Below are 55,211 nucleotides of genomic sequence, written 5' to 3' on the forward strand. Positions count from 1 at the left end.
TTGATGTAGTTATCCTAGCACTAATACCGAACATTTTCAATGGTTTGTTCGGTATTAATGATATTTTAGATTGGCTTGTGTGATTAACGTTCAGCTTTTTCTTTATAATCCAGTTAATTCCAGATAGTGGTATTATTAGAAGGTACAGTAACTACTGTGGAAGGAAGCGTATATTATGCAAAAGCTAATGAGTAGTTGTACGGCAATGCTTGTTGGAAAGAATGCGACGATTGATGGTTCAACAATTATTGCACGTGATGAGGATGCAGAAGATGGAGTCAATCCTAAGATATTCAAAGTATTTCCTGCCAAGGATTACACCGGTGAACATTATGTTTCAAAATATAATGGGTTAACTGTTGAGATGAAGGGACAGGGATGCCGTTATACGGCAACTCCCAATGGCATGCCTGATGAAGGACGCTGGGATGAACAAGGCATTAATGAATATAATATTGCGATGAGCGCGACAGAAACCGAGATGACAAATGCCAGGGTGCTTGGTCATGATCCGTTAGTAGAAAACGGGATTAATGAAGATTCAATGGTTTATCTCGTCCTACCATTTATTAAGTCCGCCCGCGAAGGAGTTCAACGTCTTGGTTCCCTAATTGAAAAATACGGTACCGGTGAGAGTAATGGAATTGCTTTTAGCGATAAGGATGAAGTTTGGTATTTTGAGACCGGTGGTGGCCATCAATGGGTTGCCCAGCGGATTCCTGATGATGCTTATGCAATTGCACCAAATATTATGTGCATTGAAGAAGTCGACTTTAATGATCACGATAGCTTTATGTATGCGCCGCAAATTAAAGATTTTGTAGAAAAATATCATTTAAACCCTAATTCACGAACGTTTAATTTCCGGAACATTTTTGGCACACAAGATGAGGCGGATGCTTACTACAACACACCTCGTTCTTGGTATGGTCAAAAACTCTTTACCCCATCTTTAAAACAGGAGCCTACTAGCCAAAAAATTCCGTTTATTCAACATGCAGAAAAGAAAATTGCTGTTGAGGATGTAGAGTATTTCCTCTCATCGCATTATAATGGCACTCCTTATGATCCAATGGGAACCTATGCGTCTGGAACACCGGAGGAACAGCGAAAATTCCGTTCAATTGCACTTGATCGTAATCAAAGTTCATGTATTTTGCAAATTCGGAATGACGTACCGGCACAATATGCTGCTATTCAATGGATTAATTTTGGCTTTTATTGCTATAGCCCTTATGTTCCGTTCTTTACAAATATTAGTGATACTCCGGCAAAATATAAGTATGCGACAGATGATGCGCAGCCGGATAAGAGTGCTTATTGGTTAAATAAATTGTTAGAAGTGATTGTAGAACCACACTATCATGAATTTATCAATGAGGTAAATGATTTCCGTGATCGGTGTCAAAGCTATGGCGTAGGACGAGTAGACACAATTACAAAAACAGCCCAGATTCAAAATTCAGCTAATTTAATTAACTACCTAACTGAACAAAATATGAAAACCGCTAATCATGTTCTGAATGAAACACATAAATTGATTAACCAGCTTTTACATGAAGCGTTGTTGAATTCTAAATTTCAATTTGAACGTGGCGATAACTTATAAAAAATCGGAAGCTTGAGAAAAAAGTTCTCAGCTTCCGATTTTTATTTCCACCAATGACGATTAATAAGAAAGATGACACATGCCAACATTAAGACAATAGTAATGAAAATTGTAAAAACCCATGAATAGGTCCCGTTCGCAAGGGGTAGTTTGACGTTTTCACCGTAAAAGCCAGATACAATTGTTGGGATTGAGAGAACAATTGAATAAATGGTTAGGTATTTCATCGTTTGGTTTAGATCACTATCAAGAACCTTGCTATAAGCATTAGAGACACGGGCAGAAACATCTGAAGTCATCTGTGCCATTTCTAGCCCTTGCTGTGCTTCGACAATTACATCGTCAAGATCATTATATTGCTTAGTAGTAATGTGGTTACCAAAGCGGCGTTTAAATTCTTCAAGTAGGGAAACATTCCCTTTGAGCGAGGTAAGAATATAAACTAGGCCAGTTTCAATTTCCATAAATTGAGTAATGGCTTGGCGGCCCGTTCGTCGTTGAAGATTTCGTTGAATTTCTTGTCGCTGTTGATCTGCACGACGAAGGGGACCAAAATAATCAGTCGAAAGGCGATAAAGAACTGGGAACACTAAGTTTAATTTGTCGTCATTTTCCCCGTGTTTCTTTAATAATTGTAGCTGATTAGCGATGATTCCATTTACAAAGTTAGTTTTTGCATTTGTAAAAGTAATGATATTATTAGCGGTGAGCATGATGCCAATTGGTGCAGTCTGTGGAGCAGTCACAGCATGAGTTGGTACATAGACATCGAAAATTAATAATGTAACTCCTGCATCTGGATCAATTTCAACCCGGGCTTTTTCGTAAGGGTCAATTGCATAATCAAGTAATTCTTGAGTAACCTCATATTTTTCAATTAAATCTAATCGCTCATGGGGGAGAGGTTCGAATATACTTATCCATTTACTATGATCATTAATTTGTTCTGTTGTTAACATCAGTACCCATCCCCTTAAAATTACTCATACTCTATTCAACGCTATTATCGGATAAAAGTAAACCGGCTTAAAAATATTATAAATATTTACTGGGAAATACAGTAAAATAATCTTATCAGAATTTAGGCGAAAGAGAGGTGAGTAAGATGAAATATCGGTGGCAAATTAGTGAAAAGTTAGCTGATGACCAGGTGACAAAACCATTACGCAAATTACTGCATGATCAATGGCTGCTTCCTAATCGTCTAATCCACTATTTACGAATTAGGCGGACAGTGCTTGTTAATGGTGAATATCGGTCAATGAATGAACTGGTGGGAAGAAATGATAATATTCAGTTGCTATTTTGTGGTGATGAAATTCGGACCCCTGCCGCAAATGATTATATTCCGTCTTCACAATCACACTTAGAGGTCCTCTATGAGAATCGCGATTTGTTAGTAGTAAATAAACCGCGGGGACAAAAAACTCACCCTAATTACCATGGTGAAACAGGAACGTTAATGAACGATGTTGCAGGCTATTTAGCGCATAGTCAAAATAATGCTTATATGGTTCATCGGATAGATTTACAAACGAGTGGAGCAGTAATTGTTGCTAAGAATCCAATTGTTGTCCCAATCCTTAACCGATTAATTAGTGATGGGCAAATTCACCGACAATATTTGGCGTTAGTGGAGGGTAAGATGGCTCAGAGTGGAAAGTTCGATTGGGCAATTGGGCGTAATCCAGTGAATCCCCATCTTCATCAAGTAAACGGACAAAACGCGCAGCCGGCCTTGACCTATTATGAAACACTGGCAAGTAATCACGAACGTTCCTTGGTGAGACTTCATTTAGTGACTGGCCGTACACACCAACTCAGGGTTCATTTGGCACATAGCGGTCATCCGATTGTTGGCGATCCGCTTTATAATCCTTTATCAACAGAGGGGATGCTGCTTCATGGTGTAGCGCAAAAACTCATATTACCCTTCGTAATGAAATCTTTAAATATTAGTGCGCCATTACCGTCGTATTTTGAAAATTATTTGGTAAAATATAACTTAGCTAAAAAGCAAATTTAAATTAAGGGAGGACATTAATTGTCACTTTTAGAGAAGTTGTATGGACCATTTTTTGATCCACATAACTGGGCAACAGTCGTTACATCAGGGCAGGATTGGTTAATCATCTTTTCGTTGGTTATGATTGAATGTTTACTGTCAGTTGATAATGCTGTTGTGTTAGCGGCTCAGACACGTGTATTACCAACGTTAAAAGAACAAGAAGAATCACTTTTCTATGGTATTTGGGGTTCTTACATTTTCCGATTCTTAATTATTGGAATCGGAGTATATCTCATTAACTTTTGGGAAATCAAAGTTATTGGAGCTGCTTACTTAATTTACCTTGTCTATCGTTACTTTCATAATAAGTTCTTTGGTAAGCGAGCAATGCGAAAGACCCGTGAAGGTAAAACGCATTTAACTGGACGAAAGCTTTTTTGGACAGTTGTTTTACAGATCGAATTTATGGATATTATTTTCTCCATTGATTCTGTTTTGGCGTCATTAGCTGTCTCTAATAATCCGGTTATTGTTTTAATCGGTGGTCTGATTGGGATTGCATGTATGCGAGGAATTGCTGAAGTTATTATGAAACTGATGCGCAAAGTTCCTGAGTTAGAACCGATGGCATATATCTTAATCTTTGTGATTGCTATTAAACTTTTCTTAACGATTCCTGCAATTGACATCGAGATTCCATCAGGGATTTTCGGTAGTTTTATCTTGCTTGTTTTTGCGGTAACGATTATTATTCACTTTATACGTAGATCACAGAAAAAGAAGGTAGAATAAAATGGCAATTGATGCAACAGCTGAGACCTTTGATAAGGATGTTCAAGGCTCAATGACGGTTGTTGATTTTTGGGCACCATGGTGTGGTCCATGTAAAATGATGGAACCAGCTATGCAAAATCTAGAAAAGCAATACGGTGATAAAATCAAGTTTGTGCGGATGAATGTTGATGGAAATCAAGAAATTGCACAACGGTATAAAGTAATGAGCGTCCCAAGTCTGGTCCTTTTTAAGGATGGACAGGCGAAAGAAAAGGTAACTGGATATTATCCAGAGGCTAAACTGGCTCATTACTTTGAACGAAAAATAACCGAATAAACTAATAAGAGGCTTCTAACGTTTGAAAAATTTAAACGGGAGAGGCCTTTTTTGTATGTCTAAATCTATTTTATTTAAAACGCGGACGATAGCAATAAAAGAAAATAAGTGCCAGGATAAAGGTTAAACAATCAGAAATAGCCTGAGTAGCAACAATCCCAGTGTAACCAAATAATTTTGCCGAAATACTAATCACTATCCCGAAAATCAATCCCTGACGACAGAATGAGAGCCAAAATGCAGGCGTTGCTTTTCCCATTGATTGAAACATGGTTGTAAAAACGAGAATGATACCAGCAAGAGTAGTCGAAACCGACAGCCAGCGAAGCATCAAGGCACCTTCTTTTACTATTTGGGGATCATTCATGAAAATGCGAATAACCTGGGGAGCGAAAATGAAAAGGATAACTGTGAGAAATAAGGCAATACTAGCAACGACTTGAATATCAAATTTAACAACTTTATTAAACCGTTGCTCATCTTTAGCGCCGTATACGTATCCGATCAAGGGTTGCGCGCCAAATGCAAAACCAACTATTACCATATTGATGATCATATTTGCTTTCATCGCAATTCCCATGGCAGCTACACTATCCGCACCATAAACAATCAAGTAACGATTAGTTAACGCAACCGCAAACGTTGCCATGATGTTAGTGACCGAGGCCGGGATTCCGATAGCGTAGATTTCAAATTGAAGCTTCCAGCCGATTTTCGTTTCATGAATTGAAGTCGTCAACTTTTTACTCTTTGTTCGCAAATAATAAATCATTAAAATATCGCCAATAACAGTACTTGTTACAGTAGCCAACGCTGAACCAGCTGCGCCGAGTCCACATGTAAAAATAAAAATTGGATTTAAAACGATATTAATTCCGGTCCCCACCATACTAGCGATCATCGACTGAATGGCTAGCCCTTCTGTTCGCAAAATATTAGTTGGTGAAAGTCCAAAGATAATGAAAACCGCGCCCCAAGCAATCACTAAGTAATATTCTCGTGCATATTGCCAAGTAGCTGGCGAGGCACCTAATAAATGTAAAATTGGTGTTTGAAAGATAATCATTATTGAAGTAACGATGATCCCACAAATAATTGGTGCATAGAAGCAATAACCGCTGACAAAGCGTGCTAATTTATCACGGTGTTCACCAAATAAGCGGGAAATAACTGAGCTACCGCCAAGCCCAAAAATGTCACCTAGGGCAATCATTAACGTAAAAATTGGTGCTCCCTGAGAAACACCGGCAACTAAATTGGGATTCCCAGTTTTGGCCACGAAAAAAGTATCAACCATGTTATAAATCAAAGTTACAGCCATGCTTAATACAACAGGTAAGGCCAGCGTAAAGTATGCCTTCTTGATTGAAGAATGTTCAAATAGCTCGTCCATTTTAAATCTCCTTTTAACAATCTGCTAATCATTTTACGCTACTCAGAATACAAAGTGAAAGACTGATTATTTTATTAATTTAATTCTTTTATCCACAAGAGCGAAAAATAATCAACAACAAAAAGAGTGAATAGAGAATACCCTTTTGATGGTTGTTTCCTGTTCACTCTTTATTTATATAAATTACGGGGATGAGGTTCACCCTTAATTTCATGTTTAACGTGCTTTAACATATCATCGATCATTTCAATGACATGAGGATCATCTAAAGCATAGTAAACGCGGGTCCCTTCTTTATGGCGACTGACTAACTGGTAACGATACAAAATACCGAGTTGCTTTGAGACGATCGGTTGCGCAAGGTGAAGGTCATTAACGATTGTTTTAACATCCGTTTCACCGTTATAGTGCCGGAGATAATATAAGATATTTAAGCGCGTACTATTACTTAAAACTTTATAGATTTTAGCAGCTTCATCAATAAAGGCTTGGGTTGAAGACAATGGTTGCTGCTCCTCCTTTTAATCGGTTTAGTAATTATTATACCAAACTAAAGAAGGTGAATAAGGTGGGTAATTAATCCACTATCCCAAAAAACATAACAACCAACACCGATATAAATAACTTTCATTAAGGTTTCACTATAACGTTGCATTGCTTGCTTAATTAGTGGAATATTACCAATTCCCTTAATGAGAATCACGATCGCAATTGAAAGGACTGCGATAAAAAGAAGTGCCTGAGTAAATTGCTGGAAGGTAAGATTCGTTAAAATTGGTAAGAAAATTGAGAGGTTACAACCAGCGCAAACTGCCAGATAGGTTATTAAGGTGGTAATAATTGGGCCGTGCTTTTCTGCATGAGTTGGGTCTTCATCGTTGTCATGCAGAGCCATGTAAATAGGGAGGATCCCTAGTATTCCTAAAATCCATTCAGGGAGGAAAATGGCGAGAGTTTTTCCTAGTAAAAAGCTGATGGTAACCAGAACAAGAAGGGCACCAAGATAGCCAATGATTACATCACGAAGGTTATACCTTTCGAGTAAAAAGATTAAGATGAAAAAGAAATCGAGGTTTACGGCAAGAAATGTGATAAAAATAATCCACCAATTCATAATTAAGTCTCCTATATATCAAATTCGATATACTTAATATATATCGAATTTGATATATAGTCAAACTATCCTTCAAAATAAGTATAAAGTTTCTCAGGGGTAAGAGATTTTCGTTGCTCTGCATTAAAATCTGCTTTGATTTCACCATCTTTAAGCACGATTAGACGATTTCCATACTCTAAGGCATCTTCAAGGTTATGGGTAATCATTAAGGCAGTTAAATGATCTTTAGTGATCCGTTCATTAGTAGCGTGTAATAGATTTAAGCTTGTATGAGGATCAAGAGCAGCAGTGTGTTCATCCAACAAAATAATGTCAGGTCGTTTGATTGTTGCCATTAAAAAGCTTAATGCTTGCCGTTGTCCCCCCGAAAGGGCGCCAGTAGCTGTATTCATGCGATTCTCAAGACCATTATTCATTGTTGCAGCTAGCTTGGTGAAACGGTCCATATTACTTTTGAGCTTCCGGGGAATAAGATGGCGACGTTCACCACGTTTAGTTGCTAATAGCATGTTTTCAGCAACGGTCATTCGTGCAGCCGTCCCCAGTTTTGGATCCTGAAAAACACGGGATAAGAAAGCTGTTCGCTGTTCTTCTGTTGTATTGGTAATATCTTGTCCATTATGCAAAATTTTTCCTTCGTCAGCGTGCAGGTTTCCGCCGATGACATTAAAAAGGGTCGATTTACCAGCACCATTCGTTCCAACGATCGTAATGAAGTCTCCCTCATTAATTTTAAGGTTTAAGCCTTTAAGAATAGTTGTTTCACTCGATGTGCCCTTATTAACAATGGTTTTGACACCTTGTAATTCCAAAATAGGTTTATTCATGAGGCCGGACTCCTTTCAAAATTGGCTTTTTAAGGTGAATGCGTTCTTCAAGTTGTGGCAACATCATGCAGATTGCAAGGACAACTGAGGAGATAAGGTTGAGGTCGTTGGCGGAGAAACCAAGTTGTAGCACAGCAAGTAAGATGATTCGGTAAATGATACTACCAAGAGTAACGGCGACAAGTCGCTGGTTAAGTGTTAATTCACCAAAGGCTACTTCACCAATAATGATTGAAGCAAGGGCGATAACAATCGTTCCAATCCCCATATTAATATCAGCGTATCCATTATTTTGAGCAATCAACGCACCACAAAGTCCAACGATCCCATTTGATACCATTAGACCGATGATGACCATTGTGTCGGTATGAATCCCGAATGATTTTGCCATCACAGGATTATCACCAGTTGCAATAAAAGCTTGCCCATAGTCAGTTGAAAGGAAGAAGACCAGGATTACGGTAATAATCGCAATCGTAACTATTCCCAAGAAGACACTATCAAAGTATTGGGGCAGACTTCGCATGAATTCACCGCTAAAGAGAGTCTTTTGACCAAGCAACGAAACGTTTGATTTACCCATAATGCGGAGGTTAACGGAGTAGGCGGCGGTCATAGTTAGAATTCCGGCTAATAAACTGGGAATTTTTCCTTTAGTGTAGAGCAATCCAGTGATCAAACCGGCGAGCATTCCAGCACCAATTGCAATTAAAGTTGCCAGAAAGGGATTAATGCCATGTGTGATTGCAGCAACAGCACTGGCGGCCCCAAGAGGGAAAGTTCCTTCAACAGTCATATCAGCAAAATCAAGAATTCTAAAAGTCAGGTAAAGGCCAAGACCAAGTAAAGCCCATAATAGTCCTTGACCGATTGACGATACGATTAGATTCATTTGTAAACCTCTCCTTTCGTTTCTGCATCCTTTTCAAATTGAGCGGGAATTTGTAAGTTAAGTTTTCGGGCCTGCTTAATGTTGAGAACAGGAGTCCCATGCTTCATGTACTCAATCGGAGTATCAGCTGGTTTTGACTTGCCTTTGAGGATTGCAACCGTCATCTTTGCACCTTGGACACCTAAAGCACGTTGGTTAACACTGTAAGTTGCAACGCCACCTTGCTTAACCATTGTGTCAGTTGCCGGGAAGACTGGTTTGCTAGCAGCATCGGCATTCTTAACTAAAGTTTGCATTGCTCCAGCGATGGTATTATCTGTTGGTACAATTACTGCATCAACCTTGCTAAGCATTTGTTCGGAAACTTGGTTTAAGTCATTACTGTTGGCAATTGAATAGGCCTTCAAGTTAATATTCATCTTACGACATTCACGCTTGATTTGGTGATAACCGGCTACTGCTGAAGCATCACTTGAAGTGTAGATGACCCCCAGTGTTTTCATTCGCGGCATGAATTGCTTGATCAAATTGAGCTGCTCGCGAATTGGTGCTTGGTCAGATACTCCAGTAATATTGCCACCCGGATGCTGATTATTTTTAACTAGTCCAGCTGTTTTTGGATCGGTAACAGCACCAAGTACAATTGGTGTTTTGGTAGTAGAATTAGCTAATGCTTGAGCAGCAGGAGTCGTAATTCCAAAAAGAACAGTTGAGTTATCATCAACGAGTTTTGAAGCCATTGTTTTAAGATTACTTTGGTCACCGTTCGCATTTTGATACTCAATCTTGATATTCTTACCGTTGTGGTAACCTTCCTTTGCTAATTCATCAACATATCCTTTATAAATTTCATCTAACGCTGGGTGATGCATCAAGGTTAACACACCAACTTTTGGAATTCGTTGCTTAGTTACGAATCCATTGTTTTCTCTAAAGAATGCGAAACAAAGGAAAGCGATAATAATTGCAATTAAACTATACATTCTTTTCATCTAAAATCTCACCTCACAAAATAATAAAAAACGAGAGCCCACATGACGGACCCTCGCTTTTTGAAAGGCAAAATAAAAGTCCGCATGTGGATCCATGCGGACTGAAATGAACATCAAACTCAGCCGGCACAGATGCAATCTGTTCTTCAGGTCGCATCCATGACGAAACAACCTGAATTACCGGCTTTGCCAACGAGTATTAACGTTGATAGTTTGATATACGTTCATTATACTTACTCCCTACTTAATTAATTGTTGTTAAGTATAACCAATGATAATAAAGCTGTCAATATAATTATTAAAATTTGCTAAGAAAAAAGAGTAAGGTAGAAGAAAATCTTCTATCTTACTCAATGATTATACCACTCGTATCTTAGTTCATGCTGATGTAGAAACTAGGAGTGTAGTAGTTGATGTTACCAGTTTGAACGTTTTGACCTGGTGTAGGAGCTTGGATATAACCACCATTACCAGTAGCGATTGCAACGTGGTAAGGAGCACTATCTGGGCCCCAGAAGTAAAGGTCACCACTTTGAGCGTTTTGGATATCACTGTGGTGGGCACCGAGGTTAGTTTGTTGGTAAGTAGTCCGGTAGTTCGAACCAAGACCATATGCATATTGAACTAATCCTGAGCAGTCAAATCCGCCTGGTTGGTTACCACCCCAAACATATGGAGTACCAATTTGTGCTTGAGCAACGGCAACCGCATTAGCAGTAGAACCATTACCTTGGCCAGCAGCAGTTGAAGTTGCTGGAGTAGCGGTTACAGCAGCAGTACTTTGAACAGTAGTGTTGCTTTGTGGAGTAGCAACTGCTTCAGTGGCAGCGTATGTAGTTTGTGTTGGAGCTGCAGTGTTAGTAGTTGTTGTTAAAGTAGTAACGTTGTTGTTAGTATTTGCAGCACTAGTTTGAGCAACGCTAATAGTAGCAGAAGCAGCACTTACTTGGGCTGGAGCTTGGGATACAGCACTAACTCGAGCAGTAGTGTTGTTATCAGAAGCAGCAGATACGACTGTTGTTGGTTGTGCCTGGTCGGCTACGTTGCTTGCGTTTGTGGCAGAAACAGCTGGTGTAGTTGATGCAGCGGTTGTTTCAGTAGTTTCAACGGCTGCTTGACTGGCAGTAGCGTTATCAGTTGCAGTAGGTGCAGCAACTGTTGCGGCAGCAGAAGCAGCACTGACAGCAGAAGATGGGATAACTAATTGTTGACCAACGTAAATTACGTTAGGGTCAGCTAATTGGTTAGCAGTAGAAATTGAATCAACAGTAGTAGCGTATTGTTGAGCAAATCCCCATACTGTATCTCCTGATTGTACTTGAACTTGTGTGTCAGCACTTGCAGTGTTAGCAACAGCTAATGCACCAGCAGCACCTAAGGCAGCAGCAAGGACTTTTGACATTGTTTTTTTCTTAGCGATAATTATTCACTCCTGAATTATTGTTTGTTTTTCTTTTATGTATGCAACTAATTGTGCACTCTTTTACTATATGATGATATTGTGAAGAAGATATGAAAAATATCTTAAGGGTGGCGGTTGTTACATAATTGTTAAATTGCTGTAATAATTTGAATAGAAAATTATTGGACCTGAAATGTCAATTTAAATTAGAAAAAAGTTGAAAGCTGTTCTTTTGTGATATGACTTAAGAATACTTCTAATGGGGTACGGTAATTAAGTGCTTTTCGTGGAATATTATTCCGGTGATGCATGAGCTGAGTAACTAACTCATCTGGTAAATAGCGGAAGTCAAGGTGCTTACTAAGACCGTCTCGTCGAAGAATTCCGTTATTATTCTCGTTCAAACCACGTTGATTAGGAGCACCAACTTCCGCAAAATAAGTCTGAAGATCATATCTATTAGCTATTTCTCGCCATCCGGCAAACTCTTTACCGTTATCAAAGGTAATTAATTTAACAAAGTGACGAGGCATTTTATCCAGCCACTGGCTAAGATGTTGGTTAACTGCCTCATCTGTTTTGTGATAGATGTTAAGGACAATCATCACTTTTGAAAGCCGCTCTACTAACGTCATTACTGCGCCGTGATGTGCCTTTCCTTGAACAGTGTCCGCTTCAAAATGACCGAATTCATGTTGGTAATGTGGAAAATCATGATAGTGGTGGTAAATACTGCGCCCAAGTTGACCAGATTTTCCACGTCGTTCCACATAACCATTGGGGTGTCACTTTCCTTTCATCGGTAATTGTCGAACATTAAATTGATACTGTCCGCGGGCAAACATCCGGTAAAGAGTGCGCATACTACAACTAATGGTTCGTTCTGCACGGCCAATAATAGTATCCGGGGGCCAGCCAGCTTTAACTTTACTATTGATGTAGTTAACCTCCGCTGGTGGAAGTTGAGTTCGTTTACGACCGCACCGATGCTTATGGCACTGGTACGATTCAAGATATTGTTCGATTGTTTTTCCATCATTTAGGAAACGATAAACACGGTAAATAGTTTCTTGACTCCGCTTTAAAAGTTTAGCAACTTTATAGGCTTTAGTCCCTTGGTGCCAAAAATCAGCTATGAGAGTTAATTCACGTGTGGTAAGATGTTTATAGGTCATTTGTGATGTTCCTTTACTTTTGTTTGTGGTTATTCAAAAGTCTATCACAAATGGCTTTTTTATTTTTCTAACTTAATTTTACAAACGACGTTTTCAATTAAGTTGATAGTTTGACGAGCTACTCCAATTTTTTGAGTTAGCTTTAACTGGGATAATCCTTGATCTTTTCGAAATTGTTTAACACGGTTCAAATATTTGGTCCCTCTTTATGACACATATATATGACAAAAAACAAATAGACATAGAAGTACATTGTTGCTTCCATGTCCAATAAATATGATTAATCCATTAGTAAGGTATATAGAAAATTAAAAACCGCCTGACATTAAGCCAGACGGTCGATAAAGTTGCTAACTCATGCTATAATATAGATGTCTAATAAAATATTATATTCAATAGTTGGGCTGATAAGTTTAGCAAAAGCGCTTTTATTCTGGTGTACTGCCATACACCACCAGCCAAGCGCGTGAAAGAACGTCCCCAAAAGGAATCAGCTCCAAACAACGTATACTTGTGCATTGGTGGTCGCCAGTGCACTTTTTTATTATACCATTTTATAATAGCTGTATTTTTACTGTGACAAGGGATTACGTAAACCCGATAAGCACCGGTCTTGATGAGTGGTTGATGGAAAGAGCCATTCGGATTGAATATCATTTTCCTGAAGCCAGGCATAATAATCTAGTAAATCTTGTTTAACCGGTTTTAGATACAAAATATTGGGCTTTTTAGTCTTTTTATCGCGAATATACGCATTTTTCTTGATAGTTCCATCATCAGCGAAGATTTCGTTGCGTCTCAGCGCTAATACATCACTCACTCGAAGCAATGTTGCCTTGCCGACTTGGAAGATGGTATAGTTTCGGCGACCATAGCGAAAATTATTAAGTAAGGTGTCCTGGACTTTGTGTAGAATGTTGGTGTCTTTGATGGGTAGAACGTGTTGTTTCATGCTACTCTCCTTTTATTAGAAAAATTTACCGTTCCAGGAGCTGATACCTCCATGGAATCCCATGTATACAAGGACACACATAACTATAATTAGAAACCAATTATCCTCGAGAAAACTACCAAATGATTTTCTATTATCACTAAAACCAACACCGCCATCATCTAAATCATCAATATCATCACTTAGATCATCGATGTCGTCTCTTAGCTCGTTGACTGCATTTAATATATCTTGATTTGTAACATTATCGGCTAGTTGCTTGTTTAATACTAGCCAGTCAAGACTTACGTCAAAGAAAGCTGCCAACTGAACGGCTGTTTCTAAGTCAGGAACAGAGGAACCAGCCTCCCATCGTGAAACAGCTTGTCTTGTCACATGAATCTTTTGTACGATATCTTCTTGTGATAAACCTTTATCTGTTCGTAACTTTTTTAATTGCTTTGCAAACTCCATTGTCAATTTACTCCTGTCATAAAATTCATTATCATTATTGGGGTAGTAAGTAAAGCAATAGTCTCAAATATATTGTCAATTGCATCTTTATTTTAGGGGCTATTTATCCTAATTATAAAATAATAACCCCTATATTCTGATAATAGAATATAGGGGCTTGATATATCAATATTCTTTAAGGGTTATTTATTAAAAATAGACCCTAAACCTCATATGAAAGTTTATTTGCATTATTGTAAAGAGAAATAAACTTAGTGTATGGAATTCTATTTCGAGCCTTACATCTAATGGATACTTTACCATTGTTGATTTTTGTAACAATACATTTTTTTGAATTACAATAATGAGCTTCTTTAAGCAAAAATAAATCATATTTTGAAATAGTATTCTTTTTATGATAGTAAAATACATCAATTATGATCTCTGGCCATAGATTATACTTTCTCTTAGTACCAGCTTTTTTTACATAATGTTTGTATGATCTTAATTTAGCTTCTATTTCTTTTTTTCTTTTACGCTCTTCAATAGTTTGATTATATTTTTGCCATTCGTCTCGATTATTCGAACTATATACTTTATATGTTCTTTTTTTATGTAATCCATAAGAATCTTTAGTTCCTTTAAATTCATAGTTAATTCCACCATGAGGACCTAGTGAAATTAAACTATTACCTAGTTGCGGATTTCGTCCTCTTACCGTCTTTTGGTACTTTGTCATCTTTTATCACCTACCTTTTTTCTAGTAGTCTATCTAGTATCCAATTTGCGAATTCAAGAATAACATTAATTATTGCTAGAATAAGGACAAAAAATCCAAAGTAAAGATCTGTTTTATTTGATAGGGAGACTGATGTAGGATATAGCGTAAAAATAATTAGTACCAAAATAATCACAGATATAACAATAGACTTCCTAAGAAATTTTTCCTTAACAAAGGAGTTAATTTTTCTTATAAGAGGTGAGTCTTCAATATATGCGCTAAAGTGACCAGCCGTTATTATTATTCCCAGCATCGAAATTGCTAATCCAAGATTTCCTAATCTTGCCCATAAATGATTAGTTATTATGTAAGGCTGAAGAATAAACCAAAAGCTAATGCCGAAATTTATAAAAATGAAAAGTGGTGTGAATTTTTTATTCGTAATTTTTCTATCTAAATTATTTTTCAAATCTTTATCCTCCCGCAATAAGGAATCAATTGGAACATGGTATAAATCGCTAATCTTAATAAGCGTATCTAAATCAGGGTAACTTTTTCCCTTTTCCCAGTTTGAAATTGTCTGTCTGGTAGTAAAAAGTTCCTGTGCCACATTTGCTTGTGTCATTTCTAATTTAATACGTTGCTCTTTAATGCGATCTCCAAATTTCACTTTAATTCCTCTTTTCTATGGGGATAAGGTTATTATATCTGAATACGTATTGCTAGCAAATATTATTTGCATCGTTGATATGACAGAAATAAAGCATTATAGAGAATGGAAATTAACTATTAATTTTTAACCCTCTAATATTGGAAATCGGACTATAATTTTTGATAGTCTCGTTTGAATTAGGGTTTGTAGATTAATTCATCCATTAGTCTTCATCAACATTTTTGAAATGAGGCGAACCATCAGGAATAATCCCCAAGTCCTTCGCTTTAGCTTCAATTAAAGCACGCCGAGTTGTCAAATTAGAGTCTTCTTGTTCAGCCAGGATTTCAAAGGGAATTTTTTTTGAATAACCAGTTGCCGGACAGCCATATTAAAATAACTATTGATGCTCAATCCCATTGGTTCTAAGTATTTTGCTAATTTCTTTAAGATCATCATCGAGACAAATAGTGGATTATTGTAGTTATTTTAGGAATGATATGGTGGCTCCTTGTTTCATTAAAGTAGGACTATTGCCAATAAATTGAAGCTCGTGCCTAAAATATGATAGTATGGATAGCAGTTTTAGCTCGTAATAAGTAAGAAAAAGAGGAGAGAATAGAATGGCAGTATTAGATGTTGAAGGCTTGACAATGAGCTATGCCGATAAAAAGCTCTATGAAGATGCCAGCTTTCAACTAGAAAAGCACGAACACATGGGGATTGTCGGGCAAAATGGTGCCGGGAAGAGTACCTTGATTAAAATCTTGATCGGGAAAACCCTCCCGGTCGATGGCACTATCAAATGGCAAAAAGGAGTCAAAATTGGATACTTAGACCAGTATGTAGATATTCCGGCGGGGATGACATTGATTGACTTCCTCCATACTGCTTTCACGGAACTTTATCAGCTTAATGACCAGATGAATAAGCTTTATGCGGATTATGCAGAAAAGATGGATGATGAGCTCCTCACCAAAGCAGGCCGAATCCAAGAAAAACTTGATGCTAATAACTTCTATGAAATTGAAACGGAAGTAGAGCGGGTAATGAATGGTTTGGGATTAACTGATATCGGTAAGGATCATGTTGTCTCTGAGATGAGTGGGGGACAACGGTCAAAGATTATCCTTGCGAAGATGCTATTGGAGAACCCAGATGTCATCTTACTAGACGAACCGACAAACTACCTTGATACAGCTCACATTGAATGGTTAATCGACTATCTTAATGATTTTGATGGTGCCGCAATGATTATCTCGCATGACTATGACTTCCTTGAACAAGTTACGAATACCATTTGTGATGTGTCATTTGGTAAAATTACCAAATACCGCGGAAGTTTCCAACAAGCAATGCGGCAAAAGGAAGAGCGGAAGGAAGCCCAAGAGCGGGAATATGAGAAGCAGCAAGTGGTCATTGAAAAGGCGCAACGGTTTATTCGGAAAAACAAGGCCGGTTCAAAATCGACTATGGCTAAATCGCGTGAAAAGATGCTTGCACGAATGAAAAAGATTGATCCACCCGAAGATAATCTAAAAGCAACTTTCCATTTTCCGTATGAAAATACCGGATCAGCAAATGCGTTGCGGGTAGAAAAATTATCAGTTGGTTATAACCGACCATTACTAGCGCCAGTAACTTTCTCGATGACAATGGGTGAAAAATTATTGTTCACCGGATTTAACGGGGTTGGTAAGTCGACTTTGATTAAATCAATTTTAAAGAAAATTCCAGCGTTGGGCGGAACAGCAACCTTCTCCCCATCGGCCCGGATAAATTACTTTGACCAAGATTTGGAGTGGGATGACCCAACGCTTACGCCACTGCAAACAATTCAAAATATGTTCCCAACGATGCAGCCACGAACGATTCGGACAAAGTTGGCGCGGGCTGGGATTAACGCTGCTAATACAATGAAGGAAATGAATCTTTTATCAGGAGGCGAGCAGACGAAAGTTAAACTTGCCATTCTCGAGTTAACCCCATGTAATTTTCTTATCATGGACGAACCGACAAACCACCTGGACGACGAAACTAAGGAAGGGTTAAAGAAAGCCCTGCAAGATTTCCCGGGAAATTTAATTTTAGTTAGTCACGAACAAGGATTCTTTGAAGGATGGCTTGATAAGATCCTGAACGTTGAAAAGCTTAGCTTGAAATAGAAATATATGAGACAATGAATTCAAAAAGGAGGGGAAACGAGTGCCCTATTCACTTTCTGAAATCATTGTCTTATTTTTTACCTATTCATTTATTGGCTGGTTATGGGAAACCTGTTACTGTTCAATTAAGGACCATCATTTCACCTACCGGGGATTCTTATTTGGCCCTTATTGTCCAATATATGGATTTGCCGTTACGACGATTTTGATTACTACCTATCCGTTTCAAGATAATATTTTTCTGCTATTCGTAGTAGGGGTTATTGTGGCTTCGATCTTTGAGTATGTAGCAAGTTGGCTGCTCGAAAAACTTTTTCATATGAAGTTATGGGACTATTCGCATCTAAAAGGAAACATTCAAGGAAGAGTTGCTCCCCAAATTTCATTTTTCTGGGGGATTGGCGTTGTCTTGCTGGTTAAGTTTGTTCAGCCATTTATTCAGCGGATTATTAACTGGGAAGAATCATGGACCCACGAGATGCTTGCCCTAATTATTGTCCTCGTGATGGGAACTGACACTATCCTCAGCGTTATTAGTGTGGAAAAATTCCATATTACAACTCAACAATGGGATGAACGAGCAGCCGCTTATCGAAAGAAACTGCTGGATCGACTTGAAAAAGCAGCTCCTAAGGATAAATTAGCAATTAAAGATCACCTTCAAGATTGGCAACGGTACTTTGCTCAACATCTAAACAAAGAGGGAGCTGGTAAGCAATTGAGTTGGAATCATCGCCGGCTAATCAAGAGCTTTCCTAAATTGAAGATGACTGATAGTAAGTACTTTAATAACTATAAAAACGAGCTTAAAAGTAAATAAGATCATTGTAAATTCTCGCTTTCTCATGGTGAAGTGGTTATAATAGCGTCAAATTCATAAAAAGGAAAGACACGTCATGAAAAAAGAAACAAAAATCATTTGTGGAAGTGTACTTGCATTTTTGATTATTTTATTTGGGATTGTGGCGATTATTATCCATCAATCTCCCCAAATTCAACGTGAGACCCACCCGACAGATATAACCGTCAATGAATTTGTTCGTCAGATTGCGCCAGCTGCTCAACGTGAACAGAAGAAGTATCATATTCCAGCTAGCATTACGATTGCACAAGCAGGACTTGAATCGAACTGGGGTCGGAGCCGGTTAGCGAATAAATACAATAACTTATTTGGAATTAAAGCTAATAGTGACGACGAAAAGGTTCAAATGTATACTACCGAAAATATTCGGGGTAAAAATGTTCAAGTAAAACAATACTTTACAGTTTACAACAGCTGGGCTGATTCAATTAATGCGCACACATTGCTCATTGTAAATGGAATTGCTGATAATCATGCACGTTTCCATGGAGTACAAACAGCAAAAACTTATCAATAGGCAGCTTACGAATTACAGTGGAATGGTTACGCAACCGATCCAGATTATGCCAGCAAGCTGATCTATGCGATTAAGAAGTTTAATCTTGCCCAATACGATAATGTTAAATAATAATTTAAAAGCGTGAGAAACGACTCTTGTAATGAGCCATTTCTCACGCTTTTTAACCTATAAGACACTTATTAATGTACTTCGCTTTGCATACTGGTGGAAGCAACCCGTTGATGACGGTACCAGTGAACTAAGAGACCAAGGACTAAGCCGACAAGTGCTGGAACAAGCCAGGATAATCCCATACTTGCAAGTGGTAAGTTATTTCGCAAAGCGGCAACAGATAAACCAAATGAACTTTGGCTAACAACCGCTGGGAAGGCAACAACCATATCACCGAGAGCTGGTACAACGGTGAAAAGGACCACGAAGAAGTAGACAACGCCATCACGGTTAAAGAGTGGTGATGTCACAGATAAAAGGATAAGCACCATTGATAATGGGTAAAGGAACATTAACATTGGTGTTGACCAAGCGATGATTTGGTCTAAGCCAAAATTAGCAGTAAGGAAAGAGGCGAGACAACTGAGGGCAAGCCATGCATGGTAGCTAACTTTTGGAAAGTGCTTATGGAAGTCTTGAGCAAAAGCAGCAACTAAACCAACAGCCGTCGTTAAACAAGTAACAGTTAACAAGAATGCTAGTACAACTTGTCCGAATGCACCGGCATAAGCATTAACTAATTGGTTAAAGGCAACTCCACCATCTGGGGAAACTTTGAAACGACCAAGAGACATTGCGCCAAGAAGGATTAGTAATAAGTAGATAAAAGCAACGGCACCCATTGAGAGGACACCAGCTTTTGCAACGACTTTGGATACATCTTTTGCTGACCGTTGTCCCATAGAACGAACGGCGGTTACCACTGTTACACCAAATGCAAGACCGGCAAGAGCATCCATAGTGTTGTATCCTTCAAGGAACCCGTTAGTGAGCGCACCGTGAACATAAGCACTAGTTGTAGGTGCGGTAGCGGGGTTACCAAGCGGACGAGCGAAACCAACAACAAAGACAAGGAATAAAAGGGCTAAGAAGACGGGATTTAATACTTTTCCGATGTTAGCTAAGATATCATTTTCCCGGTATGAGAAGAGGAAGGCTGCCCCGAAGAATAAAGCTGAGAATAATAGCAAGGCAAGGGATTGATATTGTTTATCAACGAATGGGGCAAGCCCAACTGTGAATGAGACAGTAGCAGTCCGTGGTGTACCGAATAATGGACCGATCGTAGCGTGGATAAGAACCATGAATACTAAGGCGAAACCGACGCCAAGCGGACGACCGATATCAAAGACCCCTTCTGCACGCGTAACAGCAACGGCGAGAACTGATAGAAGTGGTAAAAGAACTCCAGTAATCAGAAAGCCAACTGCAGCTGGTCCCCAATGACTACCAGCTAATTGACCAAGGTGTAACGGGAAAATCAAGTTTCCGGCCCCAAAGAATAAACCGAAAAGCAATGATGCAACAACTAAATAGTTTTTGAATGTTAACTTGCGCGATGTTAAATCTTGCATGTTTTCTCCTCCTAATCTGATCCCAACAAAAAAGTCCCTTAGCCAAACTGGCTAAGGGACGCTGAGCGTGGTACCACCCTATCATTGTACTGCTATTGCTAACAATACCTCACACGTACGGCCATCATGGCGATACGCTGACACGATAATGGGTGTAACCACTACAGCTTACTGGTATTTAAGCTGTAGACTCGAAAGTGATTTTCAATTAGAGTTAAAACTGTCTCCTCACACCAAACGAGACTCGCTGAAGCTATCGTCTAACATACTCTTCTTTCTCATTGCGATCGAATAATTAAATTGTTGTCATTAATATTAACCTATTTCTCATAAAAGTCAACAGTAAATTAAAATTTATTTATAATTTTTCAAATCTTCGCTACTTTCGGCGTATGCAGGATCACCATTTAATGCCCGGGCAATGGCTCGCTCAACAGCAGTATTAGAAGTAACATTTGCAATGGCAAGTGGCTTTTCATAACGTTTAGCGTGATGGTTGGCGAGTTGACTAATTCGATGGTGAATTGCATCGATGCAGACAATCACAAAGTCTACATCACGAATTTCGCGTTTTAATTTACTGCTAGAAACTTTTTCTTCTGCAGACGCATCTAATCCGCGGAACAGACCGTGGTGTTTGTCAATGACTGGTTTAAGACCCTTAACCTTGCTGCGGATTCCGGTAATAACAAGTACCTTTCGTTGATGAAGGTCATAGTCCAGCTTTTTCTCATAATCATGACGAGAATTAGCAGGCTTTTTAACAACTTTTGGTTTAGCTGGTTGCTTAGTTGTATCATAATCTTGCTTTTCATGAATCCAGCGAATCGCGCCATCTTTGGTATCAGTTAGGCCATTTCCTCGATCATAGTAGGCAAAATCAATAACCATTCCTGGCTTAATATCGCGGCCAGGGTACTTAAAGGGATCAATTACGATGGTGTTTTCTGGCGCTTCGTCAACGATTGAATTACCCTTAATTGTTTTACTCAGTTGAAGCACATCAGAACCGGGCACGCGTTTTAATTCACCATATTCAATCACATTGACTTTTTCGGGAGTGTAATCGCTAAGGTGGTCACCGGTAATCTGCCGAATAACTGGAAGGCCGCGGACTTTTTGTTCATAGTCTAGTTGGGCAATGTCCCCATCCTCAATAGGAAATGGTAATGCATGCAGAATTGCTTCCGGGTAGTAACGGTGATTAATCTCGGCTCCACTTAATTTCCGGTGTACTAAGTAGCGATTGTCGGCTGCTAGGCGTTCTTCTTCGGTGATTTCTTTTGGTGCTTCAACTGAAGGAGATGCAACTGGGCTTGCCGTTGAGGTTGGCTTCTCTTCATCATTAGCAGGACCGGTAAGCAGTGACTTCAATGTTTTGCGTGCTTGCGGAGGCAACTCGTTTGACGATTGAATTTTGCGTTGAACAAACCGTGGTGCATTTTGTTTAACGGGTTTGCTTTCCTGGTAATGATTTAAAATATTAAGAATGGTGGTAAGACTTCGCTGTGTCTGCAGTAAGCTTTGTGGATCATCAGCGGTATTATTTAAGAGGTCAATCAATTCTTGACGATAATCATAAACTTCCATATTATTTTCCTTTCTTAAAATGAGTTACTAATTTCAATGATAGCAGTTCGTTAGCGTGATGTCAGTAATTAAGTGTGGTTTAGCCGATTTTCTACGGTATAATAAGAAACAAAATCAGAATTGCGAGGATCAAAAATGGCACAACGGTTAATAAAATTATTTTCCCACAATGATTTAGATGGATTCGGGGCTCCATTATTATTAAAAACACTACAACCAGTAATGTTTGAAGACACAGAGTTTGATATGACAAACTGTGGCGCTGGACGAATCGATGAAGAGTTAAGTCGATGGATGCAAACAGCGGAAGTAGGGCGATTTACAGATGTTTACATCATGGATATGACGCCAGATAGCGATTATTCATTTAAGTTATTGAATGAACGTTTCGCTAATCATTGGCTTGTCTTTGACCATCATGAAAGTGAAGCAGAACTACGACAAAAGTATGCGGCCAATAGTATCGTACCTGCTGATCCAACAGTTAACCCAAGTGCCACAAGCTTGGTATGGGATTGGTTAAAACAACAATCGTCTTTTACAAAGATTGATGAGCAACGGCAAAAAGGCCTTGCTTATCTTGTGGAATTGATTCGGGCATATGATACTTGGGATTGGCAAAATGATCCAGAAATGAATGAGCAGGAAAGAATTGATGCCGATAATCTTGATCAGCTCTTTTGGTTTTATCCCCTCCAAGATTCGGAAGAGTTTGTCCAAAATGTTTTTAATACCAGCTGGCAACAATATCAGGAAGAAAATCGGCTGTTGATTCGGACACTAAACGAACGGCGGGCAAAGTACCTTAAGAGCCATTTGAAAGATATTTTAATTACAGATATCGATGATCATAAATTTGGTGTCGTATATGCAAGTGACTATAAATCTGAAATTGCCCACGAATTATTAGTGCAACATCCAGAAGTCGATGCGGCCTTGGTAGTCAGTCCGGTTAGCGTGTCGCTTCGAAGCAACGGAAAGTTAGATGTGGCTAAATTTGCTGAAAAATACTTTAATGGTGGCGGTCATGCTGATGCTGCAGGTGGCCGGTTAACGGTTAATCCGATTGAAGTTGGTGAGCAAGCAGTCATTGATGACCTTAAGCAAACGATCACTAATCAGCAAAATGAACAAAAATCAAATGAAAGTACGCTTGCCGATAATCTTGATCCCGAAGTAGCAGCAAAGATGGCAGCTTTGTTTGGGAAGAAGTAAGTGTATTTTCAGTGCATAGTAATAAATTGCTTTTATATGTTTTAGAATTTAAATAGTTCAAGTCATCAATATGAAAAATTGAAAAGAGAGTGTGGGAAAATTTTAGTTTTTCCATACTCTCTTCTTTTTACAAAAAAAGAACCATGACCCCAAGCCATAGTTCTAGTTGAAAAGTAAATCAATCATGCGGTTGTGTGACCGTTGTGGATAACGCTGTTTTCACGATAACCAAAGTAGAATTGGATAGCAGCAATTGCAATGTTTACCCAGTTCATTGTAAGGAACCAGCCGTTAAGGGCGTTGCCGTCGTGAGTCATGCCGTAATATACCCAAAAACCAATTACGATTGCACATACATTAATCCATGCGAATGTTTTTTGTAGAACTTGGTTATCAAGGGCAAACCACATCCATACAACGTTTACTACAAACCAGATTGCAAGAATCCAAAAGATAACGTCGAACATAGTATTGCTTCCTTTCAACATCCTATCTACACATACCATAGATAATACCTAATAAAGAAGATTTACTTTTCACTATCTATTATAGTTGAATCTTATCCATAGCCAAAAGATAAAGCATTATTAATATGCATTAATGATACATTGGAAAAATATTGAGTAGAAAAGTGCAAATCTTTGCCTTTTACGTATATATCTTTATAGAACTATTTAACGGGGGGATATAACGATGAATGAATTCTTACGCAAAAAGTGGGAGATGGCGGGCTTAGCCGATGACTATATCTTCAACAAAGTGATGCTTGATTATGATGTTGAGATGCAAGTAGCTGACCTCCACGATATTGCCCAACGAAAAGTTGAAGCGACCGATCCGCTTGTCGTAAAATTAAAGGAGAGAATAGCAGTTGTAAAGCGGAACCGGAAATGGAGGCCGGAATACATGCGACGTTCAGTATATGAAATGGATCAAGAAATGCGCGAGAAAAAGATTCGTGAGGGTGAACGTAGGATACGGGATGGCAAACGGGAGATACTAGAAGGAAAACGTGAACTCCTAGAAGGAAAACGAGAGCTTTTAGAAGGAAAACGAGAACTTCAGAAAAGTAAACATGAAATTAAAGAAGGCCAGGATCGACTCAAAGAAAAAGAACAGCTAATTCAAGAAAGAGATAAAAGAAAAGTTTGACTTGTCAGACAAAGAAATTAAGGATTATTTTGCTGAATAAAATGAAAAGGAAGTCTCCAAATCGATTATAGAGGCTTTTTAGATGACTCCTAAAGATTAAGGTATAATAAAACTTTAAATATAAGATCTGTGGGGAGTATCTTTATGAGAAAAATAGCGCTAATTTTGATGCTTTCATTGACGATGATGGTTATGGTGGCTTGTGGGAGAACATCCTCAAGTACTAATAGATCAACTAGTAGTATGACTAGTTCTTTATCAAGTACACAACAAATAAGGGATGATGCAGCACTAAACGCTGAACGATTAACACTTAAGCAAACTGCTGCACTTGTGTTGTACTATCGTGATGCACATATGCCAGGAGCAAATGATTATGATTATTCTGCTGATATGGAAAACAATAATCAGGGAGCAACAGTTAAGATTTATGATAAAGGTGCAGTGCCATGGGGAGAGGGATCCTCTGCTAAGACTTATCCTAAAGGCGCCAAAGTTTTATACATGATTAAATTAACTTCCAAAAGTGATGAAGATGGCGATCGTTTAAATTCAACCTATTATACAATTGTCGGAAATAAGGTTTACTATGCGAACAGTAGTAATGGTATTCGCAAAACAGGCGTAACACTCGCTGAAATGGTGACGTATGCCAAAACTCATGGGGAAGTTAATCGTGTTTTGAAAGTAGCAAAAAACACCAAAATTATTGATATGCGTGGTAAAGTTACAATTACGGATAAGGATGGATTAACTACCCAGCAGCTAGGAACATTAGTTGCATTGTTAAAGAACCCTGATTGGTTTAAGGCAGGAGTTCAAAATGGTGAAATGTATTATGGAACGCATTATGGTTATGGTGAAGTTGCGGATTATCAATATGTAACAACACAGGGTGATTTGACTAGCTATATTTGGTTTAAACGTAAAGGCAATGATGTCACAATTAAAATGATTGGATCAACTGAAAATCAAAATGTGACAGGGGCACCAATGACTACTACGCATACCACTGTTACGAATTTGATAAATAATTACTACACAAGTGAAGACCAACAGGATGAGGTTAATGCCTATGCGGACCAATTAAAAGTGGAACCGTAAAATTAGATTAATTACTAAGAAGGATATATTATGGGTAAAAAAGATAAGTATGATGTTCAAAAGTTTACCGGGATTCCCGTCGAAACAGATGCTAGTGGAAAGTATCAGTTGAAATTTGACCAGAATGGTGAGGCTAAATTACATACTTGGCGGACTGGAAAACATACTAAGGGGAAATTTAAATATCCGGGTCAGTTAATGCTGACGGAAAATAATTTGACTGTTGTAATTCTAAAAGCAGAACCAATGGCTTTTAAGGATCGTCATAGTGAAACGCCTCTGCAACGATTTCTAACTGTCGATGTTACAGAAGATGTCTTGAAACAAGGCCTTGCAGAATTAAAGGAGTGAAATTGATGAAAACACTGGTAATAGTGGCTCACCCTCAACTTGCGAATTCATCGACTGAATCATTTTTAAAGGCAGCCGCTGATGATGAAAATAACGTTATGTGGCATGAATTAAAAACACCTTTTGATATTTCTCAAGAGCAGGAATTACTTAAATCGGCAACCCGAATTATTTTTCAATTTCCGCTGTATTGGTATAGTGCGCCGGCGATCTTAAAGCAATGGCTTGATGAGGTATGGAATTCACAACTTACAAGCAGTCATTTGCTAAAGGGTCGTGAATTGGGGATTGTTACGACGGTTGCTCATTCTGCGTCTGCATTTCAACCGGGTGCCAGTCAAGGATATACAATTGCTGAACTTTTACGACCATATCAGGCTTTAGCGCACGCGATGGGGATGAATTATTTGCCACCATTGCCGATCTATCAATTTGCCCAACAGAGTGAAGAAGAGCGGCAGTCTTTATTTATCCACTATCAGCAATATTTGACCTTAGATAAATTCTTGCATTTTAGCAATCAGACGCAATGGTTTATTGACCACCTTAACGTTAAAATTGCTCAAGAGTTAGATCCTCTTCAACAAGCTAAATTAGAACAATTATTGGCACTTTTACAAGATCAACAAGAGGAGCTGGATGATTTACATACTTCTATCGGATGGCTTCGAGAAAAAGAGGATGACTAAAATGGATGAGAATCAACAATGGGCACACGAAGAATTAAAAAAATTAATGAAAAATAGCCCAACATATGAAGATCAAGCTTTTTACCGGGCATTAGAGCAGTTAATGCTTGAACAAGCACAACGCCTAGTCAATGCCGCCGGTGAGCTCGATGGTCGTAGTTGGGCTGACAAATAATTGATTTAAAAATATAAAGCAGAAGTCTACCTACCACTTCAATAATAGACTTCCACCTTATCAGATAATTGTTTCAAAATGAAACTAGGGGGTTATTGGTACCCGTGATTCTAATTACACGATTAGAAAAAGTCACTAAAAAGTTTGTAAAAATCCTTTGTGGTATTGATACCTTCAAAAGGAATTTATATAACTAAGTCAGTGAAACAATGGGCACTAGAGAATTATGAATAAAATCCTCATACTATTATTATAAAACAAATTATTCCTAAAAAATACAAAATTATATTATTTTATAGCGAGTTGTAAATCTTTTTGGAGCTTGTCAGCAAGAATAATTGCTTGATTATGTTCTTCATCTTTTGCCCCGTAAAGGAGAATAACGTTCTGACTCGGCAACTTACTTTGGACAATTGCCTTTAATGAATTATAGTAAACAGGATTGTTGGTTAATTCTGCGAGATAACGTTCTTTGAATTCTGGATAACGAGCAACGTCATGACCAAACCATTTCCGCAGCTCGGTACTTGGGCCGACCTCTTTGAGCCACTTATCAAGATGTGCATTTTCTTTTGAAATCCCGCGTGGCCAAATGCGGTCAACAAGGATACGATAACCATCTAAATCAACAGGTTTAGTATAAATTCGTTCAATTTTTAGTTCCATCATGCCGATCTCCTTTAATTAGTGTTATGTTTAGGATAGTTCTTTTTAGGAGGAAAATAAATATGCTAACAAAATATCAACAATTTTTTACTGGACGGCCCACAGTCGAAATTGCGAAGGATCTTTTAGGGAAACTAGTAAAATACCAAACTAAAAGTGGAATCATTGGTGGTTATATTGTTGAAACAGAAGCATATTTAGGAGAAAAAGATTCTGCATCACATGCTTTTAACGGACGACGCACTGGCTACTCGGAATCTTTGTATGGGATGCCCGGGAATATTTACCTATACCAAATCCGTGGACATTATTGTTTTGATATTGTGGTTCAGGATGCAGAGGAACCTCAAGGAATTTTACTTCGCGGAATAGAACCGGCGCTAAACATCGATAAAATGATCGAAAATCGGCACATGTCAGGGGTAAATATTACTAACGGTCCCGGTAAATTAGTACAAGCTCTCGGAATTCATTCACGGGATTTAGATGGGCAGCCTATGGAAACAAGTCCACTAACGGTTGATTTACATAATTATAAAATTCCTGGAGAAATAGCTATTTCTGCGCGGATTGGAGTTAATTTGAAGGGGAAAGATGGGTTAAGTCCACGCCGCTTTTATGTAAAAGGCAATCCCTATGTATCAAACGTGAAAAAACAAGACATGGATCTGGAATGTCATGGTTGGAAGGGGTAAATAATGGCGCTAACTTATCAACAACTATTAACGGCAGTTCCCGTTGTTCTCGATGCGGGTAGTGTTCCGAATATTGTCGGGGATGCGGGGATCGGTAAATCTGCTTTAGTTCGTGAAATTGCTGCTAATCTGAATGCGGCATTATTTACTACGGTTGTCAGCTTAAGCGAAAAAGGAGACCTTGCAATTCCGGTTCCCCCCTTGACCAGTGAATCTTTTGTTGAAACGAAGAATTATGGTCGTCTTGCAAATGTACAATTCGGTTACTCTGAAACTTTAATTAGCATTATTAAGTATGCCGAAGCCCATCCTAATCAATCAATTATTTGGTTTTTAGATGAATTTAATCGTGGAACGCAAGCTGTTCAAAGTGAACTAATGAACCTTGTCCTTCAACGAAAGATTAATGCTTTGCGTTTGCCTTCCGCAGTACGGATCATTATTGCGGAAAATCCTGATTCTACGATGACAGGATTTACTGATCGTGAATATGGTGTTGCGACTGGGGATGCTGCAATTAAAGATCGGACAGTTCGTTTAGTAATGACGAGTTCAACGGCGGAATGGTTAAAATGGGCCCAAGCAACCGGAATTAATGACCTTGTTTCCGCCTATCTTACGCAATATCCTGAACAATTATTAGTTGTTGATCCGAACAATGAAGATTTGGCTCCCACGCCACGTGCTTGGGAAAGAGTTTCTCGCAATCTTGATCAATTACAGGCGTTAGACCAGAAAATGCAAAAAGAACTTGCTGCTGATATATTTAGTGGTGACTTAGGTGATGAAGTAGGGGTGGCCTTTGCTCAGTTTGTCCTTGCACAGGGGCAAGAGCTTACAGTGGCAACCTTGAAAGACGCTAAAGATGGCAAGGAGCAGTTTGAAAATGCTGATGAAGCAACCAAAATTCAAGTATTACGTTCATGGCTAAGTCCTAAGCTAGCATCTGAAGAAGAGGCAGCTCTATTTATTAAGTATCTCCAATTAGTCAGTGAAGATGGGCAGTATGCGATTGTTCAAACAGTTGGTGAGGATTTCGTCGACCTCTTGCAAGTAATGTATGAGCAAGCCATTAAACATCCCCAAGGCTCTGTAGCGCAACTTTATCAATATTTTGCGGAAGTTGCGACGAGTGGTGATAATCGATGAGTTTAGGTGACTTTCTAGCACGGTTACATCAAAATGATGGAAGCAATAATCATGTGACATCTGCGCAACGGATTAGGGAGGCAATTATTATCATCCTTCAAAAACAGCGCCTTTTCGGAGAAGTGTTATTACAACTTCCACGAGAGAATGATTTACAGTTACCCGCAATGATGGGATTGAGGTGAGAAGACAATCGCCTTGTACTGGTTATTAATCCAGAAAAGTTAGCGAACGTTCGTAATGATGAACTTCAAAGCTTATTAGAACATGAAGCCCTTCATCTTATCTGGATGCATCCATTACGTTATGCTTCTTATCCTCATCAAGATTTAGTCCAGATTGCAACTGATGTAGCGGTAAATCAGTATTTAACTGAGCCACCTCAGGGAACAGTAACCCTTAGCCAATTGGAGAAAGCTCTTCGTCAAAAACTAATGCCAAAATTAGATTCGCAGGATTATCTCAATATATTAGAACAGCTGCCTGCTGAACAGCAAGAAAAATTACATCAGCCAGGTCTTAAATTGAATGGTGGTAAACAAGAGGAAAATGCAACGGCAGATGAGGTTAAAATAGCTGATACTCATAACGGCTGGCAGGAATCTAAGACAAGTCAGCAGATCAGCAATCAGGTCGTGCGCTTAGCGAATATTAAGCAGATTTTGAATCGTTCCTGGAGGCAAACCCCGCAACGAGATCGCGGTTTGTTACCAGGAAATGTAAGATCACAGCTACAGAAAGTCCAAAAAACTAAAATAGTTGATTGGCGGCAGGTTTTTAGGCATCAGTTTGGGTTGATTGCACGAGGACAAGTTAATTCGCATGCTCGCTTTAATCGCCGGCAACCATTACGAATGGATTTGCCTGGCAAAGTTACGAGATTGGATCCAGCCATTGACATTTTTGTTGATAATTCCGGATCGGTCACCGATCAAGAAATCGTTCAAACACTAACGACACTTGAAAAGATGCTTAAGAAAACAAAACTGACAGCTAATGTTTATTCGTTTGATGCCCGGGTGACCACCAAACAAAAACTACATGATGGTAAAAAACTTGATTTTAGACGAACAGGTGGCGGGGGTACAAGTTTTCAGTGTATTTTTGACTATCTCCATCAACACCATCTAACTAAACGAAATCGCATAATTATTATTATTACTGATGGGTGGGGAGAGGAAAGAATCAATAATTATCATTATCAAAATGTTTATTGGCTAATGATGACAAAGGCTAATCAATTATCAGTAAAAGAGCCACCGGGAAGAGTATTAGAAATGAGGGGATAATTGATGACAACAATTTTAAATCCACAGGCCATGCAAAAGGTACTTACCCATAGCAAAGAATATGAGCGGGCAATTGGTCTTCTTAATAAGCGGTGGGATCCAGATGAACAGCCGATTTTTCGCAACTTTCTCCAGTCCGCAGATGTTCAATTTGCTCGGCAGCTCCAAATTGCTGGATTAATTAAAGGAAAGGTTGACTTAAGTAATTACCAGGAAGTAAATCAATTACTGATGCAACATGACTCATGGTTTTCAGAAAGTGCACGGAAAACTTTATTAAGTCCTTTTTTAGATTGAAGCAAATTTACGTGAATTTCTAGTAGGCATAGTATAATAGTAAGTAATGTAACCTTTTAAGGAGGCCCTGCACATGGCAGTGAATAACGAACTAATTAAAGACGACTTATACGAAGCAGTAAACGGGGAATGGCTAAAGACGGCGAAGATTCCTGATGATAAACCAGCTACCGGGGGCTTCAATGACCTTGTTGATGACATTGACAAGCAACTGATGGATGACTTTGATGCCTATGCAGAAGGGAAGGAAAAGTCTGAGGATTCGCGTTTTAACGAAATGATTAAACTATATCGCCTCGCTAAAAAGTTTGATTGGCGTAAGAAAGTTGGCCCACAACCGCTTAAACGGATGTTGGCAAGTGTAGAAAATCTTAATTCATATGAAGATTACCAATCTCAATGGAAGAACTGGATTTTAGCAGGGATGCCTTCACCGATTAGTTTTGATATTGACGCTGATATGAAGAATGCGACTGTTTATGCTTTATTTGCCTCATCACCATCGCTTATTTTGCCTGATAAGAGCTACTATGAAGCAGAAAAGAAGGCTCAGCACGATCAATTACTCCAATTATGGTCTTCAATGGTGGAAGCCTTGATGGATAAGTTGGGGTATAGCAAAGAAGAAGCAAAAAAGATTATTGATGATGCAATCAAATTCGATGCCCTTCTTGCGCCAAATGTAAAAAGTGCAGAAGAAGCGGCTGATTATAGTAAGATGTATAATCCACAAACGGTTGCAGAACTAGCTAGTGCCACTGATCAACTTGATATTGCGGCAATAATTAAGCAGTTAGTTGGGGAAGAACCGGAAAAAATAATTGTGACAGAACCGGAATACTTTAAGTCCCTGAATAAGATCTTACAAGATAATTTTGAACTCTTTAAAAACTGGGCATTAATTCGTGTCATCCGCGAAAATGCCAGTTACCTTGATGATGAAATGCGTGAAATCAATGGACGTTATGGTCGGGCACTTTCTGGAAGCAAGAAACCAGTTAGCCAACGTAAATTTGCGTTTTATCTTGCCCGCGACATGTTTAGTCAAGTAGCTGGGGATTATTATGGGAAGAAGTACTTTGGACCACAAGCCAAAGCAGACGTTCACCACATGGTTGAGCAAATGATTAAAGTCTATAAAGGACGCTTGACCAATAACCAATGGCTTAGTAAGGATACCCGTGATAAGGCTATCCTCAAGCTTGATAAACTGGGCATTCAAGTTGGGTATCCAGATAAGATTCCTGCTCTCTATGATCAATTTAAGGTTGATGAAGAGGAATCATTGATTGCAAACCTAAATCAATTAACAGTGACGGCTAATAAAGAACTATTCAGTCGTTGGAATAAACCTGTTGATCGGATGCGATGGGAAATGAGTGCGGCCACAGTTAATGCTTACTATCACCCATTTAAGAATATCATTGTATTCCCAGCTGCAATCCTACAGGCACCGTTCTACTCGTTGAAACAAAGCAGCAGCCAAAATTATGGTGGGATTGGCGCAGTAATCGCTCATGAAATTTCCCACGCCTTTGACAATAACGGGTCATTATTTGATGAGTTTGGAAATCTTAATAATTGGTGGACAGATGAAGATTCTGCACACTTTAAGCAATTAGCCCAAAAGATGATTGAAGAATTTGATGGGATCCCATTTGCTGGGCAAAAGGTAAACGGGAAGCTCACGGTTTCTGAAAATATTGCCGATGCAGGAGGCCTTAGTTGTGCACTTGAAGCAGCAAAAACTGAAGCTGACTTCAATGCCCAAGAATTCTTTATTAACTGGGCAACTATTTGGCGAATGAAAGCAACGGAACAATACATGCAATTACTGCTTTCAATTGATGTCCATGCACCGCAAAAATTACGTGCTAATATTCAAGCAGAAAATCTCGATGACTTCTACACAGCATTTGACATTAAGCCTAGCGATGAAATGTACCGGGCGCCAGAAGATCGGGTTCATATTTGGTAATTTAAGATTTACAGAAGGTTGGAAGTTTCTCCAGCCTTTTTGTTTGCTATGATTCTTAGCGTGACAAATATCGCCTTCTTCGGTAAAGCTTAAGCATAGTTAATTTCCCGGGAAATAAATTTAATTGAAGGTAGGAGAACTTATTGAAATTTGCCGATAAAATGAAATTATATCGTTATCAAAAAGGATGGACTCAGCAGGATGTAGCAGAACGATTGTTGATCTCACGTAAAACAATTTCTAGTTGGGAAAATGGTTGAAGTTATCCTGATATTTTTATGTTGGTTCAAATAAGTGACCTCTACCATGTTAGTTTGGATGATTTATTACGGGAGGATCATGAGATGATAAATAACTATAAAGAAGAGCACACTATGAACAAACGAGTAGATAAAATTTTTGTTCTTTGTTATTTTTTGAATATTATTGGTGCTGTAGTTATAGTACTAAAACCAATTTTACCTTTTTTAAGTAATTACTTACCAAAACCGGTATTTACGATTATTTCTTTTGTTATTGTTTCCGGTTTTATTATATTAGTCAGTTATGCTGACTGGTCTAAAATAAAAAATAAGCCTGGATTTTAGATAACGTGGCTGATTATAACGCTATTAGAAGTAAGATTAACATTTCCGGTCAATGTCCCAATAAATGACAATGGAATTGGATATATCTTCGGCGCGTTAACAGGAAATGTATTGGTAGCGTTATGTTTAACTTGTATTGTCTGGTTATTTCCGCAATTTAAAGAAAGAAGGGCTAAATAATGCCGCAAATTAACGTAATCAAGGGAGATATTACCAAAATAAAAGTTGATGCAATTGTTAATGCCGCTAATACAACTTTAATGGGTGGCGGTGGTGTCGATGGTGCGATTCATCGAGCAGCTGGCCCAGCGTTATATGGCGCCTGTGAAAAATTTCATGGATGTCCAACGGGAGAAGCGCGGCTAACTGGCGGCTTTAACTTGCCAGCCAAGTTTATTATTCACACGCCTGGACCGATTTGGCATGGTGGTGATAATGGTGAAGATCAATTGTTAGCCAATTCTTATCACAATAGTTTACTGTTGGCTGATAAACATTTATGTCGGACGGTTGCCTTTCCTTCCATCAGTACAGGGGTATATGCTTTCCCGCTTGAAAGGGCAGCAAAAATTGCGATTAAGACGATTAAAGATTTTCTCCCTACTGCTAATTATGTTGATCAAGTAACGATGGTTTGCTTTGATGATAAAACCTTTGCTGCTTATCACTCACAACCTTATTAAGCTAAATAGTTCAAAACTATTGGAAATTAATTGTTAAACGTTTATAATTTTCTGGATTGACTTTTTCCAGAAAATTTTTTGTTTTAAAAGGAGGTTTATTGTGAAGCACGCTAAATTGCGATCGTTCACTTTTATTCTTGTTGCATTTATGCTGGGATGTAATGAGTTTATGGTTGTGGGCGTTTTATCAGATATTGCACGGAGTTATCATGTTCCACTTTCCACAGTTGGTTTTTTGGTGACAGCTTTTGCAGGAGTCTATGCGATTAGTACGCCAATTATTACTACCTTAACTAGTAATTGGAATCGATATAAGCTTCTTATGCTATTAATGACTATCTTTTTTGTGGGTAATACTTTAACTGCGATGGCACCAACACTTGGCTGGCTCCTATTTGCGCGAATTATTACTGCCGCTGTTGCTGGAACCATTATTTCATTAATTAACTTGCTAGTTAGTATAATTACACCAATGGACAAGCGGCCAATGGTTCTAGCGTGGGTCGGTGCAGGTTTTAGTATTGCGTCGGTCATTGGGGTTCCGCTTGGTACAACCATCGCAACATTACTTTCCTGGCACGATAGTTTTTGGATCATTTCAGGATTAACATTAATTGTGTTTGCATTGTTAGCTTGGCTTACTCCTCGTGATACACCTCAAATTAAAGGGAGCATTTTAGAACAATTAGCGCTATTAAAAGATCACCGTGTTTTATTAGGGATTGGAATCACGGTGGCGGTCTTAAGTCTCCAGTATACTTTCTATACTTATGTCCGGCCGCTAATTACTACTGTGATGGACTTTAGCTTAACTAGTTTAAATTGGCTGCTGCTTCTTTTAGGGGTAATGAGTATTATTGGTAACGAAATTGCTGGAATCGTTGCGAGTCACAATGGGGTTCAAAAATTACCATTTGTCTTTATTCTCATGACAATATTAAATCTTATTCTTGGGATTGCATTGGGAAATAAGATTACAGGAATGCTTGTTCTAGCAACTCTTTGTGTCGTTGTAATTATATATGGAACAACTATCCAACTGGTATTTATTAGTGTGGCAGAAAAAGAATATCCGCAGTCATTAGCTTTAGCAACATCATTAATTTCAATTTTTGCTAATGTTGGGATTTCACTTGGATCCTTTACGGCTTCTACTACTGTTAACTTTGCTAATTTAACGATGCTTGGCTATGTAGGTGCAGTGTACGGACTTTTAGCGATCGGATTATCTTTTGCCCTTCGTCGTTTTTACCGAAAATAATCTCTGAACCTGCTGAAAAGTAAGCAAATAATGGCTATAATGAATCAGTAATACAACTAGGGAGATTATTAAATTATGGATATTGTTTGGACATGGGATGTTATTCGCCGCATTATTGAAGTCCTATGGTTGATTAACATTGCTTTTGCAGTATGGACTGTTTTTCGTAGTCGTCGGGATATTGCATCAACTTGGGCATGGCTATTAGTCTTAACTATTTTGCCAGTAGTTGGATTTATCCTATATCTTTTTGTGGGACGACAATTATCCCATGATGAGATATTTAGTATTCAAGATGAGCAAAAACAATTACGGACTAAATATCTTGAAAAACAACGAAAATTAAGTGAAGAACATGAATTAATGCCAAAAGGAAGCCGGTTGTCGCGTGATCGTCAGTTGGTTAACCTTTTTTTGAGTTTAAATGATTCAGTAGTAACCTTTAATAATAAAGTTCACGTATTTATTGATGGTAAAAAGAAGTTTGATAAGTTAATTGACGATATAAATCATGCAACTGATCATGTATATATTGAATACTATTCCTTTTATGCTGATAATCTAGGGAAGCGGGTGTTGGCAGCCTTAGAAGATGCAGCTGCACGAGGAGTAAAAGTCCGTGTTCTCTATGATTTAAGTGGGTCTCATGGAACTACTTTCAAATTTTTTAAGCATTTAGAAGAATTAGGTGGAGAAGCGCAAGCGTTTATTGCTGCTGCCAAAGCTTATTTTCAAACGCCACGGTTAAATTATCATCTTCACCGTAAACTAGCTATTATCGATGGCAAGATTGGTTACATTGGTGGATTCAATATCGGTGATCAATACCTTGGCGAAGATCCTAAGTTTGGTTATTGGCGTGATACCCACCTCCGTGTCGTCGGACAAGCAACGATGATGATGACAGTGCGGTTTGCAATGGACTGGAATACAACCTGTCGAAAAACTCATAAAAAGAAAATTGACCTTGAAAAAGAATTTAAGAATTTTGAACTGGTTGCACCAGATAGCGATCCAGATGAGGTCCCAATGCAAATCGTATCTTCTGGGCCGGATAATGAAAATTATTCGATTAGACGGGGATATGAATCAATTATTAGTTCGGCACGAAAATATGTTTATATTCAATCGCCATACCTTATTCCAGAAGATTCAGTGCTGGAAGCATTAGTAATTGCCGCAAGAAGTGGAATTGACGTCCGAATTATGATCCCATGCATGCCTGATCATCCATTTGTTTATCGGGCAACGGAATATTATGCTAAATACTTAGTGAACAACGGGGTAAAAGTTTACAAGTACGATAATGGCTTTATTCATTCAAAGACGATGGTTAGTGGGAGCAACATTGCTTCTGTTGGTTCGGCAAATATGGATTACCGTAGTTTTAGACTTAATTTTGAAGTCAATGCATTTGCGTATAATGAAAAACTAACAGCGCAGTTAAAGCAAGACTTTGAAAATGACATGAAAAAGAGTACGTTACTTACTCCTGAGTATTTTGCTAATCAGTCAAAGTGGCGGAAATTCAAGCAATACTTTTCTCGCTTGCTTTCACCAATACTATAAAATGCAAAAAATGACCAAGGTTTAGCAATTTTGCGCCTTGGTCATTTTTGTTAATAATATTCTTCAATACAATAATTTTTTTGTGAACACTTGTCACAGGTAAGATATCTTGTATTAGGAGTATGACGGGCAAAAAGCCATTTACTAAGCGACACCCTAAACTTATGAAAACAATGAGGACAAATATAGCAAGTATGATGGTAATAATTTATAGCAATATACCAAGTTAAAGCAACTGTAATAAGAATTCCTAATAATAACCATATCAAATTTCCTTGATAAAAAAGAAAGTAAAGAATGCTACCCCAAAGAATGAAGTCGATACTGATACCAATAAGCAATAATTTAATTCGTAACTGTTTTAACTTCTTTGTTTTCTTGATCTTGTCAAAAATACTTTGACTGATATTTCCTGGGAAATCAGAATGTTTATTCAAAAAAGTTTCTAATTGAGATAGACTTGCTAATTGTTCTGAAGCGTCTTTAATTTCCTGCTTGAGTTTTCTTCGTTGGTTAACAATTAGGCTTTTTAGAATATTGTTGTCAGTGTCATTAATAATCTGTTGAATATCTTTTAAGCTGAGGGAGCGAGACAAAAGTCACTTGTGACTTCGTTTTCGAGCCCCCGCAAGCAACAATAGGCCTTTAACGTTCGGTTTTGCCGGACGTTAGAGGCCATTGTTGTACTGCGTATTTGCTTTTTATGAAAGTAACTTAACTTATGTCACAGTCCCTTCTTGAAGTTGTTTAAGGTCTTGATAATTATAATGGCGCAATCCGTTTTCAGTTCGTTTAGCATGAAGCAACCCACGGCGGTCATAGTATTGGATTGTCCTGATTGAAACATTACATTTTTTTGCTAATTGACCAGTCGTATACATATTGACCACTCCTTTCATACTATCAAGTGTAGCTAATGACGTAAGGTCGCGGTCAATAGGAAAAAGGAAAGAAATTAGATTAAAAATATCTTAGTCTCTTTCCTTTTTAAATTTTTAGTAATTAAACAATTCTGTTGAAAGGTAACGGTCACCGCCATCGGGAGCAACAGTAATAACTTGCTTACCCTTACCAAGCTTTTTGGCGACTTCAATCGCACCTTTGATATTAGCACCAGCTGAGATACCAACAAGAATTCCTTCTTGATGACCAACTTCACGTGCCATCGTAATAGCGTCATCGCTCTTAATTTCAAGGATTCCGTTGTAAACATCAGTATCAAGAACTTTCGGGATAAAGCCAGCACTGATCCCTTGAATTTTGTGCTTGCCACCTTTTCCTTCTTTTAATACTGGAGATTCTGCTGGTTCAAGAGCATAAATTTGGACATTAGGATTAGCTTTTTTCAATGCATGACCCACCCCGGTAAGTGTTCCTCCAGTACCAACACCAGCAACAAAGGCGTCAGGAATATCATCGCCAAATGCTTCAAGAATTTCTTTTCCTGTAGTTTCTTCATGAATTGCTGGATTTGCTGGATTATCAAATTGCATTGGCATAAAGTAGCCTTTTTCTTTAACTAGTTCTTCTGCTTTTGCAATTGCACCCTTCATTCCGTCGGCACCGGGAGTAAGAATAAGTTCGGCTCCATAACCTTGCATGAGTTTCCGGCGTTCAACACTCATTGTTTCTGGCATGGTGATGACAAGATGGTATCCCTTGGCAGCGGCAACCATGGCTAGGCCAACACCAGTGTTTCCAGAGGTTGGTTCAACAATAGTGCCACCTGCTTGTAATTTACCAGCTTTTTCAGCTTCTTCAATCATGACAAGGGCAATCCGATCCTTAATTGAACCACCAGGATTAAAGAATTCAAGTTTTACATAAACGTCTGCTGCATCTTCAGGAACAACGCGATTTAACTTAACAATCGGAGTATTACCGATTAAATTTACGATTGAATTAGTGATTTTCGTCATATTAATTACTCCTTTACAAATTGTTGTGTAGCTATGTGATCCGCAACTGAATGAAGCCAATTATCAAAGAATACTCGTTGGGTAGTTGCCCAGCTAAATTCAGGATCTTTCATATGAAGCGGATCGCGAAAGTAGTTTTGCGGCTTGATATACTCAACACCGGGATTAGCATTCCGCTCTCGTAAGTATTCCTTTAAAAGGGCATCCTTTCCGTATTCAAGATGGGAGAAAAGAAAGTATTGGTTCTTTTCTCGAGCGCGGAACGAGAATAAGAAGTTATTTTTGGTCACAGCATTAATAACTAATCGTGAATCTTTCATAATCTTGTCAATATCGAGTTCGGCATAACGAGCATGGGGAGCAAGAAAACCATCAGGTAATCCTTTTAAGAGGGGAGCTTGCGCGCGCAAATAATTGTGGAAGACTCCAAAAATTTTTTCAGGTAATTGAAATTTTGGAATATCATAAAGATAGTTAGCAGCTGCCATCGCGCCCCAGCAAATGTAAAGTTGTGGAATGTTATTGGCAACTAATACGTCAATCAATTGATGAATCTCATCAAGATATGTAATTTCTTCAAATGTGAGTTGTTCGATTGGCGCGCCAGTGATAATAAAAGCATCCATTGTGGCAACTTGTTTAAAATCTAAAGGCTGGGAAATCTCTTGAACAATGTCAGGGACAGGGCGAGAAGTATAGTGTGTTTGAGGGTAAAAGTATTGTACATCAACATTGTAGGATCCCTCAGAAAGTACTTTTGTAAATCGCAGTTGAGTATCTACTTTGTCATGCATTAAGTTAAGAATTCCTATTCTTAATGGATCTGCCGTCATGAAATCACCTCGATATAATCTAAACCAAATTAAAAACTGTCACTAAGCAATACCGTAGATTAACCACGCCTAAATAAGGGCAGTCTAATCTGTCGTGAGTAGTTTAGCAACAGCTTGTAATTTTTTCTATGATGGTGGTGTTAATAAGAATCATGAACGACATCTCCTTATTTTATCGGTCACACTTATTTATAGTAATTAAAGTGTAACCGTTAAAATAAGAAATGTCAATTTGTAGTACTTAACCTTGCTCAACGATTTTACGATACATCCTGGTAGTAAGTCCGTAAATAGCAAAGTAGAGGCATAGGAGGATAAAGGTAATTGAGACGGCAATTATTATCATCAATCGAACATTATAGAAATTAAATTGAATTAGAATTTGCCGAATTGCAGGGATCGCAAAGCAAAGGTTAATTATTGCACCAACTACTGGCAACATAAAGACCATCAATACTTGACTATGAATACTCTTGGTTGTTTCTTTCTCGCTTAAACCAACTTGTTGCATCGTCTTGAAACGATATTGATCTTCATAACCTTCAGTAATTTGTTTAAAGTAAATTACAACAGTTGTCGTGATTCCTAGGGCAAAGCTAATGAGAATTCCTAAAAAGACGATTCCGCCATAGAGACTGGTCAATTGACTACGAAGGTTTGTCCGGGAAGAATATACTTGGTTTGGCAAGTGAAGCTGGGCTTGAAGGTCATTTTCAAAGTTAAGATGAGCTTTCTTACTACCATTTAAGTGATAATTAATTCCTGTGAAGTTAATTGTGGTAGTGTTTGCCGGAAGCATATTTGTGATTATAAAAATTGGCGAATAAATCGCGTGACTTGGATTGAAATAGTAGTGAAAGTCATAGATAGGAGTAGCTTGGTATTTTTGTGTACCAATCTGTAAAGCACCGCGATGCTCTTTAGCAGGGGAATAAATTAAGGCCTTATTTGCTGCTAATTTAACATGTTTATCCGTAATCTGATTATAAGTTGCTGTCGACATGGTAATGACTGTATTGGTAGTTTGATTAGTCATATTCTCTAAATTACCCTGGTTGATGAAACGATTATTTTCCCAATATCCGTATTGCGGAGCGCTCGTTGTAAAGGTAACAGGCTTATTAAGTTGAGCATGGTGTTTTTTGGCAACAGAATTGATGGTCGATTCTTGTTGTGCAGTAAGTTTCTGCGAGGTGATAATTGTAAGGTCGCGTGGGGCATAAGAATTAACCGTATCATTAATGCCGGCATACATAGTTAAAGATGTAAATAAAATTACAAGGACAGAGCTACAGAGTAAACAAATCGTTGCAAGACTAGCACCATTTTGTTCCATCCGTTGTAACATTCCGGAAACCGCGATAAAGTGGCGAGGGCGATAGTAATATCCTTTGTTTTTTTGCAGGAGTTTAAGGACAATGATGCTACCAGCAATAAAAATGAGGTATGTTCCAATCACAACTAAGAAGACGGCAGTCATGAATGTTGTTAAAGCAGATATCCGCGGTTTAACTGTAATTGTAAGATAATAGGCGTAGGCAAGGACTGCAACACCCAAAAGTCCGGCAAAAGTAAAGAACTTACCATGACGCGCGATTTTAGTTTGTTGGGGGTGGTATAATTCGTTTGGATTTAGCTGAAATAGTTTGATCAGATCAATGACCATTAAAATTAAGAAAAAGCCGCCAATGATGACGATTGTATTTATCACAGCGCCCCATTCAATCCAAGGTTGAGATAAATGATCAATTTGCAAGAGATGAGCAAAGCCAAGAAAAGCGAGGCGATCAAAAATAATACCAAATAAAGTCCCGAGAAAAAGACTAATTACTAAAAGATAGCACTTTTCAATGACTGTTAGCACTTGTAAGTTATGTCTCGTCATCCCCAGCATACTATAAAGACCCATTTCTTGTTGACGCTGTTGCCATAAGAAACGATTGACGTAGATCATAAACGCAAGTGTTACAAGGATAATAAAAGTTGATCCTGTTTGCATTAATGCTTTAGTAACTGTCGCACTTGGTAAATCTTTAAGACTGCGATTAATTTCAACTGCCTTAAAAATATAGTTAATAGCGACTAGCATTGTCATTGAGATGAGGTAAGGGACGTAAACTTTAAGATTACGCTTAAAACTCGAATTAATCAGTTTGAGAAAGAGCATCATTATTCACCGCCATTCGTTAAAGTCATCATTGTCTGATTAATTTGTTGTTGGTAGTCTTTAAGGGAAAGATCACCACGATAGAGTTCATGATAGATTCGTCCATCCTTAATGAAGAGTGTGCGCTTAGCATGACTAGCAGCCGCGGCACTGTGCGTAACCATAATAATTGTTTGACCGTTAGCATTAACTTCATCAAAGAGCTCAAGAATTTCGTTACTGGTGTTCGAATCTAGAGCTCCAGTAGGTTCGTCAGCGAGAAGGAGGTCAGGATGGGTAAATAACGCCCGTGCAATGGCAATTCTTTGTTGCTGTCCTCCAGAAATCTCACTTGGAAAACGGTCAATAATTTTATTAATACGTAAGCGATCAATTAAAGGCTTAATCCGTTCTTCCATCGTTGCAACCGGAGTTTTTGCTAGAACAAGTGGTAAGTAAATGTTGTCGCGATTTGAGAGACTATCAAGTAAGTTAAAATGCTGGAAAACAAAGCCGAGGTGTTCCCGTCGATATCGTGCTGCGTCGTCCTTGGAAAGCTGCCGGAGATCTTGGCCATTAAGGATTGCTTGTCCGTTAGTAGCTTGTTCTAAAGTTGCAATTATATTTAATAAGGTACTTTTACCAGCACCAGATTCTCCCATAATTGCAACATACTCTCCCTCTTCAACTTTAAAGGTAATATCTTTTAAGGCCATTACTGGATTGGCAGAGTTACGATTATAGACGCGTTGAACGTGTTGAAGATTTAATAATGTCATAGTAATTTTCCTTTCTGGTAGAGAACTTGTTTTGATTATGTCTTAATTATAAAAAGGTTCTGTGCAACTTCCTACTTACGGAAGTGTACAGAACCTTACAGTTTTGTAAGAATTAGTTTGATGATCTGATATTATCTGGTAAGAAAGATAGAATCGCTGTCGTTCCCTGGGATTGAACTGATGAGATGCTAACCTTGAAATTTAAGTATTCAGTAACTTTTTTAACAAGGTACAATCCCATCCCGGTAGCAGCAGTTGTTCGGTGCCCGTTTTTCCCGGTAAAACCATTATCAAAGATTCGCGGAAGATCATTCATTGAGATGCCGCATCCATGGTCAGCGATCCGCAAAGAATTCATTTCCCAGGAAATATTAATTGTACTATTAGGGGATGAGTATTTGATTGCGTTTGAAAGTAGTTGTTCAATGCAAAAATGCAACCATTTACGATCAGTGAGAACTTTAATTCCGTCCAAGCCGGTTAATTCTGGAATCAATTGTTTATGAATGAAGACCGCAGAATTTTGTTGCAAAATATTATTAATTAAGTTGGCAATATCGATCCATTGAAAATTGTAATCATGATTATTAATCGCTAGTCGTTCGTCATTTAACAACAAATTGAGATAATAGTTAGCTTGGTGGATATTCTTTTTTACTTCTGTACTTGCGACAGTTGGTGAATTTTCTGCCGCGGCATTAAGACTAGTCAAATAGTTTTTAATTTCATGAGTAAATAATTCAAGGTGGTCAAGTTGTTCATGCTGAGTTGCTTGTAACTGTCGAATTGTGTCAATGTTTTTTGCTTGTTCATCTTGCAATAGTTCAACAAGTTTTCCCTCAGTCATATTGGTAGGAGTGAATTTATCGAGCTGAGAAATATTTAAATGGCGCAATCGATAATATTTAATTGCACCACTACCGATAAGCCATACTATAAAAAAGGGAAGAGAAAAGCGAATCACATCGCCCCAAAAAACAGTTGGGAGATTATATAAAATTACTAAAAGCCCAACCAGACCTAAGAGAAAAAGATAGCCAATAGTAGGAAGAAGGATTGAACGCCAAAATAATTTAAAATAACGTTTATTCATTGTTTTCCACCAATCGATAGCCAAGGCCACGTTCTGTGTGAATACATTGCCGTAAACCAATTGTGCTTAGCTTAGTTCTTAACCGACTAATATTAACGTTAAGGGTGTTCTCATTAAGGTATTTGCCACCTTGCCATAACCATTGAAGTAATTGCTCCTTAGAAACGGTTTTATTACGGTGACTGAGTAAAACTTGGAGCATAGCACCTTCAGTTGGAGTGAGCTGGGCAGTACCGTTTTCGTTCATAAGAATATTAGTAAGGGGATTGAATGAATTATGATCCCACATTATTTCTTCTGCGTCAGTCGTTTGCTTATTCCGCCGTAATAAAGCTTGAATTTTAGCTAAAAGCACCGTCATCGCAAATGGCTTCATAATATAATCATCTGCCCCCGCGGCCACTGCATGCATGACATTGGTATCAATTTCAGCCGCAGAAATAACTATAATCGGCACTTGACTATGTTTACGAACCTCTTGAATCCAATAAAAGCCATCGAACGTCAGGAGGGTAATATCAAATAAGACCAGATCTGGGCTTGTAGCAAGAATTTCATTTGCAACGTTTTTCCAGTCGTTAACTGTGATAACATCGTGTTGCCATTTATTTAATTCTTGAGTTGTGGAATGGATAATATCAGGATTATCTTCAGCGATAAATATTTTAGCCATAATTGTTTCCCCGTAAATAGATTTAAACTCATCATACATTAGTTTGTTCAGAAAGGAAAATTTCGATATTGACAATCCTCAGTTACTGATTAAAGATAAGGAAAGGAAGTGATTTTCAATGGATATTAAGGACAACCTATTAACTCTTGCCGATGGAAATGAAATGCCTCAAGAAGGTTTTGGCCTTTATAAGGTAGATGGCCAAGCGACAATGAATCAAGCAGTCAAAAAGGCATATGAAGATGGGTATCGGCTTTTTGATACGGCTCAGTTATACGGAAATGAGCAAGAAGTGGGGACGGCTTTTAAGCAATTAGCCATTCCGCGCGATAATATTTTTGTGACAACTAAAGTGGCAGAAGAAAATCAAGGTTACGATAAGGCCATTGAATCTGTCAAAGAATCCTTACGTAAATTACAAATGGATTACGTTGATTTGTTGCTTGTTCACTGGCCAATTGAACGATCATTTTTTGACACCTGGCGAGCTTTTGAAGAAATGAAAAAGGAAGGGCTTACTAGGTCAATTGGTGTAAGTAATTACCAAATGATTCATCTTCAATATTTGGCAACCCAAGCAAATGAAATGCCAGTTGTTGATCAAATTGAGTTGCATCCGCTATTAACACAAAAACCACTATTAGAATTTAATCGTCAACATCAAATAGTAACGCAAGCCTGGAGTCCATTAGGGCGAGGAGCAGTTCTCAATGAACCAGTATTAAAAGATATTGCTGCTGCTCATAATAAATCTACTGCGCAAATTATACTGCGGTGGCATCTCCAGAATGGTGTTTCTTTTATTCCCAAGTCAGTTCATGAAGAGAGAATTGCCCAAAACGCTGATATTTACAATTTTGAACTTAACGCCCAAGAAATGGCACAGATAGATGCATTAAATGCTTATCATCGTACTGGTCGTGAACCAGAATTAGTTTATGAATACAATAAACAATATTAAACAAAAAACAGCAAATTGACTGAATTTTCAATCTCTTTGCTGTTTTTAGATTTATTCTAAGCCCATTGCTTTGGCATAGGCTGCTTCTTCTTTACTGAGACGTTGACGTTCACGTTCGTTGTACCATGGTGAAATGGTAAAGGCGAGAACATCATTAATAAGGTAAATCGAGCTATTAACGGCCATTGCTAAAGTAGCAGATCCTTGCTTGTAAGAAACAAACCAGAGTACTAGTTGTGCAAGACCAGATGCAAGCCACCAGAAATATTGATTGTTAAAACGCAAGAAGCAAATAACACCAGCGGAAAGACTAATAGAAAAGCTGATTGCATCAATCCATGGTCGTGGATCGTCAGTAAGATGACCGATTAAATAACCAGAAACGAGATAGACAATAATTGTTGCAATGATGGCAACCGTCCATGAACGAGCATTGAATTTACGGATCTTTGATGCCATGTTAACATTCCAATTTGCGGAAAGTAATACTGGTAAATCGAGGGTAATAACATAGGCGATTTGTTCGGCAATACTTAAATAATTTTTAGCACTAAAACCAGCAATGATGAAACATAATGCCGATAAAATACCTAAGAAACCATTTACCGACTTAGCAGCATTAATTGCTAAAACGCAAAGTACTCCAAGCGTGGTTCCAATAAATGTAATGACAGTTACCCGCGTTATTGGAGCACTAACTAAAGTCATTACCTGACAGCCAAGACTGAAAAAGAATAGGTAATAATTTTGTTGTGGCCAGCCCTTTAATTGGTGGGCAAGAAATTTAAAATAATCGCTAATCATTAATCTAACTCCCTCTACTATATGTTGTGCAATTTTGTGGTTACTGCCGGCTAGTAACACAAGATGTTGTGGATGTAAAAAAGCAACGTTTAATAGTATACCGGGTCAAAATCAGGGATGCAATACCCAAAAGTTTATTTAATCAGTCGCTTAGATTAATTGAAGGGCGGAAAATTAACCCTATCGTTGAAAATAATAAATTTAAAAATTTCCTTTAGCGGATTACGAAATATCGAATGACTTATCAATACTATAATTCAATTTTAACAATTTTAACTTTATATGAAGATTGCGGCGCTTCAACAGTTACAGTGATCCCAGCTGTTTTGTGAAGAAGGGCTTGACCAAGGGGAGAATCAAAGGAGATTTTTTGTTTGGCAAGATCAGCTTCCTGCTTTCCCACAATATGATAAGTTTCTTGTTCATGGTCATCTTCAAATTCAATTATCACGGTTGTCCCTAAATCAATAGTGTGATCATTCTTGGGGGTCACAATTTCAGCATATTGAAGCTGTTTATTGAGGTACCGAAGCCTGCTCTCAAGGTGGCGTAATTCACGCTTAGCAGTACTATATTCTGTATTTTCGGATAAGTCACCAAGCGCACGGGCTGCTTTTAATTGTCCAATTTTTGCAGGTCTTTGCTGTTGTAATTTTGCAATTTGTTCTTCAATTTCATGATAGCCATTTGCAGTCATTTTTTGAAAATAGACATTTTTCATTGCTTCTTGGATCTTTTTTCGTTGCATTGGTATAGTTTCTCCTTGTATATTAGCAATCTTGTTATATTTACTAGATATAATTATGATATGATAGAAAGGAAAATTCAATTTGGAGACGGAGGATATATAGATAATGAACGAACAAGAACAACATATTGACCAGTTTCTTACTTCGTCCAACTATCATCAGTTATCTGCTAATCAGCAAAAGCATGCACAGGATATTTTGACGCGTTTTAATAACCAGATGGCAAATGATCAGCATTTGACCGATACTACTTGGACACCAGAAGCAGTAAAAGCGGTCATGGTCGGGGAATTCATCGCTGATCCAGCACTAACTAATCAATTTGGAATTGCGGTTGTTCCAGTTTTGCGAGCTTATCAAGAATTTTTGAAAGTTGAAAATCTTGCGGAAGTTGTAAAAGCAATGGAAGAACAACGGACAAAGATGAACGAGTGTCGGAAAGCACATAAGACATGGGCCCAATTACATGGGGATGCGGAAAATGACGAAGCAGAAGCAACCTCGGTTCAAGCAAGTCCTGCTAAAAAAGAAATTACATGGACACCTGAGAAGTTCAAGGACTTATCAGCAAATGTGCAACAAGCTATTAAGTCTGCTTCCCAATTCAATAATCTTGAATTAGATGATGTTGAGTTGAACTATGTTGTGCAAGAGTTCTTGGAATTAATGGTACAAGAATGCAATGAATATCCAGGTCAATGGACTTTCAGCAACTTGCAACGCGTATTGGGCATGATGATGCCATTAGATCCACATATTTCAATTAAGCAAATTCACAACATCGTACCGAGTGCGCAGGCCTTGTTTGAATACTTGAAGCAAAATGATTACATCAACATGGATCAATACAAGTTGGGCTTAAAGGCAATTGCTAATATGCAACCATCAGAAGACATGCTTGCCTCATTAAATCGTGATGAGCGTGAAACTCAATTAGTTTTATCATTCATCAATAGTAATGGTATCGATACTGATGATGCAGATGTAGCAGAAGCGTGGATGGACGAACATAAGCAGGAAGTTGCTGACTTTATGCGTGGTCTCTTGAATCCATGGGGCGAATATGAACGTAAACGCCTGCTCAAGCGTCAACGCGAAATGCAACAAAAGCAACAAGTGGCTAAGAGTAACGATAACCAAGTTGATTCACAATTAAAGCGGAAAAAGAAGTCCCTTCAAGGAATCAAGTTTAGTAAAAAGGCTCGGCGGAAATTACGTCGCCATTAATTTTTTAAGAGGAGGAATCCACAATGAGCGTTGAAATTCCAGAAAATATGGAAGAAGTAGCAATGCAGCTGGCTCAACATCAGGTACGTGGTGAGCAAGTTGACGAAAAGACTGTTATTCAAAATGCTGTTCGGGATATACTCCAAGCATTTTTTGATGAAGCTCTTGAAGGTCATTATGATGATGTGAAGTGGGATGGGGATGACCTAGTCGTTACGGATATTATGGGTGATGAAGTAGGACGCATTCAACCACAATCGAGCTCATTTGTTGATGACTTTAAGAACGATGCTGATTCATTAATTGAACGGCTTGAAAATGCGACAGCCAAAATTGTTGGTGGTCGTTAAGCTTTTTATCGAAATAGAAAATGACCCGTGGAAATTTCCGCGAGTCATTTTCTATTTTAAAGCCGATTTTTAATTTCGTAGGGCTTTGATTTTTCGTGCTCAGCTGGTAAGGCATCCTTAGCGTAAAAAATTGCGTATTCTTTATCGTTAGGATCTTTGGCGATGACAAGTTCATCATTGTGACGTGCTTGTTTAAAAATTTGTCCCTTTCGAACAGCTTCATTATAGTCATGAATATTAGCGACTGAATCGCCTGGATTAAAGAAAATTCTTGTTTCCATTATAAGTTCCTCCTCATGCACGACTTGGCAAATCAATTTGTGCTTTTGCTAGAATATGATCCTTGGCTGCGTGGATGAAGTCATTGAGCCAGTATTTATTTTCTAAGGGTAGAGTATCGTCTAACGCAAACACCATTAAAGTATAATCATGAGTTTTGTCGGGAGGTTGTGGACCCACATAACCACTAGTAATCAATGGGTTTCCACTAACCAACGAGCCGGCATTGCTATTATTCCCCTGCACAAATTTATCTGCTAATTCTCGACTAGCATTTGCAGGGATATCTGTTAACGTTGCTGGAATGTTGGCGGCTAACCAGTGGATCCAAGTGAAGCCACAGACAGGGGTTGAGTCATAATCGATAAAGACGAGTGCAAATGTCTTTGTATCTGCTGGTGCGTCGGTAATTTTAATTGGAAATGACTTAATTGGATGGTCAGCTAGCATATCAGCTGCTGGCGCATATTTACCATATTCATCTGCTAACATCCCATTAACTAATGGTACTGAGATTTGCATAAAAATTCCTCCTTATAAGACAATTATAATCGAGCCTAATCTAAATACAATTTTCGTAAATCTTTTATTTCGGTAGGAGTAATATCAAGGTAGTTGTTGAGATACTGATTAATATTTCCATAAGTCTGGGTAATATTTTTGATTGCTGTATTTAAGTAATCAGGAGCTACTGAGGCAAGGGCAGCCCGATTTGTCACTAGTGCCTCGCTGGCTCCATGATTCCGCATATCTTGCAGCCAGTGATTACGAAAATCCTGAGTAACAGTATTCGTTAGCAGGTAATCTTCCATAATAATCTTTTGCTCAACGCCAAGGGCACTGAGGATGAGATAAGCAGCCATTCCTGTCCGATCTTTACCAGCAGTACAATGAAATAGCAAGGCACCGCGTTCATTATTCAATAAGAGATTAAATAATTTCTGGTAAGCCTGCTTAGCTGAAGCAGCCGTGGTCATTCGGTGATAAACATCAATCATATGGTGATAACCGTTTCCTGGCTGTTGCATCTGTGCGGCGATTTCCTCATCACTATGTGAGGCGTCTGTTTCGTCGGCTTCGAAAACAGGTAAATGATAATATTTTGCTTGGGAAGGCACTCGATCAGGATCTTTCTTTACTTCGTCGGGAGCACGGAGGTCAATATCGAGCGAAATAGGAATATTATCTAAAACGGTGAGATCATTTTGATCTAAATGAGCAAGTGAACCAGTACGAATAAGACGATGCCATTTTATTTGATGACCATCTGCTGTGGGATAACCTCCAAGATCACGAAAATTATAGCCATTTTTTATTGGAAGTAAGCGTTGGTTAGCCATGAGAATCCTCCTCGTATTAACTCTTACTACTATTGTACACTGAATTGAGATAAAAGAGGTTGTAAAGCTTGTGCAAGCATTTTTCCTTCAGTAATAGCGCCCGCTTGGTCAGGATGGAGCCCATCAGTAAAGCTATGGTGCCAAGTTTTAGTTTCAATTATCGAACAGTTATGTTTAGTGGCAATTGTGCGGATCGCAGAAGCAAAGGTCTGACTAAAAGGAATCATGATTGCTAAGGGAGCATGAGGAAAAGTTAGCTTAACTTGCTGAATAAAAAGATCGAAAGCGGCAATAAATTGAGTTAGAGGGAAACGACGGTCATTAACGCCTAAATTAATCACGTTGAGATCAGGGTGATTAGGCGTCCATAATGTCTGATTGTCAATTTTTCCTAAAAAGACATCGGCAGTTGGGACCCCGCCAGTAGCAGGTCTTAACACTCCCCCAGCAGAGTAGGCTATTCGAACACTATCGACATTAAGCAGATCTGCACAAATTCCCGCATAGTTAGTTTCTGGTCGGTAGTCAGCAGCAGGATGATTGCCAACTACCCAACAACCGGCCGTGATTGAATCACCGATAAAGTTGACCACAGGACGCTGCGGGGCTGCCATAATTGCGCCGTTATCGAGATAAATGTTTTTAATTGCAAAGCCTTCATTACCTTGCCACACTTCGTCAATGTCGGAATTACCGGCTGCCATTATTTCGATGGTATGTAATATCGAATCAAGTGGAATATCAATTTTTTCTAAGCTAGCTTGTGCTCGTTGCCACTTTCCGCCATCAATTCGAAATGCAAACACTTGGCTAGGAGATAGGGAATTTTGATTTGGCAAAACAGTAATTTGACATTTTTTAGCATTTGAAACCTTAAAACGAAGGTAGCTTCCAAGGTTAGTGGTGTATAAGGTGGGCATATTATTAATCTTTTTAACGGTCCAGCGTCCAGTACGTGAAGCAAATTTAATTAGATCAGTTGGTTGGTAGTTCTTCATTTAAATCCTCCAATTATTTATGACTAGTGTAGCATTAAAGAAGAAATTATGTATATCATCCCTTATCCTTTGCAACCGTTTTCTTAGTTGTGTTTAATTATTTGTAAGCGCTTATTGACGAGATGGTTAAAAAGTAGTAAATTATATTTAGTAAAAGTTTACTAATGTTTGTTTGATGTATGGAGGTTATTCTGATGGATAAGCAACAATTTTTAGCTGAATACCAAGATGTATTTAAGGAACCGGGGAAGGATGTATTTTTCTCACCAGGACGGATTAATGTGATCGGGGAACATACTGATTATAATGGTGGTCATGTTTTTCCATGTGCAATCAGTATTGGGACCTATGGGGTATATGGACCGCGTGAGGACACAACAGTCGCCATTTACTCAGCTAATTCAGCAAAAGAAGAAGACAGTAAGATTATTACTTTTGACATTAATGATACAGAACCGCAAAGTGCTAAAGATGAAAAGTGGGTTAACTACTTTAAGGGGATGCTGGTTTATCTAAAGCAACGGGGCTTCAAGATTGATCACGGATTTAACTTATACATCCACGGTTTTCTTCCTTATGGTTCAGGCTTATCATCATCAGCATCAATTGAAATGTTGATGGGAAATATCTTGAAGGATGAATTTAATCTTGATATTGATGAAATTGAATTAGTTAAACTTGGCCAAAAGACTGAAAATGATTTCGTTGGTCTTAATTCCGGAATCATGGACCAATTTGCTGTCGGAATGGGTAAAGAAAATAACGCAATTTATCTTGACTGCAACACTCTTGAATATAAGTATTTGCCACTTGAACTTGGCGATTATGAAATCATTATCATGAGTACTAATAAGAACCACTCCTTAGCTGGTTCCAAATACAACGAACGGGTCCAAGAATGTGAAGAAGCAGTTAAACGTCTTAACAAGAAGCTTAATATTAACAAACTTGGTGAACTAGACTCCGATACATTTGATCAATACACCTACTTAATTGATGATGACACGCTGATTCGTCGTGCCCGTCATGCAGTTAGTGAAAATGAACGGACAAAGAAAGCCATTGATGCAATGGAAAAGGGCGATCTTGAAGAATTAGGCCGTCTGATCAATGCTTCTCATGTATCACTTAAATATGATTATGAAGTGACTGGTAAAGAACTTGATACCTTAGCAGAAAACGCATGGGGTCAACCAGGTTGCCTTGGTGCTCGAATGGTCGGCGGTGGATTTGCCGGCAGTGCGATTGCCATTGTTAAGAAGTCAGAAGCAGAAAACTTCAAAAAGAATGTTGGAAAGATCTACCGGGACAAGATTGGTTACGATGCCAGTTTCTATGATGCTGAAGTTGTTGATGGACCACATAAGCTTTAATAGTATTTTAGTGGGGGAATGAGAAAATGAAGTTAATGGAAAAGTTTGCTGACCAAGTGATTGCTAGTGGAACTTATGAACCACTCGACCGGATCTATGTCTTAAACAAGATTCGGGGCTTTGTTGGTGATGAAGATGTTGAAGCTAAAGATGATGAATCTGTTGTTAGTCAACTTGTTGATTTAGCTGTTAAACGCGGGAAAATTGATGATGGTCAAACTGCTAAGGAAATTTTAAACGATCAGCTTTATGATTTGATGACCCCAACGCCATCAGTAGTTAATCATAAATTCTGGGAAAAGTACCAACAATCTCCATCAAGTGCGACTGATTGGTTCTATAACTTATGTACTAGCAACGACTATGTTAAAGTAGCTGCTATCAAGAAGAATGTTGTCTTTGATAAACCAACTAAGTACGGCAATCTTGAAATTACCATCAATCTTTCAAAGCCAGAAAAGGATCCCCAAGCAATTGCAGCGGCTGCTCATGATACCGCTAAGAAGTATCCACAATGTGCCCTTTGCATGGAAAATGAGGGTTACAAGGGACGTCTTGGACAGGCAGCACGAAGCAACCACCGTATTATTCGAATTACAGTAGGGGGGCAACAATGGGGATTCCAGTATTCTCCATATGCTTACTTCCACGAACACTGTATCTTCCTTGATAGTAAGCATGAGCCAATGGAGATTAATCGGCAAACTTTAATTAACTTAGTTGAAATTGAAAAGCAATTCCCAGCTTATTTCGTTGGAAGCAATGCGGATTTACCAATCGTTGGTGGATCAATGCTTGCTCATGAACACTACCAAGGTGGTAAGCATATTTTCCCAATGATGAAAGCCTCTATTAAGAAAGAATTGTACTTTGATGAATATCCAGCTGTTAATGCAGGAATCGTTAACTGGCCAATGAGTGATATTCGTTTAACTAGTACCGATACTGAGCAACTAATTGATCTTGGTACACATATTATTAAGGTATGGGATCAATACAGTGATGAAAGTCTTGATATTAAGGCTTTTGATGGTGAACTTCGTCATCATACTGTTACCCCAATTATGCATCGGGAAGGCGATAAGTTTGTTCTTGATTTAGTTTTGCGGGATAATAATACTAATGATGAATATCCACTCGGAATCTTCCATCCACATGAAAAGCTATGGCACATTAAAAAGGAAAATATCGGTTTGATTGAAGTGATGGGTCGTGCTATCTTACCAGCGCGGCTTAAGGATGAGTTAAATGAAGTCAAGAAGTTTTGGCTTGGTGCTGAAAATAAGATTGCAGATAGTCATCTTCCATGGGCAAAAGAAGTTCAGTCAAGGATTAATATCACCGCGGATAATGTCGATGAGGTTATGGAACAAGAACTTGCTAATGTCTTTGCTAATGTTTTGGAAAATGCGGGAGTCTTTAAGGATAACACAGCTGGAAATGAAGGTTGGCAACGATTCGTTGATGCTTTAAAATAGTTTTAACCTAAAATGAAGAAAGGGGCGCTGAAGCAGTATGGCAGTAACATTACATGATATCGCGGATAAAGCAGGGGTATCTATTGCGACTGTATCGCGAATTTTAAATAATGATGTGACGCTTTCTGTAAATGAAAAGACACGTCAGCGAGTGTTAGCCACTGCCGAAGAGTTTAACTATACTAAGCATAAGCGAGCACGTAATAACCAAGTACAACGAGTAGCTGTTGTTCAATGGTATTCTCTTACACAAGAATTAGATGACCTGTATTACATGGCAATTCGGATGGAAATCGAACGAGCAGCGCAACAACAGGGACTACAGACTGTTCCCGTTTATCAAAACAATATGGAAGAAATTCCTCGGGATGTTACGGGTATCATCGCGATTGGAAAGTTTAGTGATTCGCAAGTTCAAGCATTGCGGTTAGTAACTTCTAATATTGTGTTTGTTGATTACGATAGTTTGGCTGCCGGTTACGATTGCTTAGTACCGGACTTTGAAAATGCAGTGTGGTCAGTTATCTCAGAATTTGTTAGCGAAGGAATTAATGATATTGGTATGTTGGCAGGAACTGAAAAGACAACGGATCAACAAATTGTTCCTGATTTGCGGCGATTCTATTTTGAAAGTAACTTGCGTCAACAAAACCTTTATCATCCAGAATTTATATTTGCTGGCGACTACACCTCGATGTCAGGATATAACGCGATGAAAAAGGCAATTGCGACGCTTGGTGACCGTATGCCGCATGGAATCTTTGTAGCAAATGATCCGATGGCAGTTGGCGCGCTTAAAGCGATTCAAGAAGCCAAAATTAACGTTCCAAATCGAATCGCCTTGATTAGTTTTAACGATACGGCAATCGTTAAGTACGTTTATCCAAGCATGTCAGCAGTACACGTTGCCACTGATGAAATGGCACATGCCGCAGTTGATATGATGATTAAACGGTTGCAGAATCCGAATAATGACCCATGCAAGACAGTTGTCGGAACTCACTTGATCAAACGGCAAACAACCCGATAGCATATGAAAAATGATTCAGTTTTGATAGTAATGGCGTTATTGCTTTTACTAATTGAAACTGAATCATTTTATTTTTTTATTCTGGTGGATTATAGAATGAAATTAGCCACCCAGTTGGTGGTAAATAAAAAACGCCACTCGGCGTGACATTAGGTATCATATTAAGTGAACCAAACCTATATGAAAGGATATCCGTCAAATGACGCACTTAAATGATACCATGTCTACTAGTTTATTGACTACTCATAAAAAGAATACTCATCTTACTAAAGAAGAACGTGTGATGATTGCGACTTTAAAGTCGCAAGGACTTTCCAATCGCGCAATTGGTCGC

The 55,211-nt window shown here is 38.5% G+C and carries 56 protein-coding genes, 5 pseudogenes, 1 riboswitch and 1 other annotated feature (1 of these 63 only partly in view); of the genes and pseudogenes, 30 read left to right on the forward strand and 31 right to left on the reverse strand.

Annotated elements, in window-relative coordinates:
• Positions 1-11, reverse strand: a riboswitch (purine riboswitch); it reaches 88 nt to the left of the window's first position.
• Positions 12-175: 164 nt separating this feature from the next.
• Positions 176-1,609 carry a C69 family dipeptidase gene (locus QOS06_RS04075; RefSeq protein ID WP_283595541.1) on the forward strand — a complete coding sequence of 478 codons (1,434 nt, stop codon included), beginning with the start codon at positions 176-178 and terminating at the stop codon, positions 1,607-1,609.
• A gap of 41 nt (positions 1,610-1,650) precedes the next feature.
• On the opposite strand, the gene QOS06_RS04080 is transcribed toward QOS06_RS04075, so the two are convergent.
• Positions 1,651-2,568, reverse strand: a complete 918-nt coding sequence (locus QOS06_RS04080; protein ID WP_003669776.1) for a magnesium transporter CorA family protein — start codon at positions 2,566-2,568, stop codon at positions 1,651-1,653.
• A 146-nt stretch (positions 2,569-2,714) separates the two neighbouring features.
• Here QOS06_RS04080 and QOS06_RS04085 point away from each other — a divergent pair, with 146 nt between their 5' ends.
• From QOS06_RS04085 to trxA, 3 genes are read left to right on the forward strand one after another with little or no spacing between them, the layout of a single operon-like run.
• Positions 2,715-3,635: an RluA family pseudouridine synthase gene (locus tag QOS06_RS04085; RefSeq protein WP_078009749.1), complete on the forward strand. Its 921-nt coding sequence runs from the start codon at positions 2,715-2,717 to the stop codon at positions 3,633-3,635.
• Positions 3,636-3,653: 18 nt separating this feature from the next.
• A complete protein-coding gene (locus tag QOS06_RS04090; protein ID WP_003669779.1) occupies positions 3,654-4,409 on the forward strand; it encodes a TerC family protein in 756 nt (251 codons plus the stop codon).
• Position 4,410: 1 nt separating this feature from the next.
• Positions 4,411-4,728 carry a thioredoxin gene (gene trxA, locus QOS06_RS04095; protein WP_003669309.1) on the forward strand — a complete coding sequence of 106 codons (318 nt, stop codon included), beginning with the start codon at positions 4,411-4,413 and terminating at the stop codon, positions 4,726-4,728.
• A 70-nt stretch (positions 4,729-4,798) separates the two neighbouring features.
• Here trxA and QOS06_RS04100 read toward each other — a convergent pair whose 3' ends face one another.
• The 13 genes and pseudogenes from QOS06_RS04100 to QOS06_RS04160 all read right to left on the reverse strand — a co-directional run bounded on the left by QOS06_RS04100 (position 4,799) and on the right by QOS06_RS04160 (position 15,301).
• The gene (locus QOS06_RS04100) at positions 4,799-6,121 is read right to left on the reverse strand and encodes an MATE family efflux transporter (RefSeq protein WP_283595543.1); all 1,323 of its coding nucleotides are present in this window, start codon (positions 6,119-6,121) and stop codon (positions 4,799-4,801) included.
• 170 nt (positions 6,122-6,291) lie between these two features.
• Positions 6,292-6,624 carry an ArsR/SmtB family transcription factor gene (locus tag QOS06_RS04105; RefSeq protein ID WP_078009752.1) on the reverse strand — a complete coding sequence of 111 codons (333 nt, stop codon included), beginning with the start codon at positions 6,622-6,624 and terminating at the stop codon, positions 6,292-6,294.
• Positions 6,625-6,671: 47 nt separating this feature from the next.
• Positions 6,672-7,235: a cadmium resistance transporter gene (locus QOS06_RS04110; protein ID WP_003669306.1), complete on the reverse strand. Its 564-nt coding sequence runs from the start codon at positions 7,233-7,235 to the stop codon at positions 6,672-6,674.
• A gap of 65 nt (positions 7,236-7,300) precedes the next feature.
• Positions 7,301-8,065 carry an ABC transporter ATP-binding protein gene (locus QOS06_RS04115; RefSeq protein WP_003669785.1) on the reverse strand — a complete coding sequence of 255 codons (765 nt, stop codon included), beginning with the start codon at positions 8,063-8,065 and terminating at the stop codon, positions 7,301-7,303.
• The gene (locus tag QOS06_RS04120; protein WP_003665032.1) at positions 8,058-8,957 is read right to left on the reverse strand and encodes an ABC transporter permease; all 900 of its coding nucleotides are present in this window, start codon (positions 8,955-8,957) and stop codon (positions 8,058-8,060) included. Before QOS06_RS04120 ends, QOS06_RS04115 begins: the two co-directional genes overlap by 8 nt.
• Positions 8,954-9,949 carry a tryptophan ABC transporter substrate-binding protein gene (trpX, locus tag QOS06_RS04125; protein ID WP_078009754.1) on the reverse strand — a complete coding sequence of 332 codons (996 nt, stop codon included), beginning with the start codon at positions 9,947-9,949 and terminating at the stop codon, positions 8,954-8,956. Before trpX ends, QOS06_RS04120 begins: the two co-directional genes overlap by 4 nt.
• Before the next feature lie 373 nt (positions 9,950-10,322).
• The gene (locus QOS06_RS04130; protein WP_085719804.1) at positions 10,323-11,351 is read right to left on the reverse strand and encodes a C40 family peptidase; all 1,029 of its coding nucleotides are present in this window, start codon (positions 11,349-11,351) and stop codon (positions 10,323-10,325) included.
• A gap of 206 nt (positions 11,352-11,557) precedes the next feature.
• Positions 11,558-12,526, reverse strand: a pseudogene (locus tag QOS06_RS04135) (IS30 family transposase).
• A gap of 89 nt (positions 12,527-12,615) precedes the next feature.
• Positions 12,616-12,717 (reverse strand): annotated as a pseudogene (locus QOS06_RS04140) (helix-turn-helix transcriptional regulator); the annotation flags it as partial.
• Between the two features lie 416 nt (positions 12,718-13,133).
• Positions 13,134-13,478 (reverse strand): annotated as a pseudogene (locus QOS06_RS04145) (site-specific integrase); the annotation flags it as partial.
• Between the two features lie 15 nt (positions 13,479-13,493).
• Positions 13,494-13,931, reverse strand: coding sequence for a helix-turn-helix domain-containing protein (locus QOS06_RS04150; RefSeq protein WP_283595544.1), 438 nt, complete (start codon positions 13,929-13,931; stop codon positions 13,494-13,496).
• Positions 13,932-14,133: 202 nt separating this feature from the next.
• Positions 14,134-14,649: a hypothetical protein gene (locus tag QOS06_RS04155; RefSeq protein ID WP_085678511.1), complete on the reverse strand. Its 516-nt coding sequence runs from the start codon at positions 14,647-14,649 to the stop codon at positions 14,134-14,136.
• 10 nt (positions 14,650-14,659) lie between these two features.
• Positions 14,660-15,301, reverse strand: a complete 642-nt coding sequence (locus tag QOS06_RS04160; RefSeq protein WP_078010121.1) for a helix-turn-helix domain-containing protein — start codon at positions 15,299-15,301, stop codon at positions 14,660-14,662.
• 605 nt (positions 15,302-15,906) lie between these two features.
• Between QOS06_RS04160 and QOS06_RS04165 the strand changes: the two genes are divergently transcribed.
• The 3 genes and pseudogenes from QOS06_RS04165 to QOS06_RS04175 all read left to right on the forward strand — a co-directional run bounded on the left by QOS06_RS04165 (position 15,907) and on the right by QOS06_RS04175 (position 18,938).
• Positions 15,907-17,448 (forward strand): ABC-F family ATP-binding cassette domain-containing protein, encoded by a 1,542-nt coding sequence (locus QOS06_RS04165; protein WP_020843382.1) that lies wholly within the window; start codon positions 15,907-15,909, stop codon positions 17,446-17,448.
• Positions 17,449-17,488: 40 nt separating this feature from the next.
• Positions 17,489-18,268, forward strand: coding sequence for a putative ABC transporter permease (locus QOS06_RS04170; RefSeq protein ID WP_087215627.1), 780 nt, complete (start codon positions 17,489-17,491; stop codon positions 18,266-18,268).
• Between the two features lie 76 nt (positions 18,269-18,344).
• Positions 18,345-18,938, forward strand: a pseudogene (locus QOS06_RS04175) (glycoside hydrolase family 73 protein).
• 71 nt (positions 18,939-19,009) lie between these two features.
• On the opposite strand, the gene brnQ reads toward QOS06_RS04175, so the two are convergent.
• Both brnQ and QOS06_RS04185 read right to left on the reverse strand, forming a co-directional pair.
• Positions 19,010-20,395 (reverse strand): branched-chain amino acid transport system II carrier protein, encoded by a 1,386-nt coding sequence (gene brnQ / locus QOS06_RS04180; RefSeq protein WP_066035860.1) that lies wholly within the window; start codon positions 20,393-20,395, stop codon positions 19,010-19,012.
• A gap of 51 nt (positions 20,396-20,446) precedes the next feature.
• Positions 20,447-20,686 (reverse strand) — a binding site (T-box leader).
• A 63-nt stretch (positions 20,687-20,749) separates the two neighbouring features.
• Positions 20,750-21,985: a DUF2325 domain-containing protein gene (locus tag QOS06_RS04185; protein ID WP_283595546.1), complete on the reverse strand. Its 1,236-nt coding sequence runs from the start codon at positions 21,983-21,985 to the stop codon at positions 20,750-20,752.
• A gap of 135 nt (positions 21,986-22,120) precedes the next feature.
• Here QOS06_RS04185 and QOS06_RS04190 point away from each other — a divergent pair, with 135 nt between their 5' ends.
• Positions 22,121-23,200 carry a DHHA1 domain-containing protein gene (locus tag QOS06_RS04190; protein ID WP_078009842.1) on the forward strand — a complete coding sequence of 360 codons (1,080 nt, stop codon included), beginning with the start codon at positions 22,121-22,123 and terminating at the stop codon, positions 23,198-23,200.
• A gap of 182 nt (positions 23,201-23,382) precedes the next feature.
• On the opposite strand, the gene QOS06_RS04195 is transcribed toward QOS06_RS04190, so the two are convergent.
• Positions 23,383-23,667 carry a hypothetical protein gene (locus QOS06_RS04195; protein ID WP_085650470.1) on the reverse strand — a complete coding sequence of 95 codons (285 nt, stop codon included), beginning with the start codon at positions 23,665-23,667 and terminating at the stop codon, positions 23,383-23,385.
• 226 nt (positions 23,668-23,893) lie between these two features.
• Here QOS06_RS04195 and QOS06_RS04200 point away from each other — a divergent pair, with 226 nt between their 5' ends.
• The 5 genes from QOS06_RS04200 to QOS06_RS04220 all read left to right on the forward strand — a co-directional run bounded on the left by QOS06_RS04200 (position 23,894) and on the right by QOS06_RS04220 (position 26,671).
• Positions 23,894-24,352: a hypothetical protein gene (locus tag QOS06_RS04200; protein WP_225431020.1), complete on the forward strand. Its 459-nt coding sequence runs from the start codon at positions 23,894-23,896 to the stop codon at positions 24,350-24,352.
• 144 nt (positions 24,353-24,496) lie between these two features.
• Complete coding sequence (locus tag QOS06_RS04205; protein ID WP_085678517.1) at positions 24,497-25,456, forward strand: Lreu_0056 family protein; 960 nt, start codon at positions 24,497-24,499, stop codon at positions 25,454-25,456.
• A gap of 30 nt (positions 25,457-25,486) precedes the next feature.
• A complete protein-coding gene (locus QOS06_RS04210; protein WP_003669810.1) occupies positions 25,487-25,807 on the forward strand; it encodes a DUF7671 family protein in 321 nt (106 codons plus the stop codon).
• Between the two features lie 5 nt (positions 25,808-25,812).
• A complete protein-coding gene (locus QOS06_RS04215; protein ID WP_085678520.1) occupies positions 25,813-26,496 on the forward strand; it encodes an NAD(P)H-dependent oxidoreductase in 684 nt (227 codons plus the stop codon).
• Between the two features lies 1 nt (position 26,497).
• A complete protein-coding gene (locus tag QOS06_RS04220) occupies positions 26,498-26,671 on the forward strand; it encodes a hypothetical protein (RefSeq protein WP_164480658.1) in 174 nt (57 codons plus the stop codon).
• A 288-nt stretch (positions 26,672-26,959) separates the two neighbouring features.
• On the opposite strand, the gene QOS06_RS04225 is transcribed toward QOS06_RS04220, so the two are convergent.
• Entirely contained in the window at positions 26,960-27,340 is a 381-nt protein-coding gene (locus QOS06_RS04225) for a DUF488 domain-containing protein (protein ID WP_003669815.1), read from the reverse strand.
• A 59-nt stretch (positions 27,341-27,399) separates the two neighbouring features.
• On the opposite strand from QOS06_RS04225, the gene QOS06_RS04230 reads away from it, so the two are divergent.
• The 10 genes and pseudogenes from QOS06_RS04230 to cls all read left to right on the forward strand — a co-directional run bounded on the left by QOS06_RS04230 (position 27,400) and on the right by cls (position 36,845).
• Positions 27,400-28,032: a DNA-3-methyladenine glycosylase gene (locus QOS06_RS04230; protein WP_011953588.1), complete on the forward strand. Its 633-nt coding sequence runs from the start codon at positions 27,400-27,402 to the stop codon at positions 28,030-28,032.
• Positions 28,033-28,035: 3 nt separating this feature from the next.
• Complete coding sequence (locus tag QOS06_RS04235; RefSeq protein WP_003669817.1) at positions 28,036-29,181, forward strand: AAA family ATPase; 1,146 nt, start codon at positions 28,036-28,038, stop codon at positions 29,179-29,181.
• Positions 29,178-29,366, forward strand: coding sequence for a hypothetical protein (locus QOS06_RS04240; RefSeq protein WP_283595547.1), 189 nt, complete (start codon positions 29,178-29,180; stop codon positions 29,364-29,366). The genes QOS06_RS04235 and QOS06_RS04240 overlap by 4 nt, the downstream gene beginning before the upstream one ends.
• A gap of 24 nt (positions 29,367-29,390) precedes the next feature.
• Entirely contained in the window at positions 29,391-30,470 is a 1,080-nt protein-coding gene (locus QOS06_RS04245) for a vWA domain-containing protein (RefSeq protein WP_283595554.1), read from the forward strand.
• Between the two features lie 3 nt (positions 30,471-30,473).
• On the forward strand, positions 30,474-30,767 hold the full coding sequence (locus QOS06_RS04250) for a hypothetical protein (RefSeq protein WP_085678526.1): 294 nt from the start codon (positions 30,474-30,476) through the stop codon (positions 30,765-30,767).
• Positions 30,768-30,840: 73 nt separating this feature from the next.
• Positions 30,841-32,745 carry a M13 family metallopeptidase gene (locus QOS06_RS04255; RefSeq protein ID WP_085678528.1) on the forward strand — a complete coding sequence of 635 codons (1,905 nt, stop codon included), beginning with the start codon at positions 30,841-30,843 and terminating at the stop codon, positions 32,743-32,745.
• Positions 32,746-32,888: 143 nt separating this feature from the next.
• Positions 32,889-33,512, forward strand: a pseudogene (locus tag QOS06_RS11110) (helix-turn-helix domain-containing protein).
• Complete coding sequence (locus QOS06_RS04270; RefSeq protein ID WP_085678531.1) at positions 33,512-34,015, forward strand: O-acetyl-ADP-ribose deacetylase; 504 nt, start codon at positions 33,512-33,514, stop codon at positions 34,013-34,015. Before QOS06_RS11110 ends, QOS06_RS04270 begins: the two are co-directional and overlap by 1 nt.
• Before the next feature lie 100 nt (positions 34,016-34,115).
• On the forward strand, positions 34,116-35,276 hold the full coding sequence (locus tag QOS06_RS04275; RefSeq protein WP_273779942.1) for an MFS transporter: 1,161 nt from the start codon (positions 34,116-34,118) through the stop codon (positions 35,274-35,276).
• Between the two features lie 75 nt (positions 35,277-35,351).
• A complete protein-coding gene (gene cls, locus QOS06_RS04280; protein WP_085678539.1) occupies positions 35,352-36,845 on the forward strand; it encodes a cardiolipin synthase in 1,494 nt (497 codons plus the stop codon).
• Positions 36,846-37,564: 719 nt separating this feature from the next.
• On the opposite strand, the gene QOS06_RS04285 is transcribed toward cls, so the two are convergent.
• From QOS06_RS04285 to QOS06_RS04315, 7 genes are all read right to left on the reverse strand, one after another.
• Complete coding sequence (locus QOS06_RS04285) at positions 37,565-37,726, reverse strand: MerR family DNA-binding transcriptional regulator (protein ID WP_224758123.1); 162 nt, start codon at positions 37,724-37,726, stop codon at positions 37,565-37,567.
• Positions 37,727-37,840: 114 nt separating this feature from the next.
• Entirely contained in the window at positions 37,841-38,764 is a 924-nt protein-coding gene (cysK, locus tag QOS06_RS04290; protein ID WP_085678542.1) for a cysteine synthase A, read from the reverse strand.
• Between the two features lie 5 nt (positions 38,765-38,769).
• Complete coding sequence (locus tag QOS06_RS04295; protein WP_085678545.1) at positions 38,770-39,597, reverse strand: homoserine O-acetyltransferase/O-succinyltransferase family protein; 828 nt, start codon at positions 39,595-39,597, stop codon at positions 38,770-38,772.
• A gap of 241 nt (positions 39,598-39,838) precedes the next feature.
• Complete coding sequence (locus tag QOS06_RS04300) at positions 39,839-41,767, reverse strand: ABC transporter permease (RefSeq protein ID WP_078009854.1); 1,929 nt, start codon at positions 41,765-41,767, stop codon at positions 39,839-39,841.
• A complete protein-coding gene (locus QOS06_RS04305; RefSeq protein WP_078009855.1) occupies positions 41,767-42,522 on the reverse strand; it encodes an ABC transporter ATP-binding protein in 756 nt (251 codons plus the stop codon). Before QOS06_RS04305 ends, QOS06_RS04300 begins: the two co-directional genes overlap by 1 nt.
• Before the next feature lie 112 nt (positions 42,523-42,634).
• The gene (locus QOS06_RS04310) at positions 42,635-43,615 is read right to left on the reverse strand and encodes a sensor histidine kinase (RefSeq protein ID WP_152700075.1); all 981 of its coding nucleotides are present in this window, start codon (positions 43,613-43,615) and stop codon (positions 42,635-42,637) included.
• Positions 43,608-44,327 carry a response regulator transcription factor gene (locus QOS06_RS04315; protein WP_283595552.1) on the reverse strand — a complete coding sequence of 240 codons (720 nt, stop codon included), beginning with the start codon at positions 44,325-44,327 and terminating at the stop codon, positions 43,608-43,610. The genes QOS06_RS04310 and QOS06_RS04315 overlap by 8 nt, the downstream gene beginning before the upstream one ends.
• A gap of 79 nt (positions 44,328-44,406) precedes the next feature.
• Here QOS06_RS04315 and QOS06_RS04320 point away from each other — a divergent pair, with 79 nt between their 5' ends.
• Positions 44,407-45,249, forward strand: coding sequence for an aldo/keto reductase (locus tag QOS06_RS04320; RefSeq protein ID WP_003669840.1), 843 nt, complete (start codon positions 44,407-44,409; stop codon positions 45,247-45,249).
• Between the two features lie 51 nt (positions 45,250-45,300).
• Here the strand turns inward: QOS06_RS04320 and pnuC are convergent, their stop codons facing one another.
• Both pnuC and greA read right to left on the reverse strand, forming a co-directional pair.
• Entirely contained in the window at positions 45,301-46,053 is a 753-nt protein-coding gene (gene pnuC / locus QOS06_RS04325; protein ID WP_085650213.1) for a nicotinamide riboside transporter PnuC, read from the reverse strand.
• Between the two features lie 250 nt (positions 46,054-46,303).
• On the reverse strand, positions 46,304-46,801 hold the full coding sequence (gene greA / locus QOS06_RS04330; protein WP_085650212.1) for a transcription elongation factor GreA: 498 nt from the start codon (positions 46,799-46,801) through the stop codon (positions 46,304-46,306).
• A gap of 106 nt (positions 46,802-46,907) precedes the next feature.
• Here greA and QOS06_RS04335 point away from each other — a divergent pair, with 106 nt between their 5' ends.
• The gene (locus tag QOS06_RS04335) at positions 46,908-48,029 is read left to right on the forward strand and encodes a hypothetical protein (RefSeq protein ID WP_003669843.1); all 1,122 of its coding nucleotides are present in this window, start codon (positions 46,908-46,910) and stop codon (positions 48,027-48,029) included.
• A 23-nt stretch (positions 48,030-48,052) separates the two neighbouring features.
• On the forward strand, positions 48,053-48,379 hold the full coding sequence (locus tag QOS06_RS04340) for a hypothetical protein (RefSeq protein WP_003669844.1): 327 nt from the start codon (positions 48,053-48,055) through the stop codon (positions 48,377-48,379).
• A gap of 56 nt (positions 48,380-48,435) precedes the next feature.
• Here QOS06_RS04340 and QOS06_RS04345 read toward each other — a convergent pair whose 3' ends face one another.
• The 4 genes from QOS06_RS04345 to QOS06_RS04360 are packed head-to-tail and all read right to left on the reverse strand — an operon-like array spanning position 48,436 to position 50,996.
• Complete coding sequence (locus QOS06_RS04345; protein WP_003664967.1) at positions 48,436-48,660, reverse strand: hypothetical protein; 225 nt, start codon at positions 48,658-48,660, stop codon at positions 48,436-48,438.
• Positions 48,661-48,673: 13 nt separating this feature from the next.
• The gene (locus tag QOS06_RS04350) at positions 48,674-49,180 is read right to left on the reverse strand and encodes a YbhB/YbcL family Raf kinase inhibitor-like protein (protein WP_003669845.1); all 507 of its coding nucleotides are present in this window, start codon (positions 49,178-49,180) and stop codon (positions 48,674-48,676) included.
• Between the two features lie 35 nt (positions 49,181-49,215).
• A complete protein-coding gene (locus tag QOS06_RS04355) occupies positions 49,216-49,998 on the reverse strand; it encodes a tyrosine-protein phosphatase (RefSeq protein WP_003669846.1) in 783 nt (260 codons plus the stop codon).
• Between the two features lie 29 nt (positions 49,999-50,027).
• Positions 50,028-50,996 carry an SGNH/GDSL hydrolase family protein gene (locus QOS06_RS04360; RefSeq protein WP_078010073.1) on the reverse strand — a complete coding sequence of 323 codons (969 nt, stop codon included), beginning with the start codon at positions 50,994-50,996 and terminating at the stop codon, positions 50,028-50,030.
• 194 nt (positions 50,997-51,190) lie between these two features.
• Here QOS06_RS04360 and QOS06_RS04365 point away from each other — a divergent pair, with 194 nt between their 5' ends.
• The 4 genes from QOS06_RS04365 to QOS06_RS04380 form a co-directional block, all read left to right on the forward strand.
• A complete protein-coding gene (locus QOS06_RS04365; RefSeq protein WP_085650210.1) occupies positions 51,191-52,369 on the forward strand; it encodes a galactokinase in 1,179 nt (392 codons plus the stop codon).
• 26 nt (positions 52,370-52,395) lie between these two features.
• A complete protein-coding gene (locus QOS06_RS04370; RefSeq protein WP_085650209.1) occupies positions 52,396-53,847 on the forward strand; it encodes a UDP-glucose--hexose-1-phosphate uridylyltransferase in 1,452 nt (483 codons plus the stop codon).
• Positions 53,848-53,884: 37 nt separating this feature from the next.
• Positions 53,885-54,877 (forward strand): LacI family DNA-binding transcriptional regulator, encoded by a 993-nt coding sequence (locus tag QOS06_RS04375; protein ID WP_085650208.1) that lies wholly within the window; start codon positions 53,885-53,887, stop codon positions 54,875-54,877.
• Between the two features lie 199 nt (positions 54,878-55,076).
• Positions 55,077-55,211, forward strand: a 135-nt coding sequence (locus QOS06_RS04380) for a helix-turn-helix domain-containing protein (protein WP_349496567.1), incomplete at its 3' end; no start/stop codon positions are given.

It is taken from the genome of Limosilactobacillus sp. DJ3M12, assembly GCF_947381695.1.
Taxonomy (GTDB): domain Bacteria; phylum Bacillota; class Bacilli; order Lactobacillales; family Lactobacillaceae; genus Limosilactobacillus; species Limosilactobacillus kinnaridis.

What these genes read in the sequence shown, in the direction of transcription:
- QOS06_RS04355 (WP_003669846.1), bottom strand. Translation starts at nt 49,998, where the DNA reads ATGGCTAACCAACGCTTACTTCCAATAAAAAATGGCTATAATTTTCGT.
- QOS06_RS04240 (WP_283595547.1), top strand. Translation starts at nt 29,178, where the DNA reads ATGAGTTTAGGTGACTTTCTAGCACGGTTACATCAAAATGATGGAAGC.
- QOS06_RS04335 (WP_003669843.1), top strand. Translation starts at nt 46,908, where the DNA reads ATGAACGAACAAGAACAACATATTGACCAGTTTCTTACTTCGTCCAAC.
- QOS06_RS04190 (WP_078009842.1), top strand. Translation starts at nt 22,121, where the DNA reads ATGGCACAACGGTTAATAAAATTATTTTCCCACAATGATTTAGATGGA.
- trpX (WP_078009754.1), bottom strand. Translation starts at nt 9,949, where the DNA reads ATGAAAAGAATGTATAGTTTAATTGCAATTATTATCGCTTTCCTTTGT.
- QOS06_RS04110 (WP_003669306.1), bottom strand. Translation starts at nt 7,235, where the DNA reads ATGAATTGGTGGATTATTTTTATCACATTTCTTGCCGTAAACCTCGAT.
- QOS06_RS04200 (WP_225431020.1), top strand. Translation starts at nt 23,894, where the DNA reads ATGAATGAATTCTTACGCAAAAAGTGGGAGATGGCGGGCTTAGCCGAT.
- QOS06_RS04130 (WP_085719804.1), bottom strand. Translation starts at nt 11,351, where the DNA reads ATGTCAAAAGTCCTTGCTGCTGCCTTAGGTGCTGCTGGTGCATTAGCT.
- QOS06_RS04205 (WP_085678517.1), top strand. Translation starts at nt 24,497, where the DNA reads ATGAGAAAAATAGCGCTAATTTTGATGCTTTCATTGACGATGATGGTT.
- QOS06_RS04270 (WP_085678531.1), top strand. Translation starts at nt 33,512, where the DNA reads ATGCCGCAAATTAACGTAATCAAGGGAGATATTACCAAAATAAAAGTT.
- QOS06_RS04285 (WP_224758123.1), bottom strand. Translation starts at nt 37,726, where the DNA reads ATGTATACGACTGGTCAATTAGCAAAAAAATGTAATGTTTCAATCAGG.
- QOS06_RS04360 (WP_078010073.1), bottom strand. Translation starts at nt 50,996, where the DNA reads ATGAAGAACTACCAACCAACTGATCTAATTAAATTTGCTTCACGTACT.
- QOS06_RS04345 (WP_003664967.1), bottom strand. Translation starts at nt 48,660, where the DNA reads ATGGAAACAAGAATTTTCTTTAATCCAGGCGATTCAGTCGCTAATATT.
- QOS06_RS04210 (WP_003669810.1), top strand. Translation starts at nt 25,487, where the DNA reads ATGGGTAAAAAAGATAAGTATGATGTTCAAAAGTTTACCGGGATTCCC.
- QOS06_RS04150 (WP_283595544.1), bottom strand. Translation starts at nt 13,931, where the DNA reads ATGGAGTTTGCAAAGCAATTAAAAAAGTTACGAACAGATAAAGGTTTA.
- QOS06_RS04300 (WP_078009854.1), bottom strand. Translation starts at nt 41,767, where the DNA reads ATGATGCTCTTTCTCAAACTGATTAATTCGAGTTTTAAGCGTAATCTT.
- trxA (WP_003669309.1), top strand. Translation starts at nt 4,411, where the DNA reads ATGGCAATTGATGCAACAGCTGAGACCTTTGATAAGGATGTTCAAGGC.
- QOS06_RS04215 (WP_085678520.1), top strand. Translation starts at nt 25,813, where the DNA reads ATGAAAACACTGGTAATAGTGGCTCACCCTCAACTTGCGAATTCATCG.
- QOS06_RS04195 (WP_085650470.1), bottom strand. Translation starts at nt 23,667, where the DNA reads ATGTTCGACGTTATCTTTTGGATTCTTGCAATCTGGTTTGTAGTAAAC.
- cysK (WP_085678542.1), bottom strand. Translation starts at nt 38,764, where the DNA reads ATGACGAAAATCACTAATTCAATCGTAAATTTAATCGGTAATACTCCG.
- QOS06_RS04185 (WP_283595546.1), bottom strand. Translation starts at nt 21,985, where the DNA reads ATGGAAGTTTATGATTATCGTCAAGAATTGATTGACCTCTTAAATAAT.
- QOS06_RS04350 (WP_003669845.1), bottom strand. Translation starts at nt 49,180, where the DNA reads ATGCAAATCTCAGTACCATTAGTTAATGGGATGTTAGCAGATGAATAT.
- QOS06_RS04080 (WP_003669776.1), bottom strand. Translation starts at nt 2,568, where the DNA reads ATGTTAACAACAGAACAAATTAATGATCATAGTAAATGGATAAGTATA.
- QOS06_RS04120 (WP_003665032.1), bottom strand. Translation starts at nt 8,957, where the DNA reads ATGAATCTAATCGTATCGTCAATCGGTCAAGGACTATTATGGGCTTTA.
- QOS06_RS04085 (WP_078009749.1), top strand. Translation starts at nt 2,715, where the DNA reads ATGAAATATCGGTGGCAAATTAGTGAAAAGTTAGCTGATGACCAGGTG.
- pnuC (WP_085650213.1), bottom strand. Translation starts at nt 46,053, where the DNA reads ATGATTAGCGATTATTTTAAATTTCTTGCCCACCAATTAAAGGGCTGG.
- QOS06_RS04375 (WP_085650208.1), top strand. Translation starts at nt 53,885, where the DNA reads ATGGCAGTAACATTACATGATATCGCGGATAAAGCAGGGGTATCTATT.
- QOS06_RS04255 (WP_085678528.1), top strand. Translation starts at nt 30,841, where the DNA reads ATGGCAGTGAATAACGAACTAATTAAAGACGACTTATACGAAGCAGTA.
- QOS06_RS04320 (WP_003669840.1), top strand. Translation starts at nt 44,407, where the DNA reads ATGGATATTAAGGACAACCTATTAACTCTTGCCGATGGAAATGAAATG.
- QOS06_RS04250 (WP_085678526.1), top strand. Translation starts at nt 30,474, where the DNA reads ATGACAACAATTTTAAATCCACAGGCCATGCAAAAGGTACTTACCCAT.
- QOS06_RS04155 (WP_085678511.1), bottom strand. Translation starts at nt 14,649, where the DNA reads ATGACAAAGTACCAAAAGACGGTAAGAGGACGAAATCCGCAACTAGGT.
- QOS06_RS04220 (WP_164480658.1), top strand. Translation starts at nt 26,498, where the DNA reads ATGGATGAGAATCAACAATGGGCACACGAAGAATTAAAAAAATTAATG.
- QOS06_RS04365 (WP_085650210.1), top strand. Translation starts at nt 51,191, where the DNA reads ATGGATAAGCAACAATTTTTAGCTGAATACCAAGATGTATTTAAGGAA.
- QOS06_RS04305 (WP_078009855.1), bottom strand. Translation starts at nt 42,522, where the DNA reads ATGACATTATTAAATCTTCAACACGTTCAACGCGTCTATAATCGTAAC.
- QOS06_RS04340 (WP_003669844.1), top strand. Translation starts at nt 48,053, where the DNA reads ATGAGCGTTGAAATTCCAGAAAATATGGAAGAAGTAGCAATGCAGCTG.
- QOS06_RS04315 (WP_283595552.1), bottom strand. Translation starts at nt 44,327, where the DNA reads ATGTATGATGAGTTTAAATCTATTTACGGGGAAACAATTATGGCTAAA.
- QOS06_RS04100 (WP_283595543.1), bottom strand. Translation starts at nt 6,121, where the DNA reads ATGGACGAGCTATTTGAACATTCTTCAATCAAGAAGGCATACTTTACG.
- QOS06_RS04225 (WP_003669815.1), bottom strand. Translation starts at nt 27,340, where the DNA reads ATGATGGAACTAAAAATTGAACGAATTTATACTAAACCTGTTGATTTA.
- cls (WP_085678539.1), top strand. Translation starts at nt 35,352, where the DNA reads ATGGATATTGTTTGGACATGGGATGTTATTCGCCGCATTATTGAAGTC.
- QOS06_RS04295 (WP_085678545.1), bottom strand. Translation starts at nt 39,597, where the DNA reads ATGACGGCAGATCCATTAAGAATAGGAATTCTTAACTTAATGCATGAC.
- QOS06_RS04370 (WP_085650209.1), top strand. Translation starts at nt 52,396, where the DNA reads ATGAAGTTAATGGAAAAGTTTGCTGACCAAGTGATTGCTAGTGGAACT.
- greA (WP_085650212.1), bottom strand. Translation starts at nt 46,801, where the DNA reads ATGCAACGAAAAAAGATCCAAGAAGCAATGAAAAATGTCTATTTTCAA.
- QOS06_RS04075 (WP_283595541.1), top strand. Translation starts at nt 176, where the DNA reads ATGCAAAAGCTAATGAGTAGTTGTACGGCAATGCTTGTTGGAAAGAAT.
- QOS06_RS04310 (WP_152700075.1), bottom strand. Translation starts at nt 43,615, where the DNA reads ATGAATAAACGTTATTTTAAATTATTTTGGCGTTCAATCCTTCTTCCT.
- QOS06_RS04230 (WP_011953588.1), top strand. Translation starts at nt 27,400, where the DNA reads ATGCTAACAAAATATCAACAATTTTTTACTGGACGGCCCACAGTCGAA.
- QOS06_RS04235 (WP_003669817.1), top strand. Translation starts at nt 28,036, where the DNA reads ATGGCGCTAACTTATCAACAACTATTAACGGCAGTTCCCGTTGTTCTC.
- QOS06_RS04115 (WP_003669785.1), bottom strand. Translation starts at nt 8,065, where the DNA reads ATGAATAAACCTATTTTGGAATTACAAGGTGTCAAAACCATTGTTAAT.
- QOS06_RS04165 (WP_020843382.1), top strand. Translation starts at nt 15,907, where the DNA reads ATGGCAGTATTAGATGTTGAAGGCTTGACAATGAGCTATGCCGATAAA.
- brnQ (WP_066035860.1), bottom strand. Translation starts at nt 20,395, where the DNA reads ATGCAAGATTTAACATCGCGCAAGTTAACATTCAAAAACTATTTAGTT.